General features: G+C 74.4%; 61 protein-coding genes, 1 tRNA gene and 1 pseudogene (2 of these 63 running past the window's edge). 57 read left to right on the top strand and 6 right to left on the bottom strand.

Translation table 11 applies throughout. The annotated features are described in order from the left end of the window. The 3 genes in view from EDC03_RS09215 to EDC03_RS09205 are tightly spaced (at most 28 nt apart) and all read right to left on the bottom strand, a layout consistent with a single transcriptional unit that may run on beyond the window. A protein-coding gene (locus tag EDC03_RS09215) for a YhgE/Pip domain-containing protein (RefSeq protein ID WP_123379931.1) crosses the window boundary here: on the bottom strand, positions 1-72 show its start. It extends 2,415 nt beyond the left edge of the window; only the first 72 of its 2,487 coding nucleotides appear in the window; it begins with the start codon at positions 70-72; the stop codon falls past the left edge of the window. Further along, a complete protein-coding gene (locus tag EDC03_RS09210) occupies positions 72-2,852 on the bottom strand; it encodes an MMPL family transporter (protein WP_123379930.1) in 2,781 nt (926 codons plus the stop codon). Before EDC03_RS09210 ends, EDC03_RS09215 begins: the two co-directional genes overlap by 1 nt. 28 nt (positions 2,853-2,880) lie before the next feature. Then, on the bottom strand, positions 2,881-3,486 hold the full coding sequence (locus EDC03_RS09205; RefSeq protein ID WP_158674255.1) for a TetR/AcrR family transcriptional regulator: 606 nt from the start codon (positions 3,484-3,486) through the stop codon (positions 2,881-2,883). A 147-nt stretch (positions 3,487-3,633) separates the two neighbouring features. Here EDC03_RS09205 and EDC03_RS09200 point away from each other — a divergent pair, with 147 nt between their 5' ends. From EDC03_RS09200 to EDC03_RS09185, 4 genes are all read left to right on the top strand, one after another. Then, complete coding sequence (locus tag EDC03_RS09200; protein WP_123379928.1) at positions 3,634-5,034, top strand: hypothetical protein; 1,401 nt, start codon at positions 3,634-3,636, stop codon at positions 5,032-5,034. Then, positions 5,031-5,837, top strand: coding sequence for a LamB/YcsF family protein (locus EDC03_RS09195; protein ID WP_123379927.1), 807 nt, complete (start codon positions 5,031-5,033; stop codon positions 5,835-5,837). Before EDC03_RS09200 ends, EDC03_RS09195 begins: the two co-directional genes overlap by 4 nt. After that, positions 5,830-7,467 (top strand): 5-oxoprolinase subunit B/C family protein, encoded by a 1,638-nt coding sequence (locus tag EDC03_RS09190; protein WP_199720088.1) that lies wholly within the window; start codon positions 5,830-5,832, stop codon positions 7,465-7,467. The genes EDC03_RS09195 and EDC03_RS09190 overlap by 8 nt, the downstream gene beginning before the upstream one ends. A 158-nt stretch (positions 7,468-7,625) precedes the next feature. Continuing rightward, entirely contained in the window at positions 7,626-8,798 is a 1,173-nt protein-coding gene (locus EDC03_RS09185; protein ID WP_241967116.1) for a UDP-N-acetylmuramate dehydrogenase, read from the top strand. 3 nt (positions 8,799-8,801) lie between these two features. Here the strand turns inward: EDC03_RS09185 and EDC03_RS09180 are convergent, their stop codons facing one another. Further along, complete coding sequence (locus EDC03_RS09180; RefSeq protein ID WP_123379926.1) at positions 8,802-9,527, bottom strand: sirohydrochlorin chelatase; 726 nt, start codon at positions 9,525-9,527, stop codon at positions 8,802-8,804. 105 nt (positions 9,528-9,632) lie between these two features. Between EDC03_RS09180 and EDC03_RS09175 the strand changes: the two genes are divergently transcribed. Both EDC03_RS09175 and EDC03_RS09170 read left to right on the top strand, forming a co-directional pair. Then, positions 9,633-10,205, top strand: a complete 573-nt coding sequence (locus tag EDC03_RS09175; protein WP_123379925.1) for a hypothetical protein — start codon at positions 9,633-9,635, stop codon at positions 10,203-10,205. A gap of 218 nt (positions 10,206-10,423) precedes the next feature. Continuing rightward, positions 10,424-11,173, top strand: coding sequence for a hypothetical protein (locus tag EDC03_RS09170; RefSeq protein WP_148058043.1), 750 nt, complete (start codon positions 10,424-10,426; stop codon positions 11,171-11,173). Between the two features lie 68 nt (positions 11,174-11,241). Here EDC03_RS09170 and EDC03_RS09165 read toward each other — a convergent pair whose 3' ends face one another. Beyond that, positions 11,242-12,498 (bottom strand): pyridoxal phosphate-dependent aminotransferase, encoded by a 1,257-nt coding sequence (locus EDC03_RS09165; protein WP_123379923.1) that lies wholly within the window; start codon positions 12,496-12,498, stop codon positions 11,242-11,244. Positions 12,499-12,687: 189 nt separating this feature from the next. Between EDC03_RS09165 and EDC03_RS09160 the strand changes: the two genes are divergently transcribed. From EDC03_RS09160 to EDC03_RS17605, 51 genes and pseudogenes are all read left to right on the top strand, one after another. Then, positions 12,688-12,760 (top strand) — tRNA-Trp (locus tag EDC03_RS09160). A gap of 148 nt (positions 12,761-12,908) precedes the next feature. Continuing rightward, on the top strand, positions 12,909-13,238 hold the full coding sequence (secE, locus tag EDC03_RS09155; protein WP_123379922.1) for a preprotein translocase subunit SecE: 330 nt from the start codon (positions 12,909-12,911) through the stop codon (positions 13,236-13,238). An 82-nt stretch (positions 13,239-13,320) separates the two neighbouring features. Further along, positions 13,321-14,121 carry a transcription termination/antitermination protein NusG gene (gene nusG, locus EDC03_RS09150; protein WP_123379921.1) on the top strand — a complete coding sequence of 267 codons (801 nt, stop codon included), beginning with the start codon at positions 13,321-13,323 and terminating at the stop codon, positions 14,119-14,121. Between the two features lie 130 nt (positions 14,122-14,251). Beyond that, the gene (gene rplK / locus EDC03_RS09145; protein ID WP_123379920.1) at positions 14,252-14,683 is read left to right on the top strand and encodes a 50S ribosomal protein L11; all 432 of its coding nucleotides are present in this window, start codon (positions 14,252-14,254) and stop codon (positions 14,681-14,683) included. 116 nt (positions 14,684-14,799) lie between these two features. Beyond that, positions 14,800-15,513, top strand: a complete 714-nt coding sequence (rplA, locus tag EDC03_RS09140; protein ID WP_123379919.1) for a 50S ribosomal protein L1 — start codon at positions 14,800-14,802, stop codon at positions 15,511-15,513. A 327-nt stretch (positions 15,514-15,840) separates the two neighbouring features. Beyond that, on the top strand, positions 15,841-16,413 hold the full coding sequence (gene rplJ, locus EDC03_RS09135; protein WP_123379918.1) for a 50S ribosomal protein L10: 573 nt from the start codon (positions 15,841-15,843) through the stop codon (positions 16,411-16,413). A gap of 129 nt (positions 16,414-16,542) precedes the next feature. After that, positions 16,543-16,929, top strand: coding sequence for a 50S ribosomal protein L7/L12 (gene rplL / locus EDC03_RS09130; protein ID WP_123379917.1), 387 nt, complete (start codon positions 16,543-16,545; stop codon positions 16,927-16,929). 561 nt (positions 16,930-17,490) lie between these two features. Then, complete coding sequence (gene rpoB, locus EDC03_RS09125) at positions 17,491-20,973, top strand: DNA-directed RNA polymerase subunit beta (RefSeq protein ID WP_123379916.1); 3,483 nt, start codon at positions 17,491-17,493, stop codon at positions 20,971-20,973. A 131-nt stretch (positions 20,974-21,104) separates the two neighbouring features. Beyond that, positions 21,105-25,010, top strand: a complete 3,906-nt coding sequence (locus EDC03_RS09120) for a DNA-directed RNA polymerase subunit beta' (RefSeq protein WP_123379915.1) — start codon at positions 21,105-21,107, stop codon at positions 25,008-25,010. Positions 25,011-25,407: 397 nt separating this feature from the next. Further along, positions 25,408-25,782 carry a 30S ribosomal protein S12 gene (gene rpsL / locus EDC03_RS09115; RefSeq protein WP_123379914.1) on the top strand — a complete coding sequence of 125 codons (375 nt, stop codon included), beginning with the start codon at positions 25,408-25,410 and terminating at the stop codon, positions 25,780-25,782. Next, positions 25,782-26,252 carry a 30S ribosomal protein S7 gene (gene rpsG, locus EDC03_RS09110; RefSeq protein ID WP_123379913.1) on the top strand — a complete coding sequence of 157 codons (471 nt, stop codon included), beginning with the start codon at positions 25,782-25,784 and terminating at the stop codon, positions 26,250-26,252. Before rpsL ends, rpsG begins: the two co-directional genes overlap by 1 nt. A 112-nt stretch (positions 26,253-26,364) precedes the next feature. Next, positions 26,365-28,473, top strand: coding sequence for an elongation factor G (gene fusA, locus EDC03_RS09105; RefSeq protein ID WP_123379912.1), 2,109 nt, complete (start codon positions 26,365-26,367; stop codon positions 28,471-28,473). Positions 28,474-28,598: 125 nt separating this feature from the next. Then, positions 28,599-29,792 carry an elongation factor Tu gene (tuf, locus tag EDC03_RS09100; RefSeq protein WP_123379911.1) on the top strand — a complete coding sequence of 398 codons (1,194 nt, stop codon included), beginning with the start codon at positions 28,599-28,601 and terminating at the stop codon, positions 29,790-29,792. Between the two features lie 513 nt (positions 29,793-30,305). Beyond that, positions 30,306-30,614: a 30S ribosomal protein S10 gene (gene rpsJ / locus EDC03_RS09095; RefSeq protein ID WP_123379910.1), complete on the top strand. Its 309-nt coding sequence runs from the start codon at positions 30,306-30,308 to the stop codon at positions 30,612-30,614. Positions 30,615-30,628: 14 nt separating this feature from the next. Continuing rightward, positions 30,629-31,303: a 50S ribosomal protein L3 gene (gene rplC, locus EDC03_RS09090; protein ID WP_123379909.1), complete on the top strand. Its 675-nt coding sequence runs from the start codon at positions 30,629-30,631 to the stop codon at positions 31,301-31,303. A 5-nt stretch (positions 31,304-31,308) separates the two neighbouring features. After that, complete coding sequence (gene rplD / locus EDC03_RS09085; protein ID WP_123379908.1) at positions 31,309-32,004, top strand: 50S ribosomal protein L4; 696 nt, start codon at positions 31,309-31,311, stop codon at positions 32,002-32,004. A 62-nt stretch (positions 32,005-32,066) separates the two neighbouring features. Continuing rightward, positions 32,067-32,372 (top strand): 50S ribosomal protein L23, encoded by a 306-nt coding sequence (rplW, locus tag EDC03_RS09080; protein WP_123380093.1) that lies wholly within the window; start codon positions 32,067-32,069, stop codon positions 32,370-32,372. A gap of 33 nt (positions 32,373-32,405) precedes the next feature. Continuing rightward, a complete protein-coding gene (rplB, locus tag EDC03_RS09075; RefSeq protein ID WP_123379907.1) occupies positions 32,406-33,242 on the top strand; it encodes a 50S ribosomal protein L2 in 837 nt (278 codons plus the stop codon). Between the two features lie 11 nt (positions 33,243-33,253). Next, positions 33,254-33,535, top strand: a complete 282-nt coding sequence (gene rpsS / locus EDC03_RS09070) for a 30S ribosomal protein S19 (RefSeq protein WP_123379906.1) — start codon at positions 33,254-33,256, stop codon at positions 33,533-33,535. 62 nt (positions 33,536-33,597) lie between these two features. After that, entirely contained in the window at positions 33,598-33,984 is a 387-nt protein-coding gene (rplV, locus tag EDC03_RS09065; protein WP_123379905.1) for a 50S ribosomal protein L22, read from the top strand. Beyond that, positions 33,984-34,790 (top strand): 30S ribosomal protein S3, encoded by an 807-nt coding sequence (rpsC, locus tag EDC03_RS09060; protein ID WP_123379904.1) that lies wholly within the window; start codon positions 33,984-33,986, stop codon positions 34,788-34,790. Before rplV ends, rpsC begins: the two co-directional genes overlap by 1 nt. 3 nt (positions 34,791-34,793) lie before the next feature. Next, positions 34,794-35,213 (top strand): 50S ribosomal protein L16, encoded by a 420-nt coding sequence (gene rplP, locus EDC03_RS09055; RefSeq protein ID WP_123379903.1) that lies wholly within the window; start codon positions 34,794-34,796, stop codon positions 35,211-35,213. Further along, a pseudogene (rpmC, locus tag EDC03_RS09050) lies at positions 35,213-35,431 on the top strand (50S ribosomal protein L29); the annotation flags it as partial. The gene rplP and the pseudogene rpmC, both read left to right, overlap by 1 nt. 47 nt (positions 35,432-35,478) lie before the next feature. Continuing rightward, positions 35,479-35,772 (top strand): 30S ribosomal protein S17, encoded by a 294-nt coding sequence (gene rpsQ / locus EDC03_RS09045; protein ID WP_277872072.1) that lies wholly within the window; start codon positions 35,479-35,481, stop codon positions 35,770-35,772. Positions 35,773-35,905: 133 nt separating this feature from the next. After that, positions 35,906-36,274 carry a 50S ribosomal protein L14 gene (gene rplN / locus EDC03_RS09040; RefSeq protein ID WP_123379900.1) on the top strand — a complete coding sequence of 123 codons (369 nt, stop codon included), beginning with the start codon at positions 35,906-35,908 and terminating at the stop codon, positions 36,272-36,274. Between the two features lies 1 nt (position 36,275). Beyond that, complete coding sequence (gene rplX, locus EDC03_RS09035) at positions 36,276-36,641, top strand: 50S ribosomal protein L24 (RefSeq protein ID WP_123379899.1); 366 nt, start codon at positions 36,276-36,278, stop codon at positions 36,639-36,641. 50 nt (positions 36,642-36,691) lie between these two features. Continuing rightward, a complete protein-coding gene (gene rplE, locus EDC03_RS09030; protein ID WP_123380092.1) occupies positions 36,692-37,234 on the top strand; it encodes a 50S ribosomal protein L5 in 543 nt (180 codons plus the stop codon). A 1-nt stretch (position 37,235) separates the two neighbouring features. Beyond that, complete coding sequence (locus EDC03_RS09025; protein WP_123379898.1) at positions 37,236-37,421, top strand: type Z 30S ribosomal protein S14; 186 nt, start codon at positions 37,236-37,238, stop codon at positions 37,419-37,421. Between the two features lie 149 nt (positions 37,422-37,570). Beyond that, entirely contained in the window at positions 37,571-37,969 is a 399-nt protein-coding gene (gene rpsH / locus EDC03_RS09020) for a 30S ribosomal protein S8 (protein WP_123379897.1), read from the top strand. A 13-nt stretch (positions 37,970-37,982) separates the two neighbouring features. Beyond that, positions 37,983-38,522, top strand: a complete 540-nt coding sequence (gene rplF, locus EDC03_RS09015) for a 50S ribosomal protein L6 (protein WP_123379896.1) — start codon at positions 37,983-37,985, stop codon at positions 38,520-38,522. Further along, positions 38,522-38,917 (top strand): 50S ribosomal protein L18, encoded by a 396-nt coding sequence (gene rplR, locus EDC03_RS09010; protein ID WP_123380091.1) that lies wholly within the window; start codon positions 38,522-38,524, stop codon positions 38,915-38,917. The genes rplF and rplR overlap by 1 nt, the downstream gene beginning before the upstream one ends. A 51-nt stretch (positions 38,918-38,968) precedes the next feature. Next, on the top strand, positions 38,969-39,586 hold the full coding sequence (gene rpsE / locus EDC03_RS09005; RefSeq protein ID WP_123379895.1) for a 30S ribosomal protein S5: 618 nt from the start codon (positions 38,969-38,971) through the stop codon (positions 39,584-39,586). Further along, a complete protein-coding gene (gene rpmD, locus EDC03_RS09000; RefSeq protein ID WP_123379894.1) occupies positions 39,586-39,768 on the top strand; it encodes a 50S ribosomal protein L30 in 183 nt (60 codons plus the stop codon). Before rpsE ends, rpmD begins: the two co-directional genes overlap by 1 nt. A 2-nt stretch (positions 39,769-39,770) precedes the next feature. Continuing rightward, complete coding sequence (gene rplO / locus EDC03_RS08995; protein ID WP_123379893.1) at positions 39,771-40,253, top strand: 50S ribosomal protein L15; 483 nt, start codon at positions 39,771-39,773, stop codon at positions 40,251-40,253. Between the two features lie 228 nt (positions 40,254-40,481). Next, positions 40,482-41,777 (top strand): preprotein translocase subunit SecY, encoded by a 1,296-nt coding sequence (gene secY / locus EDC03_RS08990; protein ID WP_123379892.1) that lies wholly within the window; start codon positions 40,482-40,484, stop codon positions 41,775-41,777. Beyond that, positions 41,774-42,340, top strand: a complete 567-nt coding sequence (locus tag EDC03_RS08985) for an adenylate kinase (protein ID WP_123379891.1) — start codon at positions 41,774-41,776, stop codon at positions 42,338-42,340. Before secY ends, EDC03_RS08985 begins: the two co-directional genes overlap by 4 nt. A 10-nt stretch (positions 42,341-42,350) precedes the next feature. Further along, a complete protein-coding gene (gene map, locus EDC03_RS08980) occupies positions 42,351-43,175 on the top strand; it encodes a type I methionyl aminopeptidase (RefSeq protein ID WP_123380090.1) in 825 nt (274 codons plus the stop codon). A 246-nt stretch (positions 43,176-43,421) separates the two neighbouring features. Further along, complete coding sequence (infA, locus tag EDC03_RS08975; RefSeq protein WP_123379890.1) at positions 43,422-43,643, top strand: translation initiation factor IF-1; 222 nt, start codon at positions 43,422-43,424, stop codon at positions 43,641-43,643. Between the two features lie 151 nt (positions 43,644-43,794). Next, positions 43,795-43,908: a 50S ribosomal protein L36 gene (gene rpmJ / locus EDC03_RS08970; RefSeq protein WP_030903823.1), complete on the top strand. Its 114-nt coding sequence runs from the start codon at positions 43,795-43,797 to the stop codon at positions 43,906-43,908. Positions 43,909-44,068: 160 nt separating this feature from the next. Further along, positions 44,069-44,449 (top strand): 30S ribosomal protein S13, encoded by a 381-nt coding sequence (gene rpsM, locus EDC03_RS08965; RefSeq protein ID WP_123379889.1) that lies wholly within the window; start codon positions 44,069-44,071, stop codon positions 44,447-44,449. 126 nt (positions 44,450-44,575) lie between these two features. Then, on the top strand, positions 44,576-44,983 hold the full coding sequence (gene rpsK, locus EDC03_RS08960; protein ID WP_123379888.1) for a 30S ribosomal protein S11: 408 nt from the start codon (positions 44,576-44,578) through the stop codon (positions 44,981-44,983). A 34-nt stretch (positions 44,984-45,017) separates the two neighbouring features. Then, entirely contained in the window at positions 45,018-45,644 is a 627-nt protein-coding gene (rpsD, locus tag EDC03_RS08955; RefSeq protein ID WP_123379887.1) for a 30S ribosomal protein S4, read from the top strand. Between the two features lie 171 nt (positions 45,645-45,815). After that, positions 45,816-46,832: a DNA-directed RNA polymerase subunit alpha gene (locus tag EDC03_RS08950; protein WP_123379886.1), complete on the top strand. Its 1,017-nt coding sequence runs from the start codon at positions 45,816-45,818 to the stop codon at positions 46,830-46,832. Between the two features lie 41 nt (positions 46,833-46,873). Then, a complete protein-coding gene (gene rplQ / locus EDC03_RS18505) occupies positions 46,874-47,593 on the top strand; it encodes a 50S ribosomal protein L17 (RefSeq protein ID WP_123379885.1) in 720 nt (239 codons plus the stop codon). Between the two features lie 101 nt (positions 47,594-47,694). After that, entirely contained in the window at positions 47,695-48,606 is a 912-nt protein-coding gene (locus EDC03_RS08940) for a tRNA pseudouridine synthase A (protein ID WP_241967114.1), read from the top strand. Further along, a complete protein-coding gene (locus EDC03_RS08935; RefSeq protein ID WP_123379883.1) occupies positions 48,590-49,156 on the top strand; it encodes a DUF5709 domain-containing protein in 567 nt (188 codons plus the stop codon). Before EDC03_RS08940 ends, EDC03_RS08935 begins: the two co-directional genes overlap by 17 nt. An 88-nt stretch (positions 49,157-49,244) precedes the next feature. After that, complete coding sequence (locus tag EDC03_RS08930; RefSeq protein WP_123379882.1) at positions 49,245-50,966, top strand: ABC-F family ATP-binding cassette domain-containing protein; 1,722 nt, start codon at positions 49,245-49,247, stop codon at positions 50,964-50,966. A gap of 251 nt (positions 50,967-51,217) precedes the next feature. Beyond that, a complete protein-coding gene (gene rplM / locus EDC03_RS08925) occupies positions 51,218-51,661 on the top strand; it encodes a 50S ribosomal protein L13 (RefSeq protein ID WP_123379881.1) in 444 nt (147 codons plus the stop codon). A gap of 49 nt (positions 51,662-51,710) precedes the next feature. Beyond that, complete coding sequence (gene rpsI / locus EDC03_RS08920; RefSeq protein ID WP_422393816.1) at positions 51,711-52,217, top strand: 30S ribosomal protein S9; 507 nt, start codon at positions 51,711-51,713, stop codon at positions 52,215-52,217. 128 nt (positions 52,218-52,345) lie between these two features. Then, entirely contained in the window at positions 52,346-53,701 is a 1,356-nt protein-coding gene (gene glmM, locus EDC03_RS08915) for a phosphoglucosamine mutase (RefSeq protein ID WP_123379880.1), read from the top strand. A 65-nt stretch (positions 53,702-53,766) separates the two neighbouring features. Continuing rightward, positions 53,767-54,873 (top strand): GNAT family N-acetyltransferase, encoded by a 1,107-nt coding sequence (locus EDC03_RS17605; protein WP_158674254.1) that lies wholly within the window; start codon positions 53,767-53,769, stop codon positions 54,871-54,873. 131 nt (positions 54,874-55,004) lie between these two features. On the opposite strand, the gene coaA is transcribed toward EDC03_RS17605, so the two are convergent. After that, on the bottom strand, positions 55,005-55,843 hold the 3' portion of the coding sequence (gene coaA / locus EDC03_RS08905) for a type I pantothenate kinase (protein ID WP_241967112.1). It continues 109 nt past the right edge of the window; 839 of the gene's 948 nt are visible here — the last part of the coding sequence; the start codon falls outside the window, past its right edge; it ends in the stop codon at positions 55,005-55,007.

Raw genomic sequence — 55,843 nt, 5'->3', positions numbered from 1 at the left:
GCGCTCGGCGCGGAGCCAGCCGCGCACGCCGCGGGGGGTCGCGCCGGTGCGCAGGGGGCGGGGGGCGGCCATCAGCGGGCCCCTTCCAGGAGGGAGTCGACGGTGGTCGAGACGGGCGCCGGGCGCGGTGGCTCGGGCGCCGCGGGGGTCGGCAGGGCCAGGGTCGCCACGGCGACGTCGGCGCCCCCGGCCTCCCGGGCGGTCGCCTCCTCCTCGCGGAGGTCCTCGGGGCCGGTCGTCACGACCGCGGCGACGCCGTCCTCGCGGCAGGCGGTGACGACCGCGCGCACGAGGGCGGCGCGGTCGCGGGCGGGCAGGAGGTCCACGCCGTCGACGACGAGGCTCGTGCGCCCGTCGGCCACCGCGGCGCGGACGTCGGCCACGGCGTCGACGTCGCCGCCGTCGCCGACCCGGACGAGGGCCACGCGCCGCCGGGCCGCGCGCGCCTGCTCGGGCAGCACGAGGCCGTCGGCGACGAGCCGGCCCGCCGTCGGGGCGGTGCGGCCCGACAGCACGAGCGCGAGGGCGGCGCGGTGCAGGGGCTGCTCGGAGGTGACGAGCAGCAGCTGCCCGGGCTCGACGGCGACCTCGACGTCCTCGAGCAGGGGCACCGCGCCGTCGCGCCGGCCCACGAGGCCGAGGCCCTCGGCGTGCAGGCCGCGCGCCCCGGGCCGCGGCCAGTCCTGCAGCGCGAGGCGGCGGGCCAGGCCCTCGCCCTCGACGTCGACGCCGGGCAGGACGCGGCCCACCGCGCGGGGGAGCCACCACGCCCGGTCGCCGAGCAGCTCCATGACCGCCGGCACGAGCGTGAGGCGCACGACGAAGGCGTCGATGAAGACGCCGGCGGCCAGGGCGAAGGCGATGGGCTTGAGCGTCGCGTCGCCGTGCGGCACGAAGGCCGCGAAGACCGACACCATGATGATCGCGGCCGCGACGACGACCCGGCTGGAGCTGGCGTAGCCCACCCTGATCGCCTCGCTCGCCGACGCCCCGTGGGCGTAGGCCTCCCGCATCCGGGAGACGAGGAAGACCTCGTAGTCCATGGCCAGGCCGAAGAGCAGGCCCATGAGGATGATCGGCAGGAAGCTGAGGATGGGGCCGCTGGTGTCGAGGCCGAAGGCGGACGAGGCCCAGCCCCACTGGAAGATCGCGACGACGATCCCGAAGGTCGCGAAGACCGAGAGCAGGTAGCCCGCGGTCGCCTTGAGCGGCACGGTGACCGACCGGAACACCATCGTCAGCAGGACGAGGGACAGGCCGACGACGAGCAGCGCGAAGGGCAGCAGCGACGCCGACAGCTGCGACGAGACGTCGATGCCGACGGCCGTCTGGCCCGTCACGGCGATGTCGACGCCGTACGTGTCGCTGATCCGGTCCTCGAGCCCGCGGATCTCGTCGACGAGGCGCTCGGTGCTCTCCGCCGTCGGCCCGCCCTCGGGCACCACCTGGATGATCATCGTGTCGGCGGTCGGGTTGGGGACGGCCAGCGGCACGTCCGCGACGTCGGGCAGCGCGCGGATCTCGTCGGCGATGTCCTCCACGAGCGTCAGCGGGTCGTCGCTCGTGACGATGCCGCCGGTGACGACCAGCGGGCCGTTGTAGCCGGGCCCGAAGTTCTCGCTGATGGTGTCGAAGGCCACCCGGGCGGGCGTCCCGGCCAGCGCGGTGCCGTTGTCCGGCAGCGCGAGCCGCAGGCTCAGCGCGGGGACGGCGGCCGCGCCGAGGCCCAGGACGACGAGGAGCGTCGTCACGAGGGGGCGGCGCGTGACGAGGCCGACCCAGCCCAGCGCGACGCGGTTCGGTGTCCGCACGCCGCCGCCGCGGCGGGCGCGACGCTCCTTCGGCCGGAGCCGGTGGCCCAGCGCCCCGGCGAGGGCGGGGAGCAGGGTCGTCGCCACGCACACCGCGACCGCGACGGCCAGGGCGGCGCCGAGCCCCATCGTCGTGAGGAAGGGGATGCCGACGACGGAGAGCCCCGCGAGGGCGATCATCACGGTGAGGCCGGCGAAGACGACGGCGGAGCCGGCCGTGGCCACCGCCCGCCCGGCCGCCTCCGGTGGTTCGACGCCGTCGGCGAGCAGCTCGCGGTGCCGGGCCAGGACGAAGAGCGCGTAGTCGATGCCGACCGCCAGGCCGATCATGAGGCCGAGCAGCGGCGTCGTGCTGGACAGCTCGAAGAAGGACGTCGCGGCGACGAGGACGAGCATCGCCACGGCGACGCCGACGAGCGCCGTGAGGATCGGCAGGCCCGCCGCGACCAGCGAGCCGAGGGTGAGGAAGAGCACGACGAGCGCGACGACGACGCCGACGACCTCGGTGATGCCGAGCTCCGGGGTGCCGCCGGTGAAGACGCCGCCGCCCGCGACGACCTCGGCGACGTCCCCGCTCGCGCCCTCGGCGAGGTCGACGAGGGCGTCCCGCGTCTCGTCGGTGATGTCGTCGGCGCCGACGTCCATCTGCACCTGGACGATGGCGGCGCGGCGGTCGTCGGAGATCTCGCCGCCGCCGACCTCGGCGAAGGGCGAGACGACCGCGGCGGCCTGGTCGAGGTCCTCGAGCGGCGGCAGGAGGTCCTCGACGACCTGCTCGACCTCGGGGTCGTCGACGGTGCGGTCGCCCTGGGCGACGACGATGAGCTGCCCCGTCGCGCCGCTGACCTCGGGGAAGGTCTGCGACAGCGTGTCGAGCGCCTCCTGCGACTCCGTCCCGGGGATGGAGAAGGAGTTGACGAAGCCCTGGTTGAGCGCCGCGGCGCTGCCGCCGACGCCGGCGAGGACGAGGGCCCACGCGAGGAGGACGACGCGCCAGCGCGTGGCGGCCAGGCGCCCGAGGGCGTAGAGCGAGGAGGACACGGGTGACCTTCCGGGGAGGGCGGGGCGGTCAGGCGGGGGACGGCGCGTCGTGGAGGACCCGCGCGGACAGGTGCGCGGCCAGGTCGACGAGCTCGTCGGCCGGCAGCGCCAGGTCGAGGAGCCCCTCGCGCTGGGCAGCGACGGCGTTGACGACGAGCTGCAGGGCCAGCACCACCCGCAGCCGGTGCCGCGGGGTGCCGTCGGCGGCGAGCTGCTCGATGACGCGGACGACGAGCCCGTGCAGCCGGTCCTCGACCGGGGGCACCGCCGACAGGCGGCTCACGACGAGGTCCACGAGGCCGGGGTGGGCGACGGCGTGGCGCGCCACCGAGCGCAGCAGCTCCTCGCCGAGGTCGGGGGCGGCGGCGGACAGCTCGGCGATGACGGCGCCGAGCACCTCCTCGGCCCGGGCCGTGGCGGCGTCGTGGAGCGCCTGCTTGCTCGGGAAGCGGTGCAGGAGGCCGGTCTTGGAGTAGCCGACGGCGTCGGCCACCTGCTGGAGCGAGGTGCCGTCGACGCCCTGGGCGGCGAAGAGGCCGGCGGCGACGTCGACGATGGTCGCGTCGATGGAGGCGCTGCTGGGGCGGGCCGTCCGGCCGGCCGGGGCGCCCGCCCGCGTCGTCGTGCTGCTCACCGTCACCTCGCGTCCGCGGCCCCGGGTGGACCGTCGCGGTCCAGTGTGGACCACATCGGTCCGTGCCGACGACGCGGTCGTGCCCACGGTCCCGGATGCCGGGAACGCGCCTTGTGCCCCACCGGTGCCGCTCCTAGCGTCGACCGCATGCACCTCCCCGGCACCTCGTCCGCCGTCCGCCCCCCGACCCGGTCGCGCGCCCGCCGCCGGGCCGGCGCCGTCACCGCGCTCGCCGGCGCCCTCGTCGCCGCGCTCCTGCCCGCGGCCGCCACGGCGGCGCCCGCCGCCGACGGGGAGGGGCCGCTCGTCGCCCCCTGCGGCGTCCCGGTCGCCCTCGGCGTCGAGGACGCCCGCCTGACCCTCGCCCTGCCCGGCGAGGCGGAGGCCGTCGCGGCCCAGGTCCTCGCCGGCAGCCCCGCCGGCCGCGACGTCGACCGGGTCGTCCGCGACCTCTGCCGGGCGACCTCGACCGCGGGCGCGACCGCCCTGGCCGAGGAGGCCGGCGCCCGGCTGTGGCGCGACGCCGTGCGGACCGCGCAGGCCCCGCAGCGGGCCGGCGCCCCCGACCGGACGGACGACCGCCCCCTGTACTGGGCGCGCACGGCCCTGCGCGTCGCCCTGCAGGAGTGGGCGGCCGCCGACGGCGCCCGGGACGCCGCCCCCGCCCTCGCCGCGCTCGAGCGGACCTCCCGCGGCCTCGACGACACCCGCTTCCCCGCCGGCGCCCGCGTCACCCGGGTGCTCGTCAGCGGCTTCGACCCCTTCCAGCTCGACGCCGAGCCGCGCCGCTCCAACCCCTCCGGCGCGGCCGCGCTCGCGCTCGACGGGCACCACGTCCGCACCGCGCAGGGCGTGGCGGTCGTCCAGGCGGTCGTCCTGCCCGTGACGTGGGGCGGCTTCGACGAGGGCGTCGTCGAGGAGGCCTACGGCCCGCACCTCGTGCCCGGCCCGCGCGACGCGGACGTCGTCATGACCATCAGCCAGGGCTCGCCCGGCATCTTCTCCGTCGAGGAGTGGGCGGGCGCCTGGCGCGGCGGCGGCCTCGACAACGCCCTGGTCTCCGAGCGCGAGGAGGTCCCGCCCGCCCCGGCCGCGCTCGGCTGGCCCCAGCCGGCGACGGACGCGCCCGCGCAGCAGTTCATCCGCACGACGCTGCCCGCCGAGCAGATGCTCGCGGCCGGCACCGGCCCCTTCCCGGTCGAGCTGCGCGAGCGGATCAGCGCGTGGACCGGCGGGACCCGCGAGGGCACGCCGACGACGACCACCGAGGACCCGCAGCCGGGCTGGCTCGCGGCCGCGGGCGGCGGCGGCGACTACCTGTCGAACGAGTCGATGTACCGCGCCAACCGCCTGAGGCTCGCCATGGGCCGCGACGACGTCCTCGGTGGCCACCTCCACACCCCCACGCTCGTCTACCCCTGGGCCGGCGCGGAGACGACGAACGCGGCCTTCGAGGCGCACCGCCGCTCCGTCGTCGACCAGGTGGTCGCGCTCACGGACGCCGCCGCCCGCGCCGCCGCGGGCGAGCGCTCCCGCGGCTCCCGGTGAGCGCCGCGGCCGGGGGGCCGGCCGGGCCCGCGACGGTCGACCTCAACGCGGACCTCGGGGAGTCGTTCGGCCGCTGGGTCCTCGGCGACGACGAGGCCCTCCTGCCGCTCGTCAGCAGCGCCAACGTCGCCTGCGGCTTCCACGCGGGCGACCCGCTGACGCTCCGGCGCACCTGCGAGGGCGCGGCCGCGCACGGCGTGGCCGTCGGCGCCCAGGTCGGCTACCGGGACCTCGCCGGCTTCGGGCGCCGCTTCGTCGACGTCGACCCCGACGACCTGGCGGCCGACGTGCTCTACCAGCTCGGCGCCCTCGACGGCCTGGCCCGCGCGGCGGGCACACGGGTCACCTACCTCAAGCCCCACGGAGCGCTGTACCACGCGGCGGCCCGGGACGACGGGCAGGCGGGCGCCGTCGTCGCGGCCGTCGTGGCCTACGACCGGTCGCTGCCCGTGCTCGGGCTGCCCGGGTCGCGCCTGCTCGCGCTCGCCGCCGACGCCGGCCTGACGGCCGTGCCCGAGGCCTTCGCCGACCGGGCCTACACGCCGGACGGCGGGCTCGTCGACCGGCGCTCCCCGGGCGCGGTGCTCCACGACGCCGACGAGGTCGCCGCGCGGGTCGTCCGGCTCGCGACGACGGGCGAGGTGGAGGCCGTCGACGGCTCGGTCGTCGCCGTGCGGGCGGCCTCGGTCTGCGTCCACGGCGACTCCCCGGGCGCGGTGGCCATGGCCGGGGCCGTCCGGACGGCGCTCGCCGACGCCGGCGTCGCGGTCGCGGCCTTCGCGCCCCCGCCGGCCCGTGCCTAACGGGGGCCTGACGCCGCGGCTGCGCCCCTACGGCGACGCCGCCCTCCTCGTCGACCTCGGGGACGCGGCGGACGAGGGGGTGCTCCGCGCGGTCGTCGTCGCCGCGGCGGCCCTGCGCGACGACCCGCCGCCGGGCCTCGTCGACCTCGTCCCCGCGGCCACGACCGTCCTCCTGCGGCTGCGGCCGGGCGGGGTCACCGCCGCGGCGGCGCACGTCCGGCGGGTCCTCGGCGCCGCGCCCGCCGCCGGGGGGCCGGGTGCGGCCGAAGAGGCCGACGAGGCCGCGGGCGCGGTGGTCGACGTGCCGGTGCGGTACGACGGGCCGGACCTTGAGCAGGCCGCCCGGTCCCTCGGGACGGACGCCGCCGGGCTCGTCGCGCGCCACACCGACCGGCCGTGGGTCGTCGCCTTCACCGGCTTCGCGCCCGGCTTCGGCTACTGCGTGCAGGAGCCCGGGCCCGACGGGTCCGACGGCCGGACGTGGGACGTCCCCCGCCTGGCCTCCCCGCGCACCGCCGTGCCGCCCGGGTCGGTGGGGCTGGCGGGCCCGTACAGCGGCGTCTACCCCCGCGCGTCGCCGGGCGGGTGGCAGCTCGTCGGCACGACGGACGTCGTCCTGTGGGACCTGGAGCGGGACCCGCCCGCCCTGCTGGCGCCCGGCACGCGCGTGCGCTTCCGCGACGTCGGCGGGTCCGCGCCCGCGGAGGCCCGCTCACCGGCCGCTGCCGCCGGCCCCGACCGCGGCGCGTCGCCCGTCCGGGCGCTCGAGGTGCTCGCGCCCGGGCCCGGCACGACCGTCCAGGACCTGGGCCGACCGGGTCGCGCCGCGCTCGGCGTCGGGCCCTCGGGCGCCGCGGACCGCGCCGCGCACCGCCTCGCCCAGCGCCTCGTCGGCAACCCCGAGGACGCCGCCGGCCTCGAGGTCGTCCTCGGCGGGCTCCGCGTGCGGGCCCGGGGCGCCCTCGTCGTCGCGGTCACGGGTGCGCCGGTGCCCGTGCGCGTCGACGGCGTCGCCCGGGCCACGGGGGAGCCGCTCTGCCTGCGCGACGGGGCCGTCCTCGAGCTGGGGACGGCGCCCGAGGGCGTGCGGGCCGTCGTCGCCGTCCGCGGCGGCGTCCTCGTGCCGCCCGTCCTCGGCAGCCGGTCGACCGACGTCCTCGCCGGCCTCGGCCCCGCCGTGCCCGCCGCGGGCGACGTCCTGCCCGTGGGGGACCCGACGGGCGCGCGCGACGTCGTCTGCGACCTCGCCCCGCCGCTGCGGGTCCGCCGCGACGGTGCCGTCGAGCTCCGGGTCGTCGCGGGGCCCCGCGACGGGCACGTGGAGGGCGGCGCCGCCGCGCTCGCGGACCGGCCGTGGACCGTGGGCCAGGACGTCGACCGGGTCGGCGTCCGGCTCGCCGGCGAGCCCCTGCGCCGGGCGCTCGACGGCGAGGTGCCGAGCGAGGGCGTCGTCCGCGGGGCGCTGCAGGTGCCGCCCTCGGGCCTGCCGACGCTCCTCCTCGCCGACCACCCCGTGACGGGCGGCTACCCCGTGGCCGCCACGGTCGTCGACGCGGACCTCGACCTCGCCGCGCGGCTGCGCCCGGGCGACGCGGTCGTCCTGCGCCTCGTGCCCCCGCCGCCCACCTGACGAGCCCGCGCCGCCCTCCGCCGCCCGGGCCTCGACCCTCGACCTCCCGCACCCTCGACCTCCACCTCACCCTCCGCGCCGCCCCGCCGCGCCGCTCCGGCGGGCCCGGGCCGGGCGCCGCAGGGGGACGGGTGGGGCGGCGTGCCTACGCTGGCGGCGTGACCCCGGAGAGCCCCGCGACCCACGGCGTCCCCGCCCCCGCCCCGGTCGCCGACGGCGCCGTCACCCCGCTCGTGCGGCTCGCGCCGTCGTCGGGCCCCGTCCCGGGCGTCCCCGACCGGGGCCCCGCGCGGACGACGCCGGGGCGGCCGCTCGCCGGGCGGACGACCCTGCGCGTCGGCGGCCGTCCCGCGGCGGAGGCGGTCGCGACGACGGCCGAGGAGCTCGTCGGGGCGGTCCGCGAGGCCGACGCCGCGGGGGAGCCCGTCCTCCTCGTGGCCGGCGGGTCCAACCTCCTCGTCGCGGACGGCGACCTCCCGCACACCGCCGTCGTCGTCGCGAGCCGCGGCGTGCGCCGCGAGCCCGTCGACGCCTGCGGCGGCGTGTGGGTCACCGCCCAGGCGGGCCACCCGTGGGAGGAGCTCGTCGCCGAGACGACGGCCAACGGCTGGCTCGGCCTCGAGGCCCTGTCCGGCATCCCCGGCTCCGTGGGCGCGACGCCCGTGCAGAACGTGGGCGCCTACGGCACGGACGTCGCGGCCACCCTCGCGACGGTCCGGACCTGGGACCGCCGGGACGGGCGCCTGCGCACCCTGGCCGTGGGCGACCTCGGGCTCGGCTACCGGACCTCGCGGCTCAAGGCCGACCCGGACCGCTACGTCGTCCTCGAGGTGACCTTCCAGCTCCGCGAGGGCGAGGTCGGCGCCCCCGTCGGCTACGCCGAGCTGGCCGCCCGCCTCGGCGTCGCGGTGGGGGAGCGTGCCCCGGCCGTCGAGGTCCGCGAGGCCGTCCTCGCGCTGCGCCGCGGCAAGGGGATGGTGCTCGACGACGCCGACCCCGACACGTGGAGCGCCGGCTCCTTCTTCACCAACCCCGTCCTGGAGCCCGCGGCGGCGGCGGCGCTGCCCGAGGGCGCGCCCCGCTACCCCGCCGCGGGCGGCGTCAAGACGAGCGCCGCGTGGCTCATCGGCGCCGCGGGCTTCGAGCGCGGCCACGGGCTGCCGGGCCCCGCCTCGCTGTCGACCCGCCACACGCTCGCCGTCACCAACCGCGGCACGGCCACGGCCGCGGACGTCCTCGCGCTCGCGCGGGAGGTCCGCGACGGCGTCCGGGACCGGCTCGGGGTCGAGCTGGAGCCGGAGCCGCGCCTCGTCGGCTGCTCGCTCGGCTGAGGCTCAGGCGGCGGGGCGGCCCTCCGCCGCGCGGTCGTAGCGGTCCCAGACCGCCTGCAGCACACGGGCCTCGAGCCCCCCGCCGGGGGCGGTGAGGAGCGGCCCGCCCACGGCGTCCGCGCCCGCGCCGGCCAGGCGGTCGTGGAAGGTGCCGGGCCCCAGCAGGTACGGCGCGACGACGACGCGCGCGGCCCCGGCCGCGCGCAGGTCCGCCACGGCCGCGGGGACCCGCGGGTGCGCCGCCGCCCCGTAGGCGACGACGACCTCGCCCGCGTGCCGCCGCCGCAGGGCGTCGGCCACCCGGGCGACGTCGACCGCCGCGCGGGGGTCGCTGGACCCCGCGGCCGCGAGGACGACGGCGTCCCCGTCGCGCGCTCCCGCCTCGACGAGACGGTCGGCGAGGACGTCGTCGAGCAGCGGGTGCGGGCCCAGCGGCCCGGCCGAGACCGCCCGCGACCAGGGGGCGACGGCGCGGGCGACGTCGTGGCCGACGTGGTGGCCGGCCGACAGCAGCACGGGCACGACGACGACGTCCCGCCCGCCGGCCAGGTCGGCCACGACCTCGGCCACCGACGGCGGCTGGACGTCGACGAAGGCGGCGCGCACGGCCGTGCCGGGGCGCTGCCGGCCGAGGGCGTCGACGAGCGCGCCGACCGTGCGACGGCCGTGCGGCCCCCGCGTGCCGTGCGCGCAGAGGACCAGCGCCGGGGCCTCGGAGGGGACGTCCACGGCGCCATCGTGGCAGCCCCGGTCACGGCCCGGCGCGGCGCCGGACCACCCGGGCCCGGGCGCGGCGCGTCGTCGTCCTCACCCGATCGGGGGCAGGATCGACCCATGACCACTCCCGACGACAGCACCCGCCGTCCCGAGGACGAGCCCTTCGCGCCCTCCACCCCGCCCGGTGCCACGCCGGTCGGCCAGACCGGCCGTCCCACCACGACGTCCGACGAGCCCGTGCTCGTCACCACGGACGACGCCGACGACGCCGACCTGCGCGACGACGACGAGCTCGTCGTCACCCGCAGCAGCACGGGCGGCGGCTCCGCCGGCCCCGGCCTCGCGCTCGCCGGCGTCCTCGCCGGCCTCGTGGCCCTCCTCACCGCCGTCACCGAGTCCGCGGTCCGCGAGTGCGTGCCCGACCCGGTCGGCAGCGAGGCCATGGGGGCCGACGGCTTCCTCACCGCGCTGCTGCTCGCCGTCGTGGCGGTCGTCCTGTCCGCCGTCGGCATCGTGCTGTCCCGCTCCGAGGGCTGGGGCGCGGCGGTCGGCGTCGCCGGCGTCGTCGTCGGCGTCCTCGTCGTCGTGGTCTGGCTCCTGTCCGTGTGGCTGCTCGCGGCCGAGGCCGTCGACATCACGACCGCCTCGCAGGAGGCGGCCCTCCCGCTGCAGGGCTACGGCTGCGCCTGACGACCAGCACGACCAGCACGACCAGCACGACCAGCACGACCAGCACGACCGAGGGCCCCGGGGCGCACGCCCCGGGGCCCTCGCCCGTCCCCGGGAGCTCCCCGTTGACCCCCGCGGTGACCCCCGCGGTGACCTCCTCCGGGCGTCCCGCGGCCCGGCGGCGGGCCCGACGCCGCCCGTGCGTCGTCGTCGACGCCGCGGGGTGGGAGCATCGCGCCGTGGGACTGGGCGGGGCACCGGGCGAGTACGCCGACTACGAGTGGGTCGACCTCGCCGAGGTGCCCGCACCGCGGCGCCCCGCCGAGGAGCGGCCCGGCGGCCCGGCGCGCCGCCGCGGCCGAGGCGCGACCACCGCGGCGCCCGAGATCGCGGCGCCCGCGGTGCCCGAGGTCGCGGCGCCCCCGGCGGAGTCGCAGGCCTGGCCCGACGAGGTGGGCGACCCCGACGAGGTGCCGCCGGACGCGCTCGGCGCCGCCGTGGTCGCGTGGCTGGCCCGTGACCCCCTGTGGGGCGACGACGAGGGCGAGGGCCCGCGCGTGCTCCTGGCCGACCTCGACAACCTCCGCGCCGGCGGCGTGCGCTGGCGCGCCCGCATGGCCGTCGTCGTGGCGCTGGCCCGCCAGGCCGACGTGGTCGGCATCGCCGGGCAGCACGGGGCCGCCCGCCGGGCCGCGCCGCACCTCGCCGAGTGGGCCCCCACGGTGCGTGCGGTCGACGACGGCAGCGACCTGGCCGACCACGAGCTCCTCGCCGTGGCGGCCGCCGTCCCGGCGTCCGCGGGACCCCTGCGGGTCCTCTGCCTCAGCAACGACGGGATCTTCGCCGACCTCGCCGACCGGGGGCGGCTCGTCGTCGTCTCGCCGGGCGCGGACGCGCTGAGCGAGCGCCTGGACGGCGCGGCCGACGACGTCGTCGACCTCGCCGCGCTCGAGGGCGCGCTGGCGGCGGAGCTCGCCGGGGGCGCCTGACCCGACCGGGCCGGCACGGGCCGTGAGGGCCTCGCGCCCCGCCGGCCGCAGCCGACGGGGCGCGTGCCTCAGCGGGCCTCGGAGAGCAGCCGCTGGAGGCGCCCGACGCCCTCGACGAGGTCGTCGTCCCCCAGCGCGTAGGACAGGCGGAGGTACCCGCTGGGGCCGAAGGCCTCGCCGGGCACCACCGCCACCTCGGCCTCGGCCAGCACGAGCTCGGCCAGCTCGGCCGACGTCCGCGGCGTCCGCCCACGGATCTCGCGGCCCAGCAGGCCGTGGACGCCGGGGTAGGCGTAGAAGGCGCCCTGCGGCATGGGGCACACGACCCCGTCGACCTCCCGGAGCATGGAGACCATCGTCCGACGACGACGGTCGAAGGCCTCCCGCATGGTGGCGACCGCCGACAGGTCGCTCTCCAGCGCCGCCACGGCGGCCCGCTGGGAGACGTTGGCGACGTTGGACGTGAGGTGCGACTGGAGGTTCGTCGCGGCCTTGACGACGTCCGCCGGCCCGACCATCCAGCCCACCCGCCAGCCCGTCATCGCGTACGTCTTGGCGACGCCGTTGAGGACGACGCACGTCCCGGCGAGCTCGGGCACGACCACGGGCATCGACGGCGCCTCGACGCCGTCGTAGACGAGGTGCTCGTAGATCTCGTCGGTGACGACCCAGACGCCGTGCTCGAGCGCCCAGCGGCCGATGGCCTCGACCTGCTCCCGGGGGTACACGGCACCGGTCGGGTTCGACGGCGAGCAGAAGAGCAGCACCTTGGTGCGCGGCGTGCGCGCCGCCTCCAGCTGCTCGACGGTCACGAGGTAGCCCGCGTCCTCGCCGGCGAAGACCTCCACGGGCACGCCGCCCGCGAGCCGCACGGCCTCGGGGTACGTCGTCCAGTACGGCGCGGGGAGGATCACCTCGTCGCCCGGGTCGAGCAGGGTCGCGAAGGCCGTGTAGACCGCCTGCTTCCCGCCGTTGGTGACGAGCACCTGCGACGGCTCCACCGCGAGCCCGGAGTCCCGCAGCGTCTTGGCGGCCACCGCCTCGCGCAGGGCGGGGAGCCCGGCGGCGGGGGTGTAGCGGTGGTTGGCGGGCTGCCGGGCCGCGGCCACGGCCGCCTCGACGACGTGCCCGGGCGTGGGGAAGTCCGGCTCGCCGGCGCCGAAGCCGATGACGGGGCGCCCCGCCGCCTTGAGCGCCTTGGCCCGCGCGTCGACGGCGAGCGTCGCGGACTCGGCGATGCCGCCGACGCGCGCCGAGACGCGGCGACGGGCGCCGGGCGCCGTCGGGGAGGGAGGGCCGGCCGGGGGCGGGGGAGCGCTCGTCACCCGTCGATCCTCCCGCACGGGACCGCCCCGCGGCACGGCCCGCCCGCTCCCCGGGACGCCGGGGCGCCACCCCGGGGGCGACGGCGTTCGACGCCCGCGTGCCGGTCCGCGTAGAGTGTCGCCCCGGCAGCACAGGTGCGCCGTCCGCGAGCCCCCCGGGGCCGGTGCGGGCGGTCCCGGCGCGGCCGAAGGGCAGTGGCGCAATTGGTAGCGCACCGGTCTCCAAAACCGGCGGTTGTGGGTTCGAGTCCCTCCTGCCCTGCGGCACCGCCCCCTCGCGGGGGCGGTGAGGCAGCCGAGCGGTCCGGCGCGGTGGGGCGCCCTGGTGGCGCGGTCGTGCGGGGCCCCGGTGCGCACCCTCCTCCCGGGGCCACCCGGGGGGTGCACCCGACCACCCGAGGCAGGACCACGTGACGCAGGACGCCGCAGACCCGGCCGACGGCACCCCCCGCGGTGACTCCGCGAGCAGTGCCGGCGGGGCCGACGCCGCCGGCACCCCGCCCGGCCGCCGCGGCGACGCCACCGCCGTCAAGGACCCCGGCCCCTTCGCCCGCCTGGTGCGCTTCCTGCGCGAGGTCTGGGCGGAGCTGCGCAAGGTCGTCCGGCCGACGCGGGGCGAGCTCGTCACCTACACGTCCGTCGTCCTCGTCTTCGTGGCCGTCGTCATGCTCTACGTCTCCGGCCTCGACTACGTCTTCGGCCAGGCGGTCCTGTGGGTCTTCGGCGGTGGCGGCGGCTGACGCCGGCCCCCCGACCCCGCACCACCCCCGCACCCGGGGCAGCACGCCCCACGCACGCAGACGCCGGAAGGCAGGCCCACCCGTGACCGAGCACCAGACCGAGCCCGAGACCGACGCGACGACCGACGTGGCGGACGACGCCGCGGCCCCCGTGGCCGACGACGACGCCGCGACGGACGCCGCGGTCGCCGCGGACGACGACGCGGTCGAGGGGTCCGTCGGCGACGGCGCCGTGGGCGACGTCGAGGTGGACCTCAGCGAGCCCGAGGCCGACCCGGTCGCGGAGTTCAAGGCGGCGCTGCGGCGCGAGCCGGGCGACTGGTACGTCATCCACTCGTACGCGGGCTACGAGAACCGCGTGAAGGCGAACCTCGAGAACCGCATCACGAGCCTCAACATGGAGGACTACATCTTCGGCATCGAGGTCCCCATGGAGGAGGTGACGGAGATCAAGAACGGCCAGCGCAAGCTCGTGCGGCGCGTGCGGATCCCCGGCTACGTCCTCGTGCGGATGGACCTCACCGACGAGTCGTGGGGCGCCGTCCGGCACACCCCGGGCGTCACCGGCTTCGTGGGGCACACCCACCAGCCGGTGCCGCTGAGCCTCGACGAGGTCTTCTCCATGCTGGCCCCGTCCCTCGAGCCCGCGCCCTCGCGCGGCGGCGAGCAGCCCTCCTCCGGCGGCGGGGCGCAGGCGCGCCCGACCATGGAGGTCGACTTCGAGGTCGGCGAGTCCGTCACCGTCATGGAGCCGCCGTTCGAGACGCTGCCGGCGACGATCACCGAGATCAACGCGGACGCGCAGAAGCTCAAGGTGCTCGTGTCGATCTTCGGCCGCGAGACGCCCGTCGAGCTCGGCTTCACGCAGGTCGCGAAGCTCTGACGCGACCGCCCCGGGTGAGAGCCCGGGGCCGCCCGGGCGCAGGCCCGGGCCACCACAGACCACCGGCGGCGAGTCAGCGCCGCCGGCCGCCCGCGCGGGAACGCGGGCACCCGACAGGAGGACAGGCGACATGCCCCCCAAGAAGAGGGTCTCCGGACTCATCAAGCTCCAGATCAACGCCGGCGCGGCGACGCCGGCCCCGCCGATCGGCCCCGCGCTGGGCCAGCACGGCGTCAACATCATGGAGTTCTGCAAGGCCTACAACGCCGCCACGGAGTCGCAGCGCGGCAACGTGGTCCCGGTGGAGATCACGGTCTACGAGGACCGGTCCTTCACCTTCATCACGAAGACGCCGCCGGCGGCCGAGCTCATCAAGAAGGCCGCGGGCGTCGCCAAGGGCTCCCCGACGCCGCACACCGAGAAGGTCGCCAGCCTCACCGGCGCCCAGGTGCGGGCCATCGCCGAGCAGAAGTTCGAGGACCTCAACGCCAACGACCTCGAGCAGGCGAGCAAGATCATCGCCGGCACGGCGCGCTCGATGGGCATCACGGTCCAGGGCTGACGCCCCCCGCAGCACCCGCACGACCGCTCGACCAGTGGCAGGGCCCGCGCTGGCCCGCCGACCACGACTCCGTCCCACCCGCACGCGGCGCACCGCCGCGACCACGAGGAGCTGACATGCGCAGCAAGAAGTACCGCGCGGCCGTCGAGAAGATCGACGCCGACCGCCTCTACGCCCCGCTCGACGCCGTCCGTCTCGCCCGCGAGACCTCGACGACGTCCTACGACGCCACGGTCGAGGTCGCCATGCGCCTCGGCGTCGACCCCCGCAAGGCGGACCAGATCGTGCGCGGCACGGTCAACCTGCCCCACGGCACCGGCAAGACCGCCCGCGTCCTCGTCTTCGCCACCGGCGAGCGGGCGGCGCAGGCCGAGGCCGCCGGCGCCGACGTCGTCGGTGGCGACGAGCTCATCGAGCGCGTCCAGGGCGGCTTCCTCGACTTCGACGCCGCCGTGGCGACGCCGGACCTCATGGGCAAGGTCGGCCGCCTCGGCCGCGTCCTCGGCCCCCGCGGCCTCATGCCGAACCCGCGCACCGGCACGGTGACGATGGACGTGGCCAAGGCCGTCACGGACATCAAGGGCGGCCGGATCGAGTTCCGCGTCGACAAGCACTCCAACCTCCACTTCGTCGTGGGCCGCACGTCCTTCACCGACACCCAGCTGGTGGAGAACTACGGCGCGGCGCTCGAGGAGGTGCTCCGGCTCAAGCCGGCGGCGTCCAAGGGCCGCTACATCGCCAAGGCCACGATGACGACGACGATGGGCCCGGGCGTCCCGCTCGACCCTTCGCGCACGCGCGGGCTCCTCGAGGAGACCCCCGCCGTCTGACCGGCCGCACGCACCCGACGAGCCCCCGCCGCCCGGCGGGGGCTCGTCGTGCGTCCGGCCCGGGGCCGGGGCGATTTGGAGCCCGTACCCCCCGTCGCCTACGCTGCGCCTGACCGAAGACCGCCGGTCGTCGTCCACCCGGACGACGTCAAGGCCCCGCAGCCGCGGGCGCCGGCGCAGGTGCCAGCTCCTCCGCGTGCCCCTCCCGGGTGCGTCCCCGAGCCCCGTGCGCCTCGCGCCGGGGCTCTCGTCGTGCCGGGGACGAGCCACGGGAGCGCGAGCTGCCGCGGCCGGTGAGGACCACCGACCCACCACGGAAGGAGGGCCATGGCGAAGCCCGAGAAGGAGGCGGCGGTCGCCGAGCTGGCGGAGAAGTTCCGCGGCTCGAACGCTGCCGTGCTCACCGAGTACCGAGGCCTCACCGTCGCCCAGCTCAAGCGCCTCCGGGTCGCCCTGGGCGCGGACGTCACGTACTCCGTCTCCAAGAACACCCTCACGAAGATCGCGGCCAACCAGGCCGGCATCGACGCGTTCGACGCCGACCTCACCGGCCCCACGGCCATCGCCTTCATCGACGGCGACCCGGTCACGGCGGCCAAGGGCCTGCGCGACTTCGCCAAGGAGAACCCGCAGCTGGTCATCAAGGCGGGGCTGCTCGACGGCCGCGCCATGACGGCCGCCGAGGTGACGCAGCTCGCCGACCTCGAGTCCCGCGAGGTGCTCCTGGCCAAGACGGCGGGCGCCCTCAAGGCCACGCTGTCCCGCGGCGTGTTCGTCGTCGCCGCGCCGCTGTCGAAGGCCGTCCGCACCGTCGAGGCCCTGCGCGAGAAGCGCGAGGGGTCCGAGGGGACGCCCGCCGCCGAGCCCGCCACGGCGGAGCCGGAGACGGCCGACGCCTGACCCGTGACGGGCGCCCCGCGCCCGCCACGCCGGCGTCCGCCGGCACCTGACCTCCAGCACGACCGACGGACCCCCCGGGGTCCAGGGCCCGGCGCACGGCCGGCCCACCGACACGAGAGGACCGCCCCCATGGCGAAGCTCAGCACCGACGAGCTGCTCGACGCGTTCAAGGAGCTCACCCTCATCGAGCTCTCCGAGTTCGTGAAGAAGTTCGAGGAGACCTTCGACGTCACCGCGGCCGCCCCCGTGGCCGTCGCCGGTGGCGCCGCCGGCGGCGCCGCCGCGGCCGAGCCCGAGGAGGAGCAGACGGAGTTCGACGTCGTCCTCGAGGCGGCCGGCGACAAGAAGATCCAGGTCATCAAGGAGGTGCGCGCCCTCACGAGCCTCGGCCTCAAGGAGGCCAAGGACCTCGTCGACGGCGCGCCGAAGAACGTCCTCGAGGGCGTGGCCAAGGACGCGGCCGACGCCGCAAAGGCCCAGCTCGAGGGCGCCGGCGCCAAGGTCACCGTCAAGTGACACCCCGCCCGCCGCGGTGACGCGGCGGGCACCCGGGCCGTCGCGCCCGCCCCTGCCGGGGCGGGCGGCGCCCGGTGCAGCACCACCGCCGAGGGGCGGGGGACGCGGACGACGCGACCCCCGCCCCTCGGCGCGTCCGCGGCAGCCGTGGGCCGTCGGGGCGCCGCGGGGGAGCAGGACCCCTCCACCACTTGACGGCACGGACAGGTCGGGACAGAGTTCCCCCGCGCGCAGCACGCGACCGCCCCCCGGGCGGACGCCGCCCCGGCCGACGACGACGTCCGCCGTGAGGCAGTTGGACTTGCGCGCCCGCCAGGTCTACGCTGGCGACTTCGCCATGTCCTGTGCCGACCCCTCAGATGCCCGCGCCCCGTGGCGCGCCGGTGGGGGGCGTCCGGCGGTGCCCCCGGGACGGCGCCACCCCGTCAGCACGAGCACCACGCACCACGCCCTGCCGTAGCACCGCACCCCGCCCCCTCCCGCAGCCCCGCCGGGCCGGCACCACCCCGGCGACCGCGCAGGAGGGGCAGACCCGCCCGAAGGCACGTGGAAGGACCACTCTTGGCCGTCTCGCCCACAGCGTCTGGCACCGCCCCCCGCTCCACCGCCCGTCGTGTCTCCTTCGCCAAGATCGACGAGCCGCTCGACGTCCCCGACCTCCTCGCCCTCCAGACCGAGAACTTCGACTGGCTGCTGGGCAACGAGCGCTGGCAGTCCCGCGTCGCCGACGCGCTGGAGGCCGGCCGCGAGGACGTGCCCACCAGCTCGGGCCTCGAGGAGATCTTCGAGGAGATCTCGCCGATCGAGGACTTCTCCGGCTCCATGTCGCTGTCGTTCCGCGACCACCGCTTCGAGCCGCCGAAGTACACGCTCGAGGACTGCAAGGAGCGCGACATGACGTACGCCGCGCCCCTGTTCGTCACCGCCGAGTTCATGAACGCCACCACCGGCGAGATCAAGAGCCAGACGGTCTTCATGGGCGACTTCCCGCTCATGACCGACCGCGGCACCTTCGTCATCAACGGCACCGAGCGCGTCGTCGTCTCGCAGCTCGTCCGCTCGCCGGGCGTCTACTTCGAGCGCTCCGTCGACAAGCTGTCGGACAAGGACGTCTACACCGCGAAGGTCATCCCCTCGCGCGGTGCGTGGCTCGAGTTCGAGGTCGACAAGCGCGACACCGTCGGCGTCCGCGTCGACCGCAAGCGCAAGCAGTCCGTCACGGTGCTGCTCAAGGCGCTCGGCTGGAGCGAGGCGAAGATCCTCGAGGAGTTCGGCGAGTTCGAGTCGATCCGCACGACCCTCGAGAAGGACGCCGCGCAGACCACGGACGAGGCGCTCCTCGACATCTACCGCAAGCTGCGCCCGGGCGAGCCGCCCACCCGCGAGGCCGCGCAGACGCTGCTCGAGAACCTGTACTTCAACCCCAAGCGCTACGACCTCGCGAAGGTCGGCCGCTACAAGCTCAACAAGAAGCTCGGCATGTCCGAGCCGCTCTCGTCGAGCGTCCTGTCCGTCGACGACGTCGCCGCCACGGTCCGCCTGCTCGTCACGCTGCACGCCGGGGGCACGACCATGCCCGGCGTCGGCGAGGACGGCGAGGCCACCGAGGTGCGCGTCGAGGTCGACGACATCGACCACTTCGGCAACCGCCGCCTGCGCAGCGTCGGCGAGCTCATCCAGAACCAGGTCCGCACGGGCCTGTCGCGGATGGAGCGCGTCGTGCGCGAGCGCATGACGACGCAGGACGTCGAGGCGATCACGCCGCAGACGCTCATCAACATCCGTCCCGTCGTGGCCTCCATCAAGGAGTTCTTCGGGACGAGCCAGCTGAGCCAGTTCATGGACCAGACGAACCCGCTGGCCGGCCTCACCCACAAGCGCCGCCTGTCGGCGCTCGGCCCGGGCGGTCTCTCCCGCGACCGCGCCGGCATGGACGTCCGCGACGTCCACCCGTCGCACTACGGCCGCATGTGCCCGATCGAGACGCCGGAGGGCCCGAACATCGGCCTCATCGGCTCCCTGTCGAGCTACGGCCGCATCAACGCCTTCGGCTTCGTCGAGACGCCGTACCGCCGCGTCAAGGACGGCCTCGTCTCGGACGAGGTCGACTACCTCACGGCGGACGACGAGGACGTGGCGATCATCGCCCAGGCCAACGCGCCGCTGACCGAGGACAAGCACTTCGCCGAGGCGCGCGTGCTCGTCCGCAGCCGCGGCGGCGAGGCCGAGTTCGTGCCCGCCGACGAGGTCGACTACATGGACGTCTCGCCGCGCCAGATGGTGTCGGTCGCGACGGCGATGATCCCGTTCCTCGAGCACGACGACGTCAACCGCGCCCTCATGGGCTCGAACATGCAGCGCCAGGCGGTGCCGCTCGTCAAGGCCGAGGCCCCCCTCGTGGGCACCGGCATGGAGCGGCACGCGGCCGTGGACGCCGGCGACGTCGTCGTCGCGGCCAAGGCCGGCGGCGTCGCCTCCGTGGCGGCCGACGTCGTCGTCGTCAGCAACGACGACGGCACGCAGTCGACCTACCGGCTCGCGAAGTTCACGCGCTCCAACCAGGGCACGTCGTACAACCAGCGCGCCGTCGTCGACGCGGGCCAGCGGGTCGAGGTCGGCGACGTCCTCGCCGACGGCCCGTCGACCGAAAATGGCGAGCTCGCCCTCGGCAAGAACCTCCTCGTGGCCTTCATGTCCTGGGAGGGCCACAACTTCGAGGACGCGATCATCCTGTCGCAGCGGATCGTGCAGGACGACGTCCTGTCCTCGATCCACATCGAGGAGCACGAGGTCGACGCCCGCGACACCAAGCTGGGCGCCGAGGAGATCACCCGCGACATCCCCAACGTGTCGGAGGAGGTCCTCGCGGACCTCGACGACCGCGGGATCATCCGCATCGGCGCCGAGGTCGTCCCCGGCGACGTGCTGGTCGGCAAGGTCACGCCCAAGGGCGAGACCGAGCTCACGCCGGAGGAGCGCCTCCTGCGCGCCATCTTCGGCGAGAAGGCGCGGGAGGTCCGCGACACCTCGCTGAAGGTGCCCCACGGCGAGACCGGCACCGTCATCGGCGTCAAGGTGTTCGACCGGGACGAGGGCGACGAGCTGCCCCCGGGCGTCAACCAGCTCGTGCGGGTCTACACGGCGCAGCGCCGCAAGATCACGGACGGCGACAAGCTCGCCGGCCGGCACGGCAACAAGGGCGTCATCTCGAAGATCCTGCCCGTCGAGGACATGCCGTTCCTCGAGGACGGCACGCCGGTCGACATCGTGCTGAACCCGCTGGGCGTGCCCGGCCGCATGAACGTCGGCCAGGTGCTCGAGCTGCACCTCGGCTGGGTCGCCTCGCGCGGCTGGCAGGTCGAGGGGGCGCCCGACTGGGCGGCCTCGCTGCCCGAGGCCGCGCGCGCCGCGGAGCCCCGCACCAACGTCGCGTCGCCGGTCTTCGACGGCGCGTCCGAGGACGAGATCACGGGGCTGCTGTCGTCCACGACGCCGAACCGCGACGGGGTCCGCCTCGTCGACGGCACGGGCAAGGCCCGGCTCTTCGACGGCCGCTCCGGCGAGCCGTTCCCCGAGCCGGTGTCGGTGGGCTACCAGTACATCCTCAAGCTGCACCACCTCGTCGACGACAAGATCCACGCCCGCTCGACCGGCCCGTACTCGATGATCACGCAGCAGCCCCTGGGCGGTAAGGCCCAGTTCGGCGGCCAGCGGTTCGGCGAGATGGAGGTCTGGGCGCTCGAGGCCTACGGCGCGGCCTACGCGCTGCAGGAGCTCCTCACGATCAAGTCGGACGACGTGCTGGGCCGCGTCAAGGTCTACGAGGCCATCGTCAAGGGCGAGAACATCCCCGAGCCGGGCATCCCCGAGTCCTTCAAGGTGCTCATCAAGGAGATGCAGTCGCTCTGCCTGAACGTCGAGGTCCTCTCGGCCGACGGCACGCTCATCGAGATGCGCGACTCCGACGACGACGTCTTCCGGGCGGCCGAGGAGCTCGGCATCGACCTGTCGCGGCGCGAGCCGAGCAGCGTCGAGGAGGTCTGAGCCCGGCGCCCGCCACCGCCCCCGCGGCGGTGGCGGGCGCCCACCCGCGCCGCGCAGCCCGCGGCCGCCCCGGCGGCGGCCGGGCCGCGGCGCCCCGGTCCACCACGCTCCACGCGAGAGAAGGAACCCCCTTGCTCGACGGCAACCTCTTCGACGACATCCGAATCGGCCTGGCCACGGCGGACAGCATCCGCGAGTGGAGCCACGGCGAGGTCAAGAAGCCCGAGACCATCAACTACCGCACGCTCAAGCCGGAGAAGGACGGGCTCTTCTGCGAGAAGATCTTCGGTCCCACCCGGGACTGGGAGTGCTACTGCGGCAAGTACAAGCGCGTCCGCTTCAAGGGCATCATCTGCGAGCGCTGCGGCGTCGAGGTCACCCGCGCCAAGGTGCGTCGTGAGCGCATGGGCCACATCGAGCTCGCCGCCCCCGTCACGCACATCTGGTACTTCAAGGGCGTCCCGAGCCGCCTCGGCTACCTGCTCGACCTCGCCCCGAAGGACCTCGAGAAGGTCATCTACTTCGCGGCGTACATGATCACGTCGGTCGACGAGGAGTCGCGCCACCGCGACCTCCCGTCGCTGCAGGCGGGCATGGAGGTCGAGAAGAAGCAGGTCTCCGACCGTCGCGACAACGACGTCGAGGCCCGTGCGCGGCGCCTCGAGGAGGACCTCGCCCAGCTCGAGGCCGAGGGCGCCAAGTCCGACGCCCGCCGCAAGGTGCGCGAGAGCGCCGAGCGCGAGATGAACCAGATCCGCCGTCGCGCGGACGCCGAGGTCGAGCGCCTCTCGCTCGTCTGGGACCGCTTCGCCGGCCTCAAGGTCTCCGACCTCGAGGGCGACGAGGTGCTCTACCGCGAGCTGCGCGACCGCTACGGCCTGTACTTCGAGGGCAGCATGGGCGCGAACGCGATCCAGAAGCGCCTCGAGTCCTTCGACCTCGAGGCCGAGGCGGAGCTCCTCCGGGAGATCATCGCCACGGGCAAGGGGCAGAAGAAGACGCGCGCGCTCAAGCGCCTCAAGGTCGTCTCCAACTTCCTCACGACGAGCAACTCGCCCATGGGCATGGTGCTCGACTGCGTCCCGGTCATCCCGCCGGACCTGCGCCCGATGGTGCAGCTCGACGGCGGCCGCTTCGCGACGAGCGACCTCAACGACCTGTACCGGCGCGTCATCAACCGCAACAACCGCCTCAAGCGGCTGCTCGACCTCGGCGCGCCCGAGATCATCGTCAACAACGAGAAGCGGATGCTCCAGGAGGCCGTCGACTCGCTGTTCGACAACGGCCGCCGCGGGCGCCCGGTCACCGGCCCGGGCAACCGGCCGCTCAAGTCCCTCTCGGACCTCCTCAAGGGCAAGCAGGGGCGCTTCCGCCAGAACCTCCTCGGCAAGCGCGTCGACTACTCGGGCCGCTCGGTCATCGTCGTCGGCCCGCAGCTCAAGCTGCACCAGTGCGGCCTGCCGAAGCAGATGGCGCTCGAGCTCTTCAAGCCCTTCGTCATGAAGCGGCTCGTCGACCTCAACCACGCGCAGAACATCAAGTCGGCCAAGCGCATGGTCGAGCGCGCCGGCGGCTCCGGCGCCCGCTACGGGCACGTCTGGGACGTGCTCGAGGAGGTCATCACCGAGCACCCGGTCCTCCTCAACCGGGCGCCCACGCTGCACCGCCTCGGCATCCAGGCCTTCGAGCCGCAGCTGGTCGAGGGCAAGGCCGTCCAGATCCACCCGCTCGTCTGCACGGCGTTCAACGCCGACTTCGACGGCGACCAGATGGCCGTGCACCTGCCGCTGTCCACCGAGGCGCAGGCCGAGGCCCGCATCCTCATGCTGAGCAGCAACAACATCCTCAAGCCGGCCGACGGCCGGCCGGTCACCATGCCCAGCCAGGACATGATCATCGGCCTGTACCACCTCACGGCCGACCGCGAGGGCGGCCGGGGCGAGGGCCGCACGTTCTCCTCCGTCGCCGAGGCGCTCATGGCCTACGACGGCGGCGCGCTGGAGGTCGGCTCGCCGATCACCCTGCGCCTGGAGGGCCTGCACCCCGCCGAGGGCGAGGACGTGCCCGAGGGCTTCGAGCCGGGCGGCACGGCGCGCCTGCGCACGACCCTCGGCCGTGCCCTCTTCAACGAGGCGCTGCCGGTCGACTACCCCTTCGTCAACGAGGTGGTGGACAAGAAGCGGCTCTCGACGATCGTCAACGACCTCGCCGAGCGCTACCCCAAGGTCCAGGTCGCCGCGTCGCTCGACGCGCTCAAGGAGACGGGCTTCCACTGGGCCACGCGCTCGGGGACGACCATCGCCATCTCCGACGTGCTCCGGCCGCCGAACAAGCAGGAGATCCTCGAGCGGTACGAGGCGAAGGCCGAGACGGTCCAGCGCCAGTACGAGGAGGGCCTGATCACCGACGACGAGCGCCGTCAGGAGCTCATCGAGATCTGGACCGAGGCCACCGCCGTCGTGGCCAAGGACATGCAGGACAACCTCGACGCCGTCGCCACGCGCAACTCGGTGTACCGGATGGTCGTCTCCGGGGCGCGCGGAAACTGGATGCAGGTCCGCCAGATCGCCGGCATGCGCGGCCTCGTGGCGAACCCAAAGGGCGAGATCATCCCGCGCCCGGTGAAGTCCAACTTCCGCGAGGGCTTCTCGGTGCTCGAGTACTTCATCTCCAGCCACGGCGCCCGCAAGGGCCTCGCGGACACCGCCCTGCGCACGGCCGACTCGGGGTACCTCACCCGCCGTCTGGTCGACGTGTCCCAGGACGTCATCGTCCGCGAGGACGACTGCGGCACCCGTCGCGGCCTCGTCCTGCCGATCGCCGACGACGCGGCGGACGGCTCCGGCCTCCGTCGTGGCGAGCACGTCGAGACGAGCGTCTACTCGCGGACGCTGGCCGCGGACGTCAAGGGCGAGGACGGCGCGGTGCTCGCGCCGGCCGGCAGCGACGTGGGCGACGTCCTCATCGACGCCCTCGTCACCCAGGGCGTCCGGGAGATCAAGGTCCGCTCGGTCCTCACCTGCGAGTCCAAGGTCGGGACGTGCGCCCGGTGCTACGGCCGCTCGCTCGCCACCGGCAAGCTCGTCGACATCGGCGAGGCCGTCGGCATCGTCGCGGCCCAGTCGATCGGCGAGCCCGGCACGCAGCTGACGATGCGGACCTTCCACACCGGTGGTGTGGCCGGTGACGACATCACCCACGGCCTCCCGCGCGTCCAGGAGCTCTTCGAGGCCCGCACGCCCAAGGGTGTCGCCCCGATCTCCGAGGTCGCGGGCCGCGTGAGCCTCGAGGAGGACGAGAAGGCCCGTCGTCTCGTCGTCACGCCGGACGACGGCGGCGAGGAGATCGCGTACCCGCTGACCAAGCGCTCGCGCCTGCTCGTCGCCGACGGCCAGCACGTCGAGGTCGGCGACCAGCTCCTCCAGGGCGCGGTCGACCCCAAGCAGGTCCTGCGGATCCTCGGCCCGCGGCGGGTGCAGCAGCACCTCGTCGACGAGGTCCAGGAGGTCTACCGCAGCCAGGGCGTCGGCATCCACGACAAGCACATCGAGGTCATCGTCCGGCAGATGCTCCGCCGGGTGACGATCATCGACGCGGGCGACGCGAAGCTCCTGCCCGGCGAGCTCGCCGAGCGGGCACGCTTCGAGGAGGAGAACCGGCGCGTCGTGGCCGAGGGCGGGGCGCCGGCCGCCGGCCGCCCCGAGCTCATGGGCATCACGAAGGCGTCGCTCGCGACGGACTCGTGGCTCTCCGCCGCCTCCTTCCAGGAGACGACGAAGGTGCTCACCGAGGCGGCGCTCGCGGGTCGCAGCGACCCGCTGCTCGGCCTCAAGGAGAACGTCATCCTCGGAAAGCTCATCCCGGCCGGCACGGGGCTGCCCCGCTACCGCGACGTGGTCGTCGAGCCGACCGAGGAGGCCAAGGCGGCGATGTACTCGATGCCCGGCTACGAGGACGTCGACTACGACCACTTCGGCCTCGGCTCCGGCCAGGCCGTCCCGCTCGAGGAGTACGACCTCGGCGGCGACTTCCGCTGACGCGGGCGGTGCCGCACCGCGGCACCACCGCCGACGCAGGCCCCGCCGGGGCCGCCCCCACGGGCGGCCCCGGCGGGGGACCGCCCGCCCGCGCGCAGGTCTTTTGACGCTGCTGGGGCGGGCGCCTATCCTCGTCCGGACGACCCGGCGAGCCGGGTGCTCCGTCGTGCCCCCCCAGGGGGCGCCCCCCCGTCACCGGGGGAGGGCCACCGGCCCGACGGACGACACGACGGACACGCCCGGGCGCGGGGGTCGAGACCCTCGCCGCCGGACGGCGCGGCGGGCGGGAGCCCGCGGGCACCGGCCGGCAGGGCCGCACGACGCACGAGCACGACGACAAGGCTCCGCCTGCCGAGAGGCGGCGGACCCCGCGAAGACTGAAGACGGAGACGCACCGGTGCCCACGATCCAGCAGCTGGTCCGCAAGGGCCGGCAGGACAAGGTCGGGAAGCAGAAGACCCCGGCCCTCAAGGGGAGCCCCCAGCGGCGAGGCGTGTGCACCCGCGTGTACACCACGACGCCGAAGAAGCCGAACTCGGCGCTGCGCAAGGTCGCGCGCGTGCGGCTCTCCAGCGGCATCGAGGTCACGGCCTACATCCCCGGCGTCGGCCACAACCTGCAGGAGCACTCCATCGTGCTCGTGCGCGGCGGCCGCGTGAAGGACCTCCCGGGCGTGCGCTACAAGATCGTGCGCGGCTCGCTCGACACCCAGGGTGTGAAGAACCGCAAGCAGGCGCGCAGCCGCTACGGAGCGAAGAAGGAGAAGCGCTGATGCCTCGCAAGGGCCCGGCCCCGAAGCGGCCGCTCGTGATCGACCCCGTCTACGGCTCCCCGCTGGTCACCCAGCTGGTGAACAAGGTGCTCGTCGACGGCAAGAAGTCCACCGCCGAGCGCATCGTCTACGGCGCGCTCGAGGGCGCCCGCACGAAGACCGGCAACGACCCGGTCATCGCGCTCAAGCGCGCGCTCGACAACGTCAAGCCGGCCCTCGAGGTCCGCAGCCGCCGCGTCGGCGGCGCGACCTACCAGGTGCCCGTCGAGGTCCGCGCGGGCCGCTCGACGACGCTGGCCCTGCGCTGGCTCGTCGGGTACTCCAAGGCGCGTCGCGAGAAGACGATGACCGAGCGCCTCATGAACGAGATCCTCGACGCGAGCAACGGCCTCGGTGCCGCGGTGAAGCGTCGCGAGGACACCCACAAGATGGCCGAGTCGAACAAGGCCTTCGCGCACTACCGCTGGTGACCCCCGGTGCGCGGCGGGGGAGACCCTCCCGCCGCGCGCCCGCCCCGGCGCCGCGACCCCTCACCTGAGGGTCGCCGACGACAGCTCCACGACCAGGAAGAGGCAGCGCCCAGTGGCACAGGACGTCCTGACTGACCTTCACAAGGTCCGCAACATCGGGATCATGGCCCACATCGACGCCGGCAAGACGACCACCACCGAGCGGATCCTGTTCTACACGGGGATCAACTACAAGATCGGTGAGGTCCACGACGGCGCCGCCACGATGGACTGGATGGAGCAGGAGCAGGAGCGGGGCATCACCATCACCTCCGCCGCCACCACCTGCTTCTGGGAGGGCACCCAGATCAACATCATCGACACGCCGGGGCACGTCGACTTCACCGTCGAGGTGGAGCGGTCCCTGCGCGTGCTCGACGGCGCCGTCGCCGTGTTCGACGGCAAGGAGGGCGTCGAGCCCCAGTCCGAGACGGTGTGGCGCCAGGCCGACAAGTACGACGTGCCGCGCATCTGCTTCGTCAACAAGATGGACAAGCTCGGCGCGGACTTCTTCTTCACGGTCCGGACCATCACCGAGCGACTCGGCGCCAAGCCGCTGGTCCTGCAGATCCCGATCGGCGCGGAGAACGACTTCGTCGGCGTCGTCGACCTCGTCCACATGCGCGCCCTCACGTGGCGCGGCGAGACGGGCAAGGGCGAGGCGTACGAGGTCGAGGAGATCCCGGCCGACCTGGTCGACACCGCCGCGGAGTACCGCGACAAGCTGCTCGAGGCCGTCGCCGACACCGACGAGGCGCTGCTCGAGAAGTACCTCGGCGGCGAGGAGATCTCCGCCGAGGAGATCAAGACGGCCGTCCGCAAGGTCACCGTCGCGAGCGAGCAGTACCCGGTGCTGTGCGGCTCGGCGTTCAAGAACAAGGGCGTCCAGCCCATGCTCGACGCCGTGCTCGACTACCTGCCCACGCCGCTCGACGTCGAGTCCGTCACCGGTCACGACGTCCGGGACGAGGAGAAGGAGATCGTCCGGCACGCCGACGTCGAGGAGCCCTTCTCGGCTCTCGCGTTCAAGGTCGCCTCGCACCCCTTCTTCGGGAAGCTCACCTACGTCCGGGTCTACTCCGGGCGCGTGGCGGCCGGCTCCGGCGTCGTCAACTCGACCAAGGGCAAGAAGGAGCGCATCGGGAAGCTCTTCCAGATGCACTCCAACAAGGAGAACCCGGTGGACGAGGCCCGTGCGGGCCACATCTACGCGATGATCGGCCTCAAGGACACGACCACCGGGGACACGCTCTGCGACCCGGCGGACCAGGTCGTCCTCGAGTCCATGACCTTCCCCGAGCCCGTCATCTCGGTCGCCATCGAGCCGAAGACGAAGGGCGACCAGGAGAAGCTCGGCACGGCCATCCAGAAGCTCGCCGAGGAGGACCCGACCTTCCAGGTCCAGCTCGACGAGGAGACCGGCCAGACGATCATCAAGGGGATGGGCGAGCTCCACCTCGACATCCTCGTCGACCGCATGCGTCGCGAGTTCCGCGTCGAGGCGAACGTGGGCAAGCCCCAGGTCGCCTACCGCGAGACGATCCGCAAGGCCGTCGAGAAGATCGACTACACGCACAAGAAGCAGACGGGCGGCTCCGGCCAGTTCGCCAAGGTGCAGGTGGCCATCGAGCCGATCGACACCTCGGACTCCGAGGCCCCGATGTACGAGTTCGCCAACAAGGTGACCGGTGGCCGCGTGCCCCGCGAGTACATCCCCAGCGTCGACGCGGGCATCCAGGACGCGATGGCGCTCGGCGTCGTCGCCGGGTACCCGATGGTCGGCATCAAGGCGACGCTGCTGGACGGCGCCTACCACGACGTCGACTCGTCGGAGATGGCGTTCAAGATCGCCGGCTCGCAGGTGCTCAAGGAGGCCGTCCGCCGTGCGGACCCGGTCCTCCTCGAGCCGGTCATGGCCGTCGAGGTGCGCACGCCCGAGGAGTACATGGGCGACGTCATCGGCGACCTCAACTCCCGCCGCGGCCTGATCCAGGCCATGGAGGACGCCAGCGGCGCCAAGGTCGTGCGGGCCCAGGTCCCGCTGTCGGAGATGTTCGGGTACGTCGGGGACCTGCGGAGCAAGACGCAGGGCCGTGCGGTGTACTCGATGTCGTTCGACAGCTACGCCGAGGTCCCGCGCGCCGTGGCCGAGGAGATCGTCAAGAAGGTCCGCGGGGAGTGACCCTCCCCGCAGCACCCTGAGTCCTGACGGACTCCCGCCGGCGCCCCGCCCGGGGCGCCGGCAGCCCGGCGGCCGGGCACCTCACCAGCCCCACCGAAGACCACCAGACATCCCAGGAGGACCCAGTGGCGAAGGCCAAGTTCGAGCGGACCAAGCCCCACGTCAACATCGGCACGATCGGTCACATCGACCACGGCAAGACGACGCTGACGGCGGCCATCACCAAGGTCCTGCACGACGCCTACCCGGACCTGAACCCCTTCACGCCGTTCGACCAGATCGACAAGGCGCCGGAGGAGAAGCAGCGCGGGATCACGATCTCGATCGCGCACGTCGAGTACCAGACGGCCGCGCGCCACTACGCGCACGTCGACTGCCCCGGCCACGCCGACTACATCAAGAACATGATCACGGGCGCGGCGCAGATGGACGGCGCCATCCTCGTCGTCGCCGCGACCGACGGCCCCATGCCGCAGACGCGCGAGCACGTCCTCCTGGCCCGCCAGGTCAACGTGCCCTACATCGTCGTGGCGCTGAACAAGGCCGACATGGTCGAGGACGAGGAGATCCTCGAGCTCGTCGAGATGGAGGTGCGCGAGCTCCTCTCCGCGTACGAGTTCCCGGGCGACGACGTCCCCGTGGTCCGCGTCTCGGCGCTCAAGGCCCTCGAGGGCGACAAGGAGTGGGGCGGCAAGCTCCTCGAGCTCATGGAGGCCGTCGACACGACGATCCCCGAGCCCGAGCGCGACATCGACCAGCCCTTCCTCATGCCGGTCGAGGACGTCTTCACGATCACGGGCCGCGGCACCGTCGTCACGGGTCGCGTCGAGCGCGGCGTCCTCAACGTGAACGACGACGTCGAGATCGTCGGCATCAAGGAGACGAAGACCAAGTCGACCGTCACGGGCGTCGAGATGTTCCGCAAGCTCCTCGACGAGGCGCGCGCGGGCGAGAACGTCGGCCTGCTCCTGCGCGGCATCAAGCGCGAGGACGTCGAGCGCGGGCAGGTCGTCTGCAAGCCGAACTCGATCGTGCCGCACAAGAACTTCGAGGCCTCGGTCTACATCCTGTCCAAGGACGAGGGCGGGCGTCACAACCCGTTCTACTCGAACTACCGCCCGCAGTTCTACTTCCGCACCACGGACGTCACCGGCGTCATCGAGCTGCCCGAGGGCACCGAGATGGTCATGCCGGGCGACAACACCGACATGAAGGTGCAGCTCATCCAGCCGATCGCCATGGAGCAGGGCCTGCGCTTCACGATCCGCGAGGGCGGCCGCACCGTCGGCGCCGGCCAGGTCACGGCCATCACGGCCTGACCTCCCGCACCACCCGCCGGGGCGGGACCCCAGGGTCCCGCCCCGGCACCACCGCAGGGGCCCGTGCGCTCGTCGCACGGGCCCCTGCGGCGTCCCGGCCGGGAGCGCCGCCGTGCGCGGGGCCACCCGGGGGAGGGGCCGGCCGGGCAGGCGATTGGCCAACCGGCGGGGGCCTCTGGCAGACTGCTCGGGTTGCTCGGGGCTGACGCGTGCCCGCACGCCGGTGCACCACCCCCGAGCGCCGGACCTGCACCACCGCACGGACAGCTCCACAGCGTCGTCACGACCCGCCGGCACGTCAGCGGGGCGCCTGGCACCACAGCAGCACGACGACACGTCGGCCACCGCAGGCCGCACCCCCCCGGGGTGCGGCGGAGGTGGCCGCCCAGCACGCGGACAGCGCGACACGCCCGACCTCGGGGGTCGGGCGGCGCGACGCGGGCAGACAGGGCCGGCCCCCGGTGGCCGGCCCGAGGACCTCAGCGGTACGACGGAGAGAGAGATCGCGACGCCATGGCGGGACAGAAGATCCGCATCCGGCTCAAGTCCTACGACCACGAGGTCATCGACAGCTCGGCGCGCAAGATCGTCGACACGGTGACCCGCGCTGGTGCGACGGTCGTGGGCCCGGTGCCGCTGCCGACGGAGAAGAACACGTTCTGCGTGATCCGCTCGCCGCACAAGTACAAGGACAGCCGCGAGCACTTCGAGATGCGCACCCACAAGCGTCTCATCGACATCATCGACCCCACGCCGAAGGCCGTCGACTCGCTCATGCGTCTCGACCTGCCCGCTGACGTGAACATCGAGATCAAGCTCTGAGGACTGCAGACGCCATGACCACCACCTCCTCCGACCAGCGCGTCGTCGCCGGCCTGCTGGGGTCCAAGCTGGGGATGACCCAGGTCTGGGACGCCGACGGCCGCCTCGTGCCCGTCACCGTCGTGCAGGCCGCGCCCAACGTCGTCACCCAGGTGCGCACGCCCGAGACGGACGGCTACTCGGCCGTCCAGCTCGCCGCGGGCGCCGTGGACCCCCGTCGCGTGACCAAGCCGCTCACGGGCCACTTCGCCAAGGCCGGCGTCACGCCGCGCCGCCACGTCGTCGAGATCCGCACCGCCGACGCCGCCGGCTTCGCCGCCGGCCAGGAGGTCGCCGCGGACATCTTCACGGCCGGCCAGGTCGTCGACGTCGTCGGCCGCACCAAGGGCAAGGGCACCGCCGGCGTCATGAAGCGTCACGGCTTCCACGGCGTCGGCGCCTCGCACGGTGCGCACCGCAACCACCGCAAGCCCGGCTCCATCGGCGGCTGCGCCACCCCGGGCCGTGTGTTCAAGGGCATGAAGATGGCGGGGCGCATGGGCGCCGTCCGCCAGACCACCCAGAACCTCACGGTCCATGCGGTCGACGCCGAGAAGGGCCTCATCCTCATCAAGGGTGCCGTCCCCGGGCCCACGGGCGGCGTCGTGCTCGTCCGCACGCCCGCCAAGGCCGTCTCGAAGGAGGCCTGAGCCAGATGTCCACCACCACCACGGGCACCACCACCCGCCGCGTCGACGTCGTCGACGCGACCGGTGCGGTCACGGGTGCCGCCGAGCTGCCGGGCGACGTCTTCGACGTCACCGCCAACGTGCCGCTCATCCACCAGGTCGTCGTGGCGCAGCTCGCCGCGGCCCGCCAGGGCACGCACGCCACCAAGACGCGCGGCGACGTGCGCGGCGGCGGCAAGAAGCCCTTCCGCCAGAAGGGCACCGGCCGCGCCCGCCAGGGCTCGACCCGTGCGCCGCAGTTCGCCGGCGGTGGCGTCGTCCACGGCCCGCAGCCGCGCGACTACAGCCAGCGCACGCCCAAGAAGATGAAGGCCGCCGCCCTGCGCGGTGCCCTCTCCGACCGGGCCCGCGCCGGCCGTGTGCACGTCGTCGGCTCCTTCGGGACCGAGGTCCCCTCGACCAAGGGCGCCCTCGCGGCCCTCGCGGCCCTGCCCGGCGTCGCCGGCAGCGGGCGCGACGGCTTCCTCGTCGTCCTCGAGCGCGGCGACGACACCAGCTGGCTGAGCCTGCGCAACGTGCCCGGCGTGCACCTGCTGCGCGTCGACCAGCTGAACACCTACGACGTGCTCTGCAGCGACGACGTCGTCTTCACCGAGGCGGCCCTGCAGACCTTCCTCGGCGGCCACGGCGCCGCCACGGCGGAGAGCGAGGCGGACCGGTGAGCGAGACCGTCCAGACGACCGACGAGGCGACCCCCGTCGCGGCCCCCGCGGCCACGGGCACGCTGTCGTCCCGCTTCGGCAAGGACCCGCGCGACGTGCTGCTCGCGCCGGTGGTGTCGGAGAAGAGCTACGCGCTGCTCGACGAGGGCAAGTACACGTTCCTCGTCGACCCCCGCGCGAACAAGACCGAGATCCGCATCGCGGTCGAGCGCGTGTTCGGCGTCAAGGTGATCGGGGTGAACACCGCGAACCGGCAGGGCAAGGCCCGGCGGACGCGCACCGGCACCGGTCGGCGCAAGGACACCAAGCGTGCGGTGGTGACGCTCCGCGAGGGCGACACCATCGACATCTTCGGCACGACCGCCTGATCCGGGCCGTACAGACGAGGACTGGTCTCAACCATGGGTATCCGTAAGTACAAGCCGACGACGCCGGGCCGACGCGGCTCGTCCGTCGCCGACTTCGTCGAGGTCACGCGGTCCACGCCGGAGAAGTCGCTGGTGCGTCCCCTCCCCAAGACGGGCGGGCGCAACAGCAACGGCCGGATCACGACGCGGCACCACGGCGGCGGGCACAAGCGCGCCTACCGGGTGATCGACTTCCGTCGTGCCGACAAGGACGGCGTGCCGGCGAAGGTCGCGCACATCGAGTACGACCCCAACCGCACGGCACGCATCGCGCTCCTGCACTACGTGGACGGCGAGAAGCGCTACATCGTGGCGCCGAACCGCCTCCGCCAGGGCGACACGGTGGAGAACGGCCCGGGCGCGGACATCCGCCCCGGCAGCAACCTGCCGCTGCGCAACATCCCGGTCGGCACGGTGATCCACGCCATCGAGCTGCGGCCCGGCGGCGGTGCCAAGATCGCCCGCTCGGCCGGCACCTCGGTGCAGCTCGTCGCCCGCGAGGGCGCCACGGCCCAGCTGCGCATGCCCTCCGGCGAGATCCGGAACGTCGACGTGCGCTGCCGCGCCACGATCGGCGAGGTCGGCAACGCCGAGCAGTCGAACATCAACTGGGGCAAGGCCGGCCGCATGCGCTGGAAGGGCCGTCGTCCCACCGTCCGCGGTGTCGCGATGAACCCGGTCGACCACCCGCACGGTGGTGGTGAGGGCAAGACGTCCGGTGGTCGTCACCCGGTGAGCCCGTGGGGCCAGCCCGAGGGCCGTACCCGGCGTCCGGGCAAGCCCAGCGACAAGCAGATCGTCCGCCGGCGCCGTACCGGCAAGAAGCGCTGAGGAGACCGGACATGCCGCGCAGCCTGAAGAAGGGCCCCTTCGTCGACGACCACCTCCAGAAGAAGGTGGACGTCCAGAACGAGAAGGGCACCAAGAACCTCATCAAGACCTGGTCCCGGCGCTCCGTCGTCACCCCGGACTTCCTGGGCCACACCTTCGCCGTCCACGACGGCCGCAAGCACGTCCCGGTCTTCGTCACCGAGGCGATGGTCGGTCACAAGCTCGGGGAGTTCGCGCCCACGCGGACCTTCCGCGGCCACGTGAAGGACGACCGGAAGGGCCGTCGCCGCTGACCTCCGGGTCGGCAGCGGCAGCACCTCACCGGAAGAGCACAGGAAGAGAAGGCAGGACAGCGATGGAAGCCATGGCGAAGGCGCGCTTCGTGCGCGTCACGCCCCAGAAGGCCCGACGCGTCGTCGACCTCGTCCGTGGCAAGCGGGCGGAGGACGCCCTGGCCGTGCTGGCGTTCGCGCCGCAGGCGGCGAGCGAGCCGGTGCGCAAGGTCGTGCAGAGCGCGATCGCCAACGCACGGGTCAAGGCGGGCGAGGCGGGCGAGGCCTTCGACGAGCGCAGGATGGTCGTCCAGGCCGCCTACGTCGACGAGGGCCCGACGCTCAAGCGGTTCCGCCCGCGCGCCCAGGGGCGCGCGGCGCGCATCAACAAGCGCACCAGCCACATCACCGTGGTGGTCGCGCCGGCGCCGGAGCGCGCCGCCACGTCGACGAGGGGGAGGAGCTCCTAGTGGGCCAGAAGGTCAACCCGCACGGCTTCCGCCTGGGCATCACGACGGAGCACCGCTCGCGGTGGTTCGCCGACTCCACGAAGTCCGGCCAGCGCTACTCGGACTACGTCGGCGAGGACGTCTCCATCCGCAAGCTCATGTCCACGGGCATGGAGCGCGCCGGCATCGCCAAGGTCGACATCGAGCGCACCCGCGACCGCGTCCGGGTGGACATCCACACGGCGCGCCCGGGCATCGTCATCGGCCGCCGTGGCGCCGAGGCGGACCGTCTGCGCGGCGAGCTCGAGAAGCTCACCGGCAAGCAGGTCCAGCTCAACATCCTCGAGGTCAAGAACCCCGAGACCGACGCCCAGCTCGTCGCGCAGGGCATCGCCGAGCAGCTCGCGAGCCGCGTGGCCTGGCGCCGCGCGATGCGCAAGGGCATGCAGACGGCCTCCCGCGCCGGCGCCAAGGGGATCCGGGTGCAGTGCTCCGGTCGCCTCGGCGGCGCGGAGATGAGCCGCTCGGAGTTCTACCGCGAGGGCCGCGTGCCCCTGCACACGCTCCGCGCCAACATCGACTACGGCTTCTACGAGGCCAAGACGACCTTCGGACGCATCGGCGTCAAGGTGTGGGTCTACAAGGGCGACATGACGAGCCGCGAGCTCGCCGCCCAGCAGGCCAACGCCCCGCGCGGTCCGCGTGGCCCGCGTGCCGAGCGCCCGGCCCGCGGCCGTCGTCCCGGCGGCGACGCCCCCCAGGGCGCCCCGGCGGGCGACGCGGCCACCGCGCCGCAGGCCGTCGCGACCCCCGGATCGGAGGGCTGACCCGTGCTGGTCCCCCGCAGGCTCAAGCACCGCAAGCAGCACCACCCGCGCCGCACCGGCGTGGCGAAGGGCGGCACGAGCATCGCCTTCGGCGACTACGGCATCCAGGCGCTCGAGCCGGCGTACGTCACCAACCGGCAGATCGAGTCGGCGCGTATCGCCATGACGCGGTACATGAAGCGTGGCGGGAAGGTGTGGATCAACATCTACCCGGACCGTCCGCTGACGAAGAAGCCCGCCGAGACCCGCATGGGCTCCGGCAAGGGCTCGCCCGAGTGGTGGGTGGCGAACGTCCACCCGGGCCGCATGATGTTCGAGATCTCCGGCGTGGACGAGCCCACCGCCCGCGAGGCGATGCGGCTCGCGATCCACAAGCTGCCGATGAAGTGCCGTTTCGTGGCGCGCGAGGGGAGTGAGGTCTGATGGCCGTCGGCAGCGAGGACCTGGCTCCCGCGAAGCTGCGGGACAAGGGTGGCGAGGAGCTCCTCGAGGAGCTCCGCCGCGCCAAGGAGGAGCTCTTCAACCTCCGCTTCCAGTCGGCCACCGGCCAGCTGGAGAACCACACCCGGCTGCGCGCCGTCCGTCGTGACATCGCGCGCATCTACACGGTGATGCGCGAGCAGGAGCTGGGCATCACCGCCGCGCCGACGCCCGGCGAGAAGTGAGGCCCGACGTGAGCGAGGACGCCGTGAGCACCGACACCCAGAGCACCGACGCGGGGGACGCGCAGCAGCGCGGCTACCGCAAGACGCGCCTCGGCGTGGTCACCAGCGACAAGATGGACAAGACCGTCGTCGTCGTCGTCGAGGACCGCGTCAAGCACCCGCTGTACGGCAAGGTCATCCGCCGCACCAGCAAGGTCAAGGCGCACGACGAGACCAACGCCGTCGGCGTGGGCGACCGCGTGCGGATCGCCGAGACGCGACCGCTGTCGGCCACCAAGCGCTGGCGCGTCGTCGAGGTGCTCGAGAAGGCCGTCTGAGGCCCCGGGCCCTCACCGGGCCCGCCGGCCCCCTCCCCGCCGGGAGCGGGGCCGGCACCCACGCACGACCCAGGAAGAGTCCGTTCCGCCAGGCTCGCGACGAGAACCGGCGCGACGACAGGAGTGCAGAACAGTGATCCAGCAGGAGTCGCGGCTCAAGGTCGCCGACAACACGGGTGCCAAGGAGATCCTCTGCATCCGGGTGCTCGGCGGCTCCGGCCGTCGGTACGCCGGCATCGGGGACGTCATCGTGGCGACCGTCAAGGACGCCATCCCCGGCGGCAACGTGAAGAGGGGCGAGGTCGTCAAGGCGGTCGTCGTCCGCACCCGCAAGGAGCGCCGTCGTCCCGACGGCTCCTACATCCGCTTCGACGAGAACGCGGCCGTCATCCTCAAGGCCGACGGCGACCCGCGTGGGACGCGCATCTTCGGCCCGGTGGGCCGCGAGCTGCGCGACAAGAAGTTCATGCGGATCGTCTCGCTCGCCCCGGAGGTGCTCTGACATGACGAAGCCCAAGATCAAGATCAAGAAGGGCGACCTGGTCCAGGTCATCTCCGGCGCCACGCAGGCGCGCGGGGGCGACCGCGGCAAGCAGGGTCGCGTCATCGCGGTGTACCCCGAGCGCCAGCGCGTGCTGGTCGAGGGCGTCAACCGCGTCACCAAGCACGTGAAGGCCGGCACCGGGCGCGGCACCGGCGGTCGCGAGACCGTCGAGTCGCCCCTGCACATCAGCAACGTGCAGATCGTCGACCCGGAGACGGGTCGCCCGACCCGCGTCGGCGTGCGCACCGAGACGACCGAGCGCGACGGCCGCACCGTCACCACGCGGGTCCGCGTGGCCAAGCGCTCCGGCAAGGACATCGCATGAGTGAGACGACCCAGCAGGACGCCGGCGTGACCGAGGCCAGCGGTGCGCCGATGCCGCGCCTCAAGGCGCGGTACCGCTCCGACGTGGCGCCGGCCCTGCGCGAGCAGTTCGGCTTCGCCAACGTCATGCAGGTGCCCGGCCTCGTCAAGGTCGTCGTCAACATGGGCGTGGGTGACGCGGCCCGCGACTCCAAGCTCATCGACGGCGCCGTCCGCGACCTGACCACGATCACGGGTCAGAAGCCGCAGGTCACGAAGGCCCGCAAGTCGATCGCCCAGTTCAAGCTGCGCGAGGGCATGCCGATCGGCTGCCACACGACGCTGCGCGGCGACCGCATGTGGGAGTTCGTCGACCGGCTCGTGTCGCTCGCGCTGCCCCGCATCCGCGACTTCCGCGGCCTGTCGCCGAAGCAGTTCGACGGCCGGGGCAACTACACGTTCGGCCTCACGGAGCAGTCGATGTTCCACGAGATCGACCAGGACCGGATCGACCGGGTCCGGGGCATGGACGTCACGGTCGTCACGACCGCGCGCACCGACGACGAGGGCCGTGCGCTGCTGCGTCAGCTCGGCTTCCCCTTCAAGGAGGACTGACATGGCGAAGACCGCCCTCATCAACAAGGCCGCCCGCAAGCCGAAGTTCGGCGTCCGCGCCTACACGCGCTGCCAGCGCTGCGGCCGGCCCCACTCGGTCTACCGCAAGTTCGGCCTGTGCCGGATCTGCCTGCGCGAGATGGCGCACCGCGGCGAGCTGCCCGGCATCACGAAGAGCTCCTGGTGAGCCCCCGCCCCCGGCCCTGAGCCGGGGGCACCCAACACGAGCAAGTTCCAGCAGAAGCGCCGGGTCACCGTGCCCGGCACGACCGCCTCAGGTCCCTCCCCGCCGCGTCGGGGAGCGGAAACCGAGGTGAGGAAGGGCGGACGAGCCCGATGACGATGACCGACCCGATCGCGGACATGCTCACGCGTGTGCGGAACGCCAACTCGGCGTACCACGACGACGTGACCATGCCCTACAGCAAGCTCAAGCAGCGCATCGCCGAGATCCTCCAGGCCGAGGGCTACATCGCCGGCTGGGACGTCGAGGACGCCGAGGTGGGCCGCAAGCTCACCATCCAGCTGAAGTTCGGCCCCAACCGCGAGCGCTCCATCGCCGGGGTCCGCCGGGTCAGCAAGCCCGGCCTGCGCGTCTACGCCAAGTCCACGAACCTCCCGCGCGTGCTCGGCGGCCTCGGCGTGGCGATCCTGTCCACGTCCTCCGGCCTCCTCACGGACCGGCAGGCCAAGCAGCAGGGCGTGGGCGGGGAAGTCCTCGCCTACGTCTGGTGAGGGAGAAGATCTCATGTCTCGCATCGGCAGGCTCCCGATCGACGTCCCCGCGGGCGTCGACGTCAGCATCGACGGCCAGGACGTCGTGGTGAAGGGCCCCCGCGGCACCCTCGCCCACACCGTGCCCGGCCCCATCGGCGTGGAGCGCGGCGAGTCCGGCGCGCTCCAGGTCACCCGCCCCGACGACGAGCGGACCAACCGGGCGCTGCACGGGCTCACCCGCTCGCTCATCGCCAACATGGTCACGGGCGTCACCTCGGGCTACGAGAAGAAGCTCGAGATCGTCGGCACCGGCTACCGCGTGCAGGCCAAGGGCGGCTCGCTCGAGTTCGCGCTCGGCTTCAGCCACCCGGTCGTCATCACCGCGCCGGAGGGCATCACCTTCCAGGTGGAGGCGCCCACGCGCTTCTCCGTGCAGGGGATCGACAAGCAGCTGGTCGGCGAGGTCTCGGCCAACATCCGCAAGCTCCGCAAGCCCGACCCGTACAAGGGCAAGGGCGTCCGCTACGCGGGCGAGCAGGTCCGACGCAAGGTCGGAAAGGCAGGTAAGTGATGGCTCGCAGGTCCTCCTACCGCGGGGTCACGGCGATCAAGGGCACCGGTACCACCGCTGCCCGCAACCGCCGCCACCTGCGCGTCCGCAAGAAGGTCTCCGGCACGGCGGTGCGCCCGCGCCTCGTCGTCAACCGCTCGACCCGGCACATGTTCGTGCAGGTCGTCGACGACACGGTCGGCCGCACGCTGGCCAGCGCGTCCACCATGGAGGCCGACCTCCGCGTCTCCGACGGCGACAAGACGGCCAAGGCCCGTCGTGTCGGCGAGCTCGTCGCCGAGCGGGCCCGCGCGGCCGGCATCGAGGCCGTGGTCTTCGACCGCGGCGGCAACCGCTACCACGGCCGGGTGGCCGCCGTCGCCGACGGCGCCCGCGAGGGTGGCCTGGCCCTCTAGGGCCGGCTCCTCCAGCGCCTCACGACGTACCGAGAGAGAAGAGACCAGAACATGCCTGGACCCCAGCGCCGCGGCGCCGGTGCCGGCACGGGTGGCCCCGGCGGGAACGACCGCCGGGACCGTCGTGACGGCCGCCGGGGCGAGCCCGCGGACCGCAACCAGTTCCTCGAGCGCGTGGTGACCATCAACCGCGTCTCGAAGGTCGTCAAGGGCGGCCGCCGCTTCAGCTTCACCGCGCTCGTCGTCGTCGGGGACGGCGACGGCACGGTGGGCGTCGGCTACGGCAAGGCCAAGGAGGTGCCCGCGGCGATCGCCAAGGGCGTGGAGGAGGCGAAGAAGGCCTTCTTCCGCGTCCCGCGCGCCCAGGGCACCATCCCGCACCCCGTCACGGGCGAGGCCGCCGCCGGCGTCGTGCTCCTGCGTCCGGCGTCGCCGGGTACCGGTGTCATCGCCGGCGGCCCGGTGCGCGCCGTGCTCGAGTGCGCCGGCGTCCACGACGTCCTGTCGAAGTCGCTCGGCTCGAGCAACGCCATCAACATCGTCCACGCGACGGTGGCGGCGCTGCAGGGGCTCGAGCGCCCCGAGTCGGTCGCGGCCCGCCGCGGCAAGACCGTCGAGGAGGTCGCCCCGGCGGCCCTCGTCCGCGCGATGTCGGGGACGGCGTCCTGATGGCGCGCCTCAAGGTGACCCAGACCCGCTCGCCGATCGGCGGGAAGCAGAACCAGCGCGACACGCTGCGCAGCCTCGGCCTCAAGCGGATCGGGGACGTCGTCGTCAAGGACGACCGTCCCGAGTTCCGTGGCATGGTCACGACGGTCGCGCACCTCGTCACGCTCGAGGAGGTCGACTGACCATGGCTGACGACACCACCGGCACGCAGGGCGAGGCCCCGGCCCGCACCCTGCGCGTGCACCACCTGCGCCCGGCCCCCGGCGCCAAGACGGCGCGCACCCGCGTCGGCCGCGGCGAGGGCAGCAAGGGCAAGACGGCCGGCCGCGGCACCAAGGGCTCCAAGGCCCGGTACCAGGTCTCGGCCGCCTTCGAGGGTGGCCAGACCCCGCTGCACATGCGGCTGCCGAAGCTGCGCGGGTTCCACAACCCGTTCGGCACGACCTACCAGGTCGTCAACCTCGACCGGCTCTCCGAGCTGTTCCCCGAGGGCGGCACCGTGGGCGTGGCAGAGCTCGTCGCCGCCGGCGCCGTGCGCAAGAACCAGAAGGTCAAGGTCCTCGGCCAGGGCAGCGCGGACGTCGCGCTGCAGGTCACGGCCCACGCCTTCTCGGCCTCCGCGGTGGAGAAGATCGCCGCGGCGGGTGGGTCCACGACCACCCTCTGAGCACCTCCGACGCCCCGCCGCCCTCCTGGGCGGCGGGGCGTCGTGCATCCGGGTGGTGGTGCAGACCACCACGACCCGGGCGGGCCGTGCAGGCCCGGCACCCGATCCCGGGTAGTGTCCGACCGGCGCTGCCCCTCCCGGGTGCAGCCGACCTGACCGCACCGCCGCCCGCCGCCGTCGTCGGCGCGGCCCCGGCCGTCCGCCCGCCCCGGGCGATCTGGAGGACACGTGCTCAGCGCTCTCGGGCGGGCCTTCCGTACACCAGACCTCCGTCGCAAGCTGCTCTTCACCGCGGGGATCATGGCGATCTTCCGGCTGGGCTCCTTCGTCCCCGTGCCGGGCGTGAGCTACCAGAACGTGCAGCAGTGCCTCGCGTCCGCGCCGGAGTCGAACGACCTGCTGGGGCTGGTGAACCTCTTCAGCGGGGGAGCGCTGCTGCAGCTCTCGGTCTTCGCGCTCGGGATCATGCCGTACATCACCGCGAGCATCATCACGCAGCTGCTGACGGTCGTGATCCCCCGTTTCGAGGACCTCAAGAAGGAGGGCCAGCAGGGGCAGGCGAAGCTCACGCAGTACACGCGCTACCTGACCATCGCGCTGGCCGTGCTGCAGTCCTCGACCTACATCGCGGTGGCCCGCGCCGGCCAGCTGTTCCCCAACTGCGCCGCGGAGATCATCCCGGACGACTCCGTCGTCACCATCGTCCTCATGGTCATCACGATGACCGCGGGCACCGGCCTCATCATGTGGATGGGCGAGCTCATCACCGAGCGCGGCGTCGGCAACGGCATGTCGCTGCTCATCTTCACGTCCATCGCGGCGACGTTCCCGGGCCAGCTGTGGAGCATCGGGCTGTCGCGCGGCTGGGGCGTCCTCGCCGTCGTCGTGGCGGTCGGCCTCGTCATCGTGGCGCTCGTCGTCTTCGTCGAGCAGTCCCAGCGCCGGGTGCCGGTCCAGTACGCCAAGCGCATGGTCGGCCGCCGCATGTACGGCGGGACGAGCACCTACATCCCGATCAAGGTCAACATGGCCGGCGTCATCCCGGTCATCTTCGCCTCGTCGCTGCTCTACCTGCCCGCCCTCGTCGCGCAGTTCAACGACCAGAGCGCCGGCTGGGTGCAGTGGATCAACGCGAACCTCGTGACGGGCGACACGGCGATCTACATCGTCGTGTACATCCTGCTCATCATCTTCTTCACGTACTTCTACGTCGGGATCACGTTCAACCCGGACGAGGTCAGCGACAACATCAAGCGCGTCGGCGGCTTCATCCCCGGCGTGCGGGCGGGCCGGCCCACGGCCGAGTACCTCGACTACGTCCTCACGCGGATCACGCTGCCCGGCGCCATCTACCTCGGCTTCGTCGCGCTCATCCCGCTCGTGGCGCTCGTGCTCGTGGACGCCACGCAGAACTTCCCCTTCGGCGGCACGTCGATCCTCATCGTCGTCGGGGTCGGCCTCGAGACGGTGAAGCAGATCGAGTCGCAGCTGCAGCAGCGCACCTACGAGGGGTTCCTCCGATGAGGCTCGTGCTGCTCGGCCCGCCCGGGGCCGGCAAGGGCACGCAGGCCGCGCGGCTCGCCACCGAGCTCGCCGTGCCGGCGATCTCGACGGGCGACATCTTCCGCGCCAACGTCAGCGAGGGCACCGAGCTCGGGCGCGAGGCGCAGGCCTTCATGGACGCGGGGGAGTACGTCCCCGACACGGTGACGAACGCCATGGTCCGCGACCGCCTGGCCGCGGACGACGCCCGGGGCGGCTTCCTCCTCGACGGGTACCCGCGGACCACGGCCCAGGTGGCCGAGCTCGACCGGATGCTCGACGCGGACGGCAGCAGCCTGGACGCCGTCGTCGAGCTCACCGTCGACACCGACGAGGTGGTCAAGCGGCTCGCGCAGCGCGCCACGGAGCAGCACCGCTCCGACGACGGCGAGGCCGTGCAGCGGCACCGCCTGGAGGTCTACGCCGCGCAGACCGCACCCCTCGTCGACGTCTACGCCGGCCGGGGCCTGCTCCGCCCCGTCGACGGGCTCGGCGAGGTCGCCGAGGTCACCCGTCGCATCCTCGCGGCGCTCGGCCGGGGCTGACGCCGTGGGCCTGCTGCGCCGGGAGCGGGTCGAGCTGAAGACGGCCGACCAGGTCGTGCTCATGCGGGCCGCCGGCCTCGTCGTCGCGGACGCGCTGGACGCCGTCCGCGCGGCGCTGGCGCCGGGGACGACGACGGCCGAGCTGGACCGGGTGGCGCACGACGTCATCCGGGCGGCGGGCGCCGTCCCGTCCTTCCTCGGCTACCAGGGCTTCCCGGCCTCGCTGTGCGTCTCGGTCAACGAGGAGGTCGTCCACGGCATCCCGGGGGACCGGGTGCTCGTCGACGGAGACGTCGTGTCGGTGGACTGCGGCGCCGTCCTCGACGGCTGGCACGGCGACGCGGCCTTCAGCGCCGTGCTCGACACGGGGGCCGGCGCGGCCGACCCGGAGGACGTCGCCCTCGTCGCGGCCACCGAGGCCGCCATGTGGGCCGGCCTCGCCGCCCTCGCCGGGGCGCAGCGGCTGGGGGAGGTCGGCGCCGCCGTCGAGGACTCCCTCGACGGCCGGTACGGCGTGGTCGAGGGGTACGTCGGCCACGGGATCGGCACGGCCATGCACCAGCCGCCCGAGGTGCTCAACCACCGCACCCGTGACCGCGGCGCGCGCGTGCGGCCGGGCATGTGCCTGGCCGTGGAGCCGATGGTCACCCGCGGCACGGCGGACACCGACGTCCTCGCCGACGAGTGGACGGTCGTCACCACCGACGGCTCGCGGGCGGCGCACTGGGAGAGCACGGTCGCCGTCCACGACGGCGGGCTCTGGGTGCTGACCGCGCGCGACGGCGGCGTCGCGGGGCTCGCGCGGCACGGGGTCGTGCCGCAGCCGCTCGGCTGACCCGTCGCGCCGGTCGGGCCGCGGCCCGGGCACCGCGATTTCGTCGCACGGCCCGCCTCGCGTAGGCTGCCCCGTCGGTGCACGAGCGCGCTCGCACACCCATGTCCTCGCCCCGCGGCTGGTTCGGCGAGGACGGGCCCGGTCTCTCCCGGGCCGGGGTGCTCTCCCGCGCGCTGGGTCCGCACCGACGACCGGACACGAGAACTGCGACGGGGTGCGTCCGCGCGCCCGCACGAGCGGAGGGCAATGGCCAAGAAGGACGGGGTCATCGAGATCGAGGGCGCCGTGGTGGAGGCACTGCCGAACGCCATGTTCCGCGTGGAGCTGTCGAACGGCCACAAGGTCCTCGCCCACATCTCGGGGAAGATGCGCCAGCACTACATCCGGATCCTCCCCGAGGACCGCGTGGTGGTGGAGCTGAGCCCGTACGACCTCACCCGCGGCCGGATCGTCTACCGCTACAAGTGACCGTCGGCGGGCAGCCCGGCAGGCCCCGGCCGGCCGGCGCCCGAGCAGCACCCGGCACCGTGCCCCTCCCCGAGGGGCCGGTGCGCAGCAGCACCACCAGCCCCCACGAGTACCGACTGCCCCCGGCGCGGGGACGCGGTGGAGGACAGCCATGAAGGTCAAGCCGAGCGTCAAGAAGATCTGCGACAAGTGCAAGGTGATCCGCCGCAACGGCCGGGTCATGGTCATCTGCGACAACCTGCGTCACAAGCAGCGCCAGGGCTGAGCCCCGGCACGTCGCACCGGCTGCCGCACCCGCGGCCGCCGGACCGCAGCGTCCGACCCCCGCGCGAGCGGGACGTCACCCCCCGCCCGGAGGCGGGGGACCCGCCGGGAGGCGGGACGACGCTGCACCACACCTCCGGCAGAGCACCAGGAGCACCGCGATGGCACGCATCGTCGGCGTCGACCTCCCCCGCGACAAGCGGCTCGAGATCGCGCTCACGTACATCTTCGGCGTCGGGCGCACGCGCGCCCTCGAGACGCTGGCGGCGACGGGCATCAGCCCCGACCTGCGGGTGAAGGACATGTCCGAGGAGGACGCGGTCAAGCTCCGCGACCACATCGAGGGCACCTACCAGGTGGAGGGCGACCTCCGCCGCGAGGTGGCCGCCGACATCCGCCGCAAGGTCGAGATCGGCTGCTACGCGGGTCTGCGCCACCGCCGGGGCCTGCCGGTCCGCGGCCAGCGCACCAAGACCAACGCGCGCACCCGCAAGGGCCCCAAGCGCACGGTCGCCGGCAAGAAGAAGGTCGGCCGCAAGTAAGGCCGACCGGCCGGGCACCCGCCCGGCCGCGGCTCCCAGACCCCGACCGCGAGACCCCCGCGTGCCGCCAGGCGGCGCGAGCGGCGTCCCGGTCAGCTCGTCCCACGTCCAGGAGAGAACCAGCCCATGCCCCCCAAGACCAGGTCGGCCGGCGGCGCGCGCCGCACGCGCCGCAAGGAGAAGAAGAACGTCTCCTTCGGCCAGGCCCACATCAAGAGCACGTTCAACAACACCATCGTCTCGATCACGGACCCCACGGGTGCGGTGATCTCCTGGGCCTCCGCGGGCCAGGTCGGCTTCAAGGGCTCGCGCAAGTCGACGCCCTTCGCCGCGCAGATGGCCGCCGAGGCCGCCGCCCGCCGCGCGCAGGAGCACGGCATGCGCAAGGTCGACGTCTTCGTCAAGGGCCCGGGCTCGGGCCGCGAGACCGCCATCCGCTCCCTCCAGGCCACGGGCCTCGAGGTGGGCACCATCCAGGACGTGACGCCGCAGGCCCACAACGGCTGCCGCCCGTCCAAGCGCCGGCGCGTCTGACCGCGGCCCGCGAGCGAGAAGAGAGAGAGCACCCATGGCGCGTTACACCGGGCCCGACTGCAAGCGCTGCCGGCGCGAGAAGCAGAAGCTGTACCTGAAGGGCGCGAAGTGCGACTCGGGCAAGTGCCCGATCGAGATCCGCCCCTACCCGCCGGGCGAGCACGGCCGCGGCCGGACCAAGGACAGCGAGTACCTCATGCAGATGCGCGAGAAGCAGAAGTGCGCGCGCATCTACGGCGTCCTCGAGAAGCAGTTCCGCGGGTACTACGAGGAGGCGCAGAGCCGGTCCGGCCGGACCGGCGAGACCCTCCTCGAGATCCTCGAGCTGCGCCTGGACAACGTCGTGTACCGCGCGGGCTTCGCCAAGTCGCGCGACGCCGCCCGCCAGGCGGTGCGCCACGGACACATCCGGGTCAACGGCCAGAAGGTCGACATCCCCAGCTACCGCGTCTCGGCCCTCGACATCGTCGAGGTCCGCGAGAAGTCGCTGGAGATGACGCCGTTCGTCGTCGCCAAGGCCGAGCAGGAGGGCCGCACGGCCCCCGCGTGGCTCGAGGTCCAGGCCGACCGGATGCGTGCCCTCGTGCACGCCGTCCCGGCCCGCGGCGCGATCGACGTCCAGGTCCAGGAGCAGCTGATCGTCGAGTACTACTCCAAGTGACCTGACCCCCGGGCCGGTCCCCGCCTCTGCGCGGGGGCCGGCCCGCACCCGCGCCGCCCCTCCGGGCGGCGCGGTGCCCGGCGGGCCCGCGCCCACCCGCCACCCGAGCCGCGTGCCGGCTCGAGCCACCCCGGGGTCATATGGCGGACCCCGCGCCCGGAAGGAACCCCCGTGCTCATCGCACAGCGACCCACCCTGACCGAGGACCGCGTCGCCGACCGCCGCTCGCGGTTCACCATCGAGCCGCTCGAGCCCGGCTTCGGCTACACGCTCGGCAACAGCCTCCGCCGCACGCTGCTCTCGTCCATCCCGGGTGCGGCCGTCACGAGCATCCGCATCGACGGCGTGCTGCACGAGTTCTCCACGATCCCCGGGGTCAAGGAGGACGTCACCGAGATCATCCTCAACGTCAAGACGCTCGTCGTCTCCAGCGAGCACGACGAGCCCGTGACGATGTACCTCCGCAAGCAGGGCCCCGGCGCCGTCACGGCCGCCGACATCGCCCCGCCGGCGGGCGTCGAGGTCGCCGACACCGGCGTCCACATCGCGACGCTCGGCGAGGACGGTCGGCTCGACATGGAGCTGACGGTCGAGCGCGGCCGCGGCTACGTCTCCGCCGCCCAGAACAAGTCGGGCGACGCCGAGATCGGCCGCATCCCGGTCGACTCGATCTACTCGCCGGTGCTCAAGGTGACGTACAAGGTCGAGGCCACCCGCGTCGAGCAGCGCACCGACTTCGACCGCCTCGTGGTCGACGTCGAGACGAAGCCGTCGACGGTCCCCGCGGACGCCATGGCGTCGGCCGGTAAGACCCTCGTCGAGCTCTTCGGCCTGGCCCGCGAGCTCAACGTCGACGCCGAGGGCATCGACATGGGCCCGTCGCCGACCGACGCGGCCCTGGCCGCCGACCTGGCGCTGCCGATCGAGGACCTCGACCTCACGGTGCGCAGCTACAACTGCCTCAAGCGCGAGGGCATCCACTCGGTGGGCGAGCTCGTCGCCCGCAGCGAGGCCGACCTGCTGGACATCCGCAACTTCGGCGCGAAGTCCATCGACGAGGTCAAGGTCAAGCTGGGCACCATGGGCCTCCAGCTCAAGGACAGCCCGCCCGGGTTCGACCCGAGCGCCGCCATCGGCGCCTACGAGGAGGACGACGACGCCTCGTTCGCCGAGGACGAGCAGTACTGACCACCCGCCTGCCCGACTGAGCACCCGCACGAGGAGAAGTCATGCCCACCCCCACCAAGGGCCCGCGGCTCGGCGGCGGTCCGGCGCACGAGCGCCTGATCCTGGCCAACCTGGCCACGCAGCTGTTCGAGCACCGGAGCATCACCACCACGCAGGCCAAGGCCAAGCGGCTCCGCCCGTACGCCGAGCGCCTCATCACCTTCGCCAAGCGCGGCGACCTCGCCGCGCGCCGCCGCGTGATGACGCAGATCCGCGACAAGTCCGTCGTCCACGAGCTCTTCACCGACATCGCCCCGGCGATGGAGCTCCGCGAGGGCGGCTACACGCGGACCACGAAGATCGGCCCCCGCAAGGGCGACAACGCCCCCATGGTCGTCATCGAGCTGGTCACCGAGGCCGTCTCGGCCCGCCAGGACGTCGTCCGCGAGGCGACGGCCGCCACGGGCCGCTCGGCCCGTGACGAGGCCCGCGCGAGCGCGGCCGCGGCCGCCGGCGTCGGCGTGTCCGAGGTCGACGACGCGGACGCGGCGGCCCTGTCCGAGGCCCGCGCCGAGGACTCGGCCACCGAGGCCGAGGACAGGTCGCTGCGCGCCGACACCGAGGGTGCCGGCGACGCGACCGCCGACGCCGAGACCGCGGCGGACGACGCCGAGGTCCTCGCGCCGGGCTCGTCGGACGCGGTGGACGCCGACGCGGCGGCCGACGCCGCCGACGAGGTCACCACGGCCGCCGAGGACGCCGAGAAGGACGCGCGCAGCTGACCGCAGCCCGCGCCGAGGAGCCCGCCACCCCTGCCGGGGGTGGCGGGCTCCCGTCGTCCCCGGGGCCGGGCGACGCGGCGCCGGGGGACCCGCGGCGACGGGTGCGCCTGGACCTCGCCTACGACGGCCGCGGCTTCGCCGGGTGGGCCGCCCAGCCCGGGCTCCGGACGGTCGAGGGCGAGCTGTCGGCCGCGCTGGGCCGGGTGCTGCGGCAGGAGCCCCCCCGTCTCGTCGTGGCGGGACGGACGGACGCCGGGGTCTCGGCGCGGGGGCAGGTCGTCCACGTCGACGTCCCCGTCGCCGCCTGGGAGGCGCTGCCCGGCCGTGCGGCCGGCCGGCCCGACGCCCCGACCCCCGGCGCAGCCCTCCTCCGCCGCCTGGCGGGGGTGCTGGCCGACGACGTCGTCGTGCGGGGCGCCCGCCCGGCGCCCGAGGGCTTCGACGCCCGCTTCGGCGCGCTGAGCCGCCGCTACGCCTACCGCGTCGTCGACGACCCGTCCGTCCGGGACCCCCTGCGGCGCGGCGAGGTGCTCGTCGTGCGCGGGGCGCTCGACGTCGGCGCCATGGACCGCGCCCTGGCGCCGCTCGTCGGGGAGCACGACTGGCTGCCCTTCTGCCGGCCGCGGGAGGGTGCCAGCACCGTCCGCACGGTCCTGCGGCTGGGCTGGCGCCGGGACCCCGACGGCCTGGCCGTGGCGGACGTCGAGGCGGACGCCTTTTGCCACCACATGGTCCGCTCGCTCGTCGGCGCCTCGTTGGCCGTGGGGGAGGGCCGCCGCGACGAGGGGTGGCCCGCCCGGGTGCTCGCGGCGGGCGTGCGGGACCCCGCCGTCGCCGTCGCCCCGGCCACGGGGCTCGTCCTGGAGGAGGTCCGCTACCCCGCCGACGAGGAGCTGGCGGCGCAGGCGCGGCGTGCCCGCACCTGGCGCGGGGAGGGACCGGCGCCGGCCCGCCGTCCGCCGGGCGGGGGCGACGGCCCGGTGGCAGGGTCGGGGCATGAGCACGACACCTGACGAGTCCAGCGCCGTCGGCGACGACGTCTACCAGCCCGAGGTCGGCGACGGCCTGGGCGACACCGACATCACGCCCGAGTACGACGCGGACAACTCCCTCGACAAGACCCGCGACGCCATCCTCGACGAGGGGTACTCGCCGCCGGAGAAGCCGCGCGAGCTCGGGCGCTTCGGCGAGACGGCCGAGGAGCAGCGGCAGGGCGAGAGCCTCGACCAGCGCCTCGCCGAGGAGGTCCCCGACCCGGCCATGGCCGTGCCGGACCCCCTGGCGGAGGACCCGGGCCCCGTCCGGCTCGACGGCGAGATGTCGACCGGCGACGCCGACGACACGGTCGAGCCCCTGCCGGGGACCGAGGCCGACCTCGACACCGACGGCGAGCTGCTCGACGACCAGGTCGGCGACGCGCGGGCCGGCCGGCTCGTCGCCCCCTCGGGCGGCATCGGCCCGGACACGGAGAAGGACGAGGTGGCGAGCGACGTCGGGATCGACGGCGGCGCCGCGGGTGCCGAGGAGGCCGCCGTCCACGTCGTCGACGAGGACCGCCTCTGACCTCCCGACCGCCCCGCCGGTAGCCCCGGCGCAGCACCCGGTGTCCCCGGGACCCCCCTCACGGCGGGTCCCGGGGACACTCGTGCGCGTGGGTCATGTCGACGTGAGCAGGGTGGGGCTGCGGCTCCCGGACGGCAGGCCGCTCCTGCGGGACGTCTCCTTCCGTGTCGGCGAGGGCGCCACGGCGGCCCTCGTCGGGCCCAACGGCACGGGCAAGACGACGCTCCTGCGGCTCGTGGCGGGCGAGGTGACCCCCGACAGCGGGGCCGTGACCGGCTCGGGCGGCGTCGCCGTCCTCGCGCAGGACGTGGGCCGGGGCGGGCCCGGCGACGACCGGGTCGTGCGGGACCTCCTCGTGGCGACGTCGCCGCCCCGCCTGCGGGACGCGCTGCTCGAGCTCGACGCCGCCGAGCTCGCGCTCATGGAGGTCGACGACGAGCCGACGCAGCTCCGCTACGCGCAGGCCCTCGTCGACGCGGGCGACGCGGGCTCGTACGACGTCGAGGTCCACTGGGACGCCCTCACCCGCGCGGCCCTGGGGCTGCCGTACGACACGTGCCGGTGGCGCCCCCTCGCCACGCTCTCGGGCGGCCAGGCCAAGCGGCTGGCCGTCGAGGCCCTGCTGCAGGGGCCCGCCGAGGTGCTCGTGCTCGACGAGCCGGACAACAGCCTCGACGTGCCGGCGAAGCGCTGGCTCGAGGAGGTGCTCGTCGCGACGCCGAAGAGCGTGCTCTTCGTCAGCCACGACCGCGAGCTCCTCGCCCGCACCGCGACGCAGGTCGTCACGCTGGAGCCGGGGCCGGGCGGCGCCCGCTCGTGGACCCACGGCGGGGGCTTCGGCTCCTGGCACGAGGCCCGGGCGGCCCGGACCGCCCGGCTCGAGGAGCTGCGGCGGCGGTGGGACGAGGAGCACGCGCAGCTGCGCGCGCTCGTGCTCTCGCTCAAGCAGAAGGCGACCTTCAACGACGGGATGTCGTCGCGATACCAGGCGGCGCAGACCCGGCTGGCCCGCTTCGAGGACGAGGGGCCGCCGCCCGAGGCCCCCACGGCGCGGCCGCTCCGGCTGCGCCTCGCCGGCGGCCGCACGGGACGGCGCGCGGTCGTCCTCGAGCAGGTCGCCATCCCGGACCTCATGGCCCCGGCGGACCTCGAGGTCTGGTTCGGCGACCGGGTGGCGCTGCTCGGGCCCAACGGCTCGGGCAAGTCCCACCTCCTGCGGCTGCTCGCCGCCGGCGGCACCGACCCGGGACCCGAGCACGCCCCGGCGACCTCGGACGTCCCGGTGGGCGCGGTGCCCCACTCCGGGACCGCCCGCCTCGGTGCCCGCGTGCGGCCCGGGTGGTTCTCCCAGCGCGACCGCGGCGTCGGGCCGTCGGCCCCCGCGGGCGGCGGCCGGGCGGCCCGCGGGCCGACGCTGCTCGAGGTGCTCCACCGCGGCGACGGGGACCGCGCCGGCCTCGGGCGCGAGGCGGCGAGCCGGGCGCTGGACCGCTACGGCCTCGTCGCCGCGGCGGAGCAGACGACCGCCGAGCTCTCCGGCGGGCAGCGGGCCCGCTTCCGGGTCCTGCTGCTCGAGCTGTCCGGGGCGACGCTGCTCCTGCTCGACGAGCCGACCGACGACCTCGACCTCGAGTCCGCCGAGGCCCTGGAGGCGGCCCTCGCCGGCTTCGAGGGGACGGTGGTCGCCGTGACCCACGACCGGTGGTTCGCCCGGGGCTTCGACCGCTTCGTCGTGCTGGGCGCGGACGGCCGCCTCGTCGAGGTGCCCGAGCCGGTGTGGGAGGCCGGGGAGCCGTCGCCGGCCCGGTGACGGTGCCGGCCCGACCCGGCCGCCGGACCGCTTTTGACCCGCCCGGTGGGCTGCTCGTACAGTGGTCCGCGAGTTCCGGGTCGTGCCATGCCCTGCGGCAGCCACGTCCGTCTCGCCGGGCCGCGCGGCCGCCGGGGTGCACCACACCCGGAGGACTGCCGCGGCTACCCGGGACGAGGCAGCCCGGCAGCGCAGGACCGAGACATCGCGAGACATCGCGAGACGACCCCGACAGGACGAAGGCAACGACCGTGCGCACGTTCTCCCCCAAGCCCGCCGACGTCGAGCGTCGGTGGCTCGTCATCGACGCCGACGACGTCGTCCTCGGCCGCCTCGCGACCCACGTGGCGTCGCTGCTGCGCGGCAAGCACAAGACGACCTACGCGCCCCACGTCGACACCGGCGACTTCGTCGTCGTCGTCAACGCGGACAAGGTCGCCCTGACCGGCAGCAAGCGGGACCAGAAGATCGCCTACCGCCACTCGGGCTACCCGGGCGGCCTCACGGCGACCTCCTACACCGAGCTGCTCGAGAAGAACCCCGAGAAGGCCGTCGAGAAGGCCGTCCGCGGGATGCTCCCCAAGACGACGCTCGGCCGGGCCATGATCAAGAAGCTCAAGGTCTACTCGGGCCCGTCGCACCCCCACGGCGCGCAGCAGCCGCAGCAGTTCCAGATCACCCAGGTCGCGCAGTAGCCCCCTCGCGCCCGGCCCAGCACCCGTTCCCGAGGAGACACCCGTGACCGTGCAGACCGACTCCACCGACTACCAGGACGGCGGTCTCGACACCACCGTCGAGGACGACGCCCCCAGCAGCTACACGAGCGAGAGCGCCCCCACCGTGGGCGGCGGCTCGAGCATCGTGGCCCCCGCGATGGCCACCGGCCGTCGCAAGGAGGCCGTGGCCCGCGTCCGGATCGTCCCGGGCACCGGCCAGTACTCGGTCAACGGCCGCGAGCTCGCGGCCTACTTCCCCAACAAGGTCCACCAGCAGCTCGTCAACGACCCGTTCACGGTCACCGAGCTCCAGGGCCGCTTCGACGTCGTCGCGCGCATCGACGGCGGCGGCCCCTCCGGCCAGGCCGGCGCCCTGCGCCTCGGCATCGCCCGCGCGCTCAACGCCGTGGACGTCGAGGCCAACCGCGCCACGCTGAAGAAGGCCGGCTTCCTCACCCGTGACGCGCGGGTCAAGGAGCGCAAGAAGGCCGGTCTGAAGAAGGCCCGCAAGGCGCCTCAGTACTCCAAGCGCTGACCTGCGCTCCGAAGGCCCCGGGGTTCGACCACCCCGGGGCCTTCGTGCGTCCGGGGCCGTCCGCGGCCGTGGACGACCGGCCCCGGGGCCGGCCCGGGCACGACGGCACGCGACGACCAGGAGGACCAGTGGGCAGGCTCTTCGGCACGGACGGGGTGCGGGGCGTCGCGAACGTCGCCGTCACGGCGGAGCTGGCGCTCGACCTGTCGGTCGCGGCCGCGCACGTGCTCGCCGACCGGGGGGCCTTCAGCGGCCACCGGCCGCGCGCCGTCGTCGGCCGCGACCCCCGCGCCTCGGGCGAGTTCCTCTCCGCCGCGGTGACGGCGGGCCTCGCGAGCGCCGGCGTGGACGTCGACGACGTCGGCGTCGTCCCCACCCCGGCGGTGGCGGCCATCGTGGCCTCCTCGGGCGCGGACCTCGGCGTCGTCCTCTCGGCCTCGCACAACCCCATGGCCGACAACGGCATCAAGTTCTTCGCGCGCGGCGGCCACAAGCTGCCCGACGACGTGGAGGACGCCATCGAGCGGCGCAGCGGCGAGGCGTGGGCCCGGCCGACGGGGGCGGCCGTCGGACGCGTCCGGCGCGACGACGAGGCCGGGCGGGCGTGGGCGCGGGCCCTCGGCGCGGCCGTGCCGCACCGGCTCGAGGGGCTGCGCGTCGTCGTCGACTGCGCCCACGGGGCGGCCTCCGAGCTCGGCCCGCTGGCGCTGCGGACGGCCGGGGCCGAGGTGCTCGTCGTCGGCGCGGAGCCGGACGGCGTCAACATCAACGACGGCGTCGGCTCGACGCACCCGGGCGTGCTCCAGGAGGCCGTCGTCGCCCACGGCGCCGACCTCGGCGTGGCCTGGGACGGCGACGCCGACCGCTGCCTCGCGGTCGACGCCACCGGCGCCCTCGTCGACGGCGACCAGGTCATGGGCGTCCTCGCCCTCGGCCTGAAGGAGGCGGGGGCGCTGGCGGACGACGTCCTCGTCACCACCGTCATGAGCAACCTCGGGCTCACCCTCGCGATGGAGGAGGCCGGCATCCGGTGCGTCCGCACCGCCGTCGGCGACCGCTACGTCCTCGAGGAGATGCGGCGCGGCGGGTACACGCTCGGCGGCGAGCAGTCCGGGCACGTCCTCCTGCTCGACCACGCGACGACCGGCGACGGCGTGCTGACGGCGCTGCACCTCCTCGCGCGCGTGGCCGCCACGGGCCGCCCCCTCGCCGAGCTGGCGGGCGTCGTGCGCCGGCTGCCGCAGGTCCTCGTCAACGTCGCCGGGGTCGACCGGTCCGCCGCGGGCACCGACCCGGGCGTCCGCGACGCCGTCGCCGCGGCCGAGGCCGACCTGGGGGAGACCGGTCGGGTGCTCCTGCGGCCGTCCGGCACGGAGCCGCTCGTCCGGGTCATGGTCGAGGCGCCGACCGCCGAGCAGGCGCAGGACGTCGCCGACCGGCTGGCCGGCGTGGTGCGCGACCGCCTGGCGCTGCGCGAGGACTGACCCGCCGCCGGCCCGTGCCGGGAAAGCGCTGGACGGCACGCCCCGGGCCTCGCCAGGGTCGGCGCGTGACCTCCTCGCCGCGCCCGGCCGCCGTCTCCGTCGTCGAGTGCGCCGGCGACGACCCCGCCTTCCTCGCCTCACGCTTCGACGCCTGGTTCTCCGCCCTCGAGGCGGGGCTGGGCGGTGACCTGCCGACCGCGTCCGTGTGGCCGCGCGCCGAGGCGAGGCTCGTCGTCGCGGACCGGCAGCCCGGGGAGGACGTGCGGCTGCTCACCGCGACGGACGCGGACGGGCGCGTCGTGGGCGCCGGTCTCGTCGACGTCCCCCTCGACGACAACCGTGACCTCGTCTCGGCCGACCTGGCCGTGCCGCCCGCGCACCGCCGGCAGGGGGTCGGCTCCGCCCTCGCCCGGGCCGTCTGCGACCTCGCGGAGCGGCTGGGCCGGCCCCGCGTCCTCGGCGAGGTGGCCCTGCCCGTGGGCCGGGAGCCCGGGACCTGGCCGGGTGCCGTCGCCACGACGCGGTGGGGATTCACCCTCGGCGTCGCCGACGTCCGCCGCGAGATGCCGGTCCCGCCGGACCCGGCCGCGGCGGAGGCCCTCGAGCGGCTCCGGGCCGCCGCGCTGCCCCACGCCGCGGGCTACCGGTGGGAGGTGCTGCGCGGCGCGCCGTCGGGGGAGGACGCGGAGGCCGTCGCCGGCCTGTCCTCGCGCATGCTCGCCGAGGCCCCGCAGGACGCCCTCGTCGTCGAGCCCGAGGCCGTCGACGCGGCGAAGGTGCTCGCCCGGCACGCGCGGGACGTCCGGCTGGGCCGGCGGATGTGGACGGCCCTCGCCCGACGGCGCGAGGACGGCGCGGTGGCCGCCTACTCGGTCCTCCAGCGCAGCGCCCACGAGCCCGACGTGCTGCGGCAGGAGGACACGCTCGTCCTGCCCGGGCACCGCGGCCACCGCCTCGGCCTGCTGCTCAAGCTCGCGACGCTGGACGCGGCGCTGGCCGACGGCCGCGCCGAGGGCTGGGCGGACGGCCTCCGGGCGGTGCGGACGTGGAACGCCGCCTCGAACGGCCCGATGGTCGCCGTCAACGAGGCCATGGGCTTCCGGCCGGTCGAGGAGCTGCACGAGATCCAGGCCGACGTCGCCGCGGTGCGCGCCGTCGTCGGCCGCGCCTGACCCCTGCTGCCGCTGCGGCGAGGCACGTCGGCGCCGTCGTCCCCCCGAGGAGCCCCGTGGGTGGCGCTGCGGCGCCCATGTGCCCCGGCGGTGTCGCGGGTGGCGCTCCGGCGCCCTGCTGCCGCGGGACGTCAGACCTTGCGCAGCCGGACCCGGCGCACGGTGTGGTCGGCGTCCTTCGTGAGCACGAGGGAGGCGCGGCCCCGCGTCGGGAGGACGTTCTCGACGAGGTTCGGCTCGTTGACGGCGCCCCAGATCTGCTCGGCGAGGGCGACCGCCTGGTCGTCCGACAGGCCGGCGAAGCGCCGGAAGTAGGACTCGGGGCGGGCGAAGGCGGTCTCCCGCAGCCGGAGGAAGCGCTCGACGTACCAGCGGCGCACGTCGGCCGTCCGGGCGTCGACGTAGATCGTGAAGTCGAAGTAGTCGCCGACGGCGAGCCCCAGCCGCCCGTCGGTGCGCGGACGGGCCGGCTGCAGGACGTTGAGCCCCTCGACGAGGAGGACGTCGGGCTGGCGGACGACGACCTCGGCGCCCGGGACGATGTCGTAGACGAGGTGGCTGTAGACCGGCGCCCGCACCTCGGGGACGCCCGACTTCACGTCCTTGACGAAGCGCAGCAGGGCGCGGCGGTCGTAGGACTCGGGGAAGCCCTTGCGCTCCAGCAGCCCCCGGCGCTCCAGCTCGGCGTTGGGCCGCAGGAAGCCGTCCGTCGTCACGAGCTCGACGCGCGGCGTCGCCGGCCAGCGCGCGAGGACCTCGCGCAGCACCCGCGCCGTCGTCGACTTGCCCACGGCGACGGAGCCGGCGACGCCGACGACGAAGGTCGTCGGCGCGGTCTGCTCGCCGAGGAACGCCGTGCGGGCCGCGTGCAGCGCGCGGGACGCCTCGACGTACAGCTGGAGGAGGCGGGAGAGGGGGAGGTAGACCTCCTCGACCTCGGCGAGGTCGATGGGCTCGCCGAGCCCCCGCA

This window comes from Pseudokineococcus lusitanus (assembly GCF_003751265.1).
In the GTDB taxonomy this organism is placed as follows: Bacteria; Actinomycetota; Actinomycetes; order Actinomycetales; family Quadrisphaeraceae; genus Pseudokineococcus; species Pseudokineococcus lusitanus.
Note: the sequence above shows the minus strand (reverse complement) of the source record. Positions and strands in the feature narration are given on the sequence as shown.

Excerpts from the sequence above, each read along its gene's own strand:
- EDC03_RS09200 (WP_123379928.1), top strand. The coding sequence starts at position 3,634 with ATGCACCTCCCCGGCACCTCGTCCGCCGTCCGCCCCCCGACCCGGTCG.
- EDC03_RS09175 (WP_123379925.1), top strand. The coding sequence starts at position 9,633 with ATGACCACTCCCGACGACAGCACCCGCCGTCCCGAGGACGAGCCCTTC.
- rplK (WP_123379920.1), top strand. The coding sequence starts at position 14,252 with ATGCCCCCCAAGAAGAGGGTCTCCGGACTCATCAAGCTCCAGATCAAC.
- rplA (WP_123379919.1), top strand. The coding sequence starts at position 14,800 with ATGCGCAGCAAGAAGTACCGCGCGGCCGTCGAGAAGATCGACGCCGAC.
- rplJ (WP_123379918.1), top strand. The coding sequence starts at position 15,841 with ATGGCGAAGCCCGAGAAGGAGGCGGCGGTCGCCGAGCTGGCGGAGAAG.
- rplL (WP_123379917.1), top strand. The coding sequence starts at position 16,543 with ATGGCGAAGCTCAGCACCGACGAGCTGCTCGACGCGTTCAAGGAGCTC.
- rpsG (WP_123379913.1), top strand. The coding sequence starts at position 25,782 with ATGCCTCGCAAGGGCCCGGCCCCGAAGCGGCCGCTCGTGATCGACCCC.
- rpsJ (WP_123379910.1), top strand. The coding sequence starts at position 30,306 with ATGGCGGGACAGAAGATCCGCATCCGGCTCAAGTCCTACGACCACGAG.
- rplC (WP_123379909.1), top strand. The coding sequence starts at position 30,629 with ATGACCACCACCTCCTCCGACCAGCGCGTCGTCGCCGGCCTGCTGGGG.
- rplD (WP_123379908.1), top strand. The coding sequence starts at position 31,309 with ATGTCCACCACCACCACGGGCACCACCACCCGCCGCGTCGACGTCGTC.
- rplB (WP_123379907.1), top strand. The coding sequence starts at position 32,406 with ATGGGTATCCGTAAGTACAAGCCGACGACGCCGGGCCGACGCGGCTCG.
- rpsS (WP_123379906.1), top strand. The coding sequence starts at position 33,254 with ATGCCGCGCAGCCTGAAGAAGGGCCCCTTCGTCGACGACCACCTCCAG.
- rplV (WP_123379905.1), top strand. The coding sequence starts at position 33,598 with ATGGAAGCCATGGCGAAGGCGCGCTTCGTGCGCGTCACGCCCCAGAAG.
- rplX (WP_123379899.1), top strand. The coding sequence starts at position 36,276 with ATGACGAAGCCCAAGATCAAGATCAAGAAGGGCGACCTGGTCCAGGTC.
- rplE (WP_123380092.1), top strand. The coding sequence starts at position 36,692 with ATGCCGCGCCTCAAGGCGCGGTACCGCTCCGACGTGGCGCCGGCCCTG.
- EDC03_RS09025 (WP_123379898.1), top strand. The coding sequence starts at position 37,236 with ATGGCGAAGACCGCCCTCATCAACAAGGCCGCCCGCAAGCCGAAGTTC.
- rpsH (WP_123379897.1), top strand. The coding sequence starts at position 37,571 with ATGACGATGACCGACCCGATCGCGGACATGCTCACGCGTGTGCGGAAC.
- rplF (WP_123379896.1), top strand. The coding sequence starts at position 37,983 with ATGTCTCGCATCGGCAGGCTCCCGATCGACGTCCCCGCGGGCGTCGAC.
- rplR (WP_123380091.1), top strand. The coding sequence starts at position 38,522 with ATGGCTCGCAGGTCCTCCTACCGCGGGGTCACGGCGATCAAGGGCACC.
- rpsE (WP_123379895.1), top strand. The coding sequence starts at position 38,969 with ATGCCTGGACCCCAGCGCCGCGGCGCCGGTGCCGGCACGGGTGGCCCC.
- rpmD (WP_123379894.1), top strand. The coding sequence starts at position 39,586 with ATGGCGCGCCTCAAGGTGACCCAGACCCGCTCGCCGATCGGCGGGAAG.
- rplO (WP_123379893.1), top strand. The coding sequence starts at position 39,771 with ATGGCTGACGACACCACCGGCACGCAGGGCGAGGCCCCGGCCCGCACC.
- EDC03_RS08985 (WP_123379891.1), top strand. The coding sequence starts at position 41,774 with ATGAGGCTCGTGCTGCTCGGCCCGCCCGGGGCCGGCAAGGGCACGCAG.
- infA (WP_123379890.1), top strand. The coding sequence starts at position 43,422 with ATGGCCAAGAAGGACGGGGTCATCGAGATCGAGGGCGCCGTGGTGGAG.
- rpmJ (WP_030903823.1), top strand. The coding sequence starts at position 43,795 with ATGAAGGTCAAGCCGAGCGTCAAGAAGATCTGCGACAAGTGCAAGGTG.
- rpsM (WP_123379889.1), top strand. The coding sequence starts at position 44,069 with ATGGCACGCATCGTCGGCGTCGACCTCCCCCGCGACAAGCGGCTCGAG.
- rpsK (WP_123379888.1), top strand. The coding sequence starts at position 44,576 with ATGCCCCCCAAGACCAGGTCGGCCGGCGGCGCGCGCCGCACGCGCCGC.
- rpsD (WP_123379887.1), top strand. The coding sequence starts at position 45,018 with ATGGCGCGTTACACCGGGCCCGACTGCAAGCGCTGCCGGCGCGAGAAG.
- rplQ (WP_123379885.1), top strand. The coding sequence starts at position 46,874 with ATGCCCACCCCCACCAAGGGCCCGCGGCTCGGCGGCGGTCCGGCGCAC.
- EDC03_RS08935 (WP_123379883.1), top strand. The coding sequence starts at position 48,590 with ATGAGCACGACACCTGACGAGTCCAGCGCCGTCGGCGACGACGTCTAC.